This window comes from Pseudomonas sp. Seg1, from assembly GCF_018326005.1.
Taxonomy (GTDB): domain Bacteria; phylum Pseudomonadota; class Gammaproteobacteria; order Pseudomonadales; family Pseudomonadaceae; genus Aquipseudomonas.
Genome location: NZ_AP021903.1, coordinates 1,098,915 through 1,156,585, shown reverse-complemented (window position 1 = coordinate 1,156,585; position 57,671 = coordinate 1,098,915). Strand labels below are relative to the sequence as shown.

The window sequence follows — 57,671 nt, the reverse complement described above, 5'->3', positions numbered from 1 at the left end:
CGCACATCACCGCCGTAGGACGCCAGAATGCTCGCCGGCATGACCATCGACATGAAGATCACCAGGCTGCTGTAGGTGATCATCAAGTGAAACGGCAGCACCAGCACACCCACCGCGTTGTGCCCGTCGAGCCAGGAACGCTGGCCCTTGCGCGGGCGGAAGGTGAAGAAGTCCTTGAAGATTTTCTTGTGGGTGATGATCCCGGTGATCAGCGCGACGAACATCACCATCGCGGCGATTGTCGCCAGCCAGCGCCCCCACGGATAAGGCATTTGCAGCTGGAAGTGGAAGCGATAGAAGAACTCGCCGCCGAGGCTTTCGCGGCCCTGCACTTCGGCACCGGTCTGCGCATCGAGGGTTTTCGATTCAAAGCGACCGCGCTCGCCGGGTTTCGCCGGCGCCTGCTGCCAGCGCACGGTCAGGCCGGGGTCGCGGGCATCGGGCAAGTCGATCAGCCAACGCGAAGCACCGGCGGCATGCTGCTGCAGATAATCCTGCGCCAGGGACAGGCTAGCCTCGCTATTGATCGGGCGTGCGGGAATTTCCGGGCGCATCCAGTGGCTGGTTTCGTCATTGAAATAAGCCAGGGTGCCGGTCAGAAAAATCGCGAACAGCAACCAGCCGAAGACCAGCCCGACCCAGGTGTGCAGCCAGGCCATGGCCTGGCGAAAACCCTCTTTCATGCGTACCCCAACCCACGGGCCGCGCCGGAGATGGTCGCCAGGATCACGCTCGGCACCAGTAAACCGACCCATGCCGACCACGCCGTGCGGCAGGCAAAACACCACAGCACGGCGACCAGATAAACCAGGAAGGAAACGGTCATGCCGGTCACCACCGCTTCGGCGCGGTTCAACGGCAGCCACATCGTCAGGGTGACACTGGCCAGCGCGGCAACCAGATAGCCGCCAAATACCGCTGCCAACACCCGCGAGGTGACGGCCAGACGATAGGACATGGGAAGTGTGGCGAGTTTGGCTTTCATGTTTCGACCCTGAAACGAAAATCGTCCGGCCAACAAGCCGAACCAACAGGCGAGCAATATTAATGATAAATATTCTCATACGCAAAAGCATCTGATTGCCGGGCGCCGTGCTTGCGCCCTACAATGCGAACCATTCTTGTTCTCTAACGCATGTTTTCTCCGCATATTGTTGCGCCCGGAGTCATCCCGTTGCCGTCCGCCCATCCCGTCGAATCGCTTTATCAAGCCCACCACAGCTGGCTGACCGGCTGGTTGCGGCGCAAGCTCGGCTGCCCGGACAGCGCGGCGGACCTGGCGCAGGACACCTTCATCAAGGTGCTGACCGCCCGCGAACCAGCGGTGATCATCGAACCTCGCGCCTTTCTCACCACGCTCGCCAAGCGGGTCCTGTTCAATCACTACCGCCGTCAGGATCTGGAACGCGCCTACCTCGACACCCTCGCGCAGATGCCGGAAATGCTCGCGCCATCGGAAGAGGACAAAGCGATCATCCTGCAAACCCTGATGGAGCTCGATCAGTTGCTCGACGGTTTACCGCGCCTGGTCAAGCGCGCCTTCTTGCTGGCGCAGGTCGACGGCCTGAGCTATCCACAGATCGCCGCCGAACTGGGCATTTCGGTGGCAACGGTCAAACGTCATCTGAACAAAGCGGCGATGCGCTGCTATTTCGCCCTATGAACCGCGTCGCGGATTTTTCTGCGCAAGTGGCCGAACAGGCCGTGCACTGGCTGATGGAAATGCAGCAAGGCAAGCTTTCCCCGCGTCAACATCTGGCCTGGCAACAATGGCTGGAGGCACACAGCGAACATCGTCGGGCGTGGGAACACATTCAGCGGGTCAACCAGCGCTTGCGCGGTGTGGCCTCACCGCTGGCGCACGCGGCGTTGAACGGGCCGAAGTCCGGCAGTCGCCGTCAGGCGTTGAAACTGTTGCTGATTCTGGGTGCCGGTTCGGCCGTCACCTGGGGCATGCGCGAACACAATCCGTTGCCGTCGCTGCTCGCCGATTACCGCAGCCCGGTGGGTCAGCGACGCAAGATTGCGTTGGGTGCGGGCGATCAATTGCAGCTCAATACTTCAAGTGCGGCGGATGTCGATGGCGCACAACGACTGATCCGCTTGCTTGAAGGCGAAATCCTCCTGACCGCATCGCAATCGTTCGAAGTGCGGACCGCACAAGGCATTCTGAAAACCCGGGACGCGCGCCTCAACGTGCGCCAGTTTGTTGATCGCACGCAGGTCGCGTTGTTTGAGGGTCGGGTCGAACTGACGGCCAACGGACGCGCACCGATGCTGCTGCCTGTCGCCCGCCAACTGAGTTTCACCTCCGCCGCTGTCAGCGACGCCCGACCGCTGGACGCCAACAGCGGCGCCTGGGCCGATGGCATGCTGGTCGCGGCGCATATGCGTCTGGGCGACTTCCTCGATGAGCTGGGGCGCTATCGTCGCGGCCAACTCAACTGCGACAGGAAGGTGGCCGACTTGCTGATCTCCGGGACTTATCCACTGGACGACAGCGAGCGGATTCTGGATCTGCTGGAAATCAGCTTGCCGGTGAAAGTGAAGCGCTTTACCCGCTACTGGGTCAGCGTAGAAGCCAAGACTTGAAATGAACCTGTGGCGAGAGAGCTTGCTCCCGCTGGACTGCGCAGCAGGCCCGTCCTTTAAAAGCGAGAGCCGCTTCGCGCCCAGCGGGACGGTGCGACAAGCTCCCTGCCACAAAAGCAGTTCTTCAAAAAATATTTGTAATGCGTGAGCCGTTTTTCAGATCTGGCGTGACAGAGAAGGAAAGCCCCCTTTGATTCAACCTTCTCAGGATCCGCCACCATGCACCCCACCCGCCTCACGCCACTGGCCCGCAGCCTGCGCAACCTTATCCTCGGCGCCAGCCTGAGTTTCGGCGCCCTGCCCGCTGCAGTGGCGGCCGACACCCAGGCCTATCACATCGCGCCATCAGCGCTGGAAAACGCCCTCAATCAGTTTGGCCGTGAAGCCGGGGTGCTGATTTCGTTCGGCTCGCAAGTCACCAGCGGCGTACAAAGCCGTGGCCTGGAAGGCAACTACACGATTGAACAAGGTCTCAACGCATTGCTCGAAGGCACCGGCCTGCAAGCCCGCGCCGAGGGCGATAACGCCTTCAGCCTGCAACCGGCGGGTGATACCGCGCTGGAACTGGACACCTCGAAAGTGGTTGGCGACTGGCTCGGCGATGCGCAGCAAATCAACGTGTTCGAACACCCCGGCGCTCGCGACGTGATCCGTCGTGAAGAATTCGAACGCCAGGGCGCCACCCAGGCGCGTGATGTGCTCAACCGCATTCCCGGCGTCAACGCCCCGGAAAACAACGGCACCGGCAGCCACGACATGGCGCTGAACTTCGGCATTCGCGGGCTCAATCCACGCCTCGCCGCGCGTTCGACGGTGTTGATGGACGGCATCCCGGTGCCGTTCGCACCTTACGGCCAGCCGCAACTTTCGTTCGCGCCGATCAGCATGGGCAACATGGACGCCGTGGACGTGGTGCGTGGTGGCGGCGCGGTGCGCTACGGCCCGCAGAACGTCGGCGGCGTGGTCAACTTCGTGACCCGAGCGATTCCCGACGAACCGACCGTCAAGGGTGGTTTCCAGACGGAAACCAGTCCCTCGTCGCGCCATGACGGCTTCAAGACCAGCGCCAATCTGCTCGCCGGTGGCACCAACGAGAACGGACTGGGTGGCGCGCTGTTGTATTCCGGCACCCGTGGCGGCGACTGGCGTGAGCACAGCGACACCGAAATCGACGACCTGATCCTCAAGGGCAAATACCAGCTCGACGAGGCCAACAGTTTCAACGCCATGGCCCAGTATTACGAAGGCAAAGCCGACATGCCCGGCGGTTTGAACGTTGCCGATTACGATGCCGATCCGTATCAGTCCACGCGTCCGAAAGACCAGTTCTGGGGCCGTCGCACGATGTTCAACTTCGGCTATCGCTACCAGGAAGATCGCCGCGAATTCACCGCTAATACCTTCTTCACCAAAACCCTGCGCAGCGGTTATCTGGATCAGGGCACGTTCCTGTCGCTGTCGCCGCGCGAATATTGGGTTCGCGGTCTGGAAACCCGTTTCGCCCAAGGCTTCGACCTTGGCCCGACCAGCCATGAAGTCGGCGTCGGCTACCGCTACATCAACGAGGCCGGCCACGAGTTGCGCTATCGCACGCCGATCGCCAGCAATCAATACCCGACCACCAGTAGCCGCAACGACCGCGATACACGCGGCGGCACCGAAGCCAACGCGTTCTTTGTCGACGACCGCATCGACATCGGCAAATGGACGATCACCCCGGGCGTGCGCTACGAGATGATCGAGTCGCAACAGACCAACAACCTGACCAACGTCAAATACAAGGGTGACTACAACACCGCACTGCCGGCGTTGAACGTGCTTTATCACCTGAACGACAGCTGGAATCTGTACGCCAACACCGAAGGCTCCTTCGGCAGCGTGCAATACAGCCAGATGCCCAACCGCGTGAGCAGTGGCGAAGTCAAACCGGAAAAGGCCCGCACCTGGGAACTCGGCACTCGCTACGACAACGGCGCGTTGCGCGCAGAGATTGGCGCGTTCCTGATCAACTTCGACAATCAGTACGAAAGCAACCAGACCAACGATTCGGTGATCGCCCGTGGCGAAACCCGTCATCAGGGCATCGAGACCAGTGTCAATTACGCCCTCGATGACTTGAGCCCGGCGCTGGCCGGTTTCGATGTCTACGCCTCTTACGCCTACGTCGACGCGACCATCCGTGAAGACGGGCCGAATAAAGGCAACCGCGTGCCGTTCTCTTCGAAGCACAAAGGCACTATTGGCGTTGGCTACACAGAGGGACCCTGGAAGTTGAATCTGGACAGCAGCTTCCAGAGCGACCAGTTCGCCGACAATGCCAATACCTCGAAAGAAAGCGCTGACGGCAGTACCGGCAAGATCCCCGGTTACATGCTGTTCAGCAGCCGCGCCGGGTATGACTTCGGCCCGCAGTTGTCGGATCTGAATGTGGCGGTAGGGGTGAAGAACATCTTCAACACCCAGTATTTCACCCGCTCGTTTGATGACAACAACAAGGGCAAGTATGTAGGTGAGCCGCGAACGGTTTATGTGCAGACATCGGTTGCGTTCTGAGGTTTGAAAAGCCCCTCACCCTAACCCTCTCCCCGAGGGAGAGGGGACTGATTGGGGGATGCTTGAGAAATATACCGACCTGAAAGTACTGTGCGGAATCCAGAATCGACTCGGTCTTTCAGGTCGACGCACCTCTTCAGACACCTCGGTCGACCCCCTCTCCCACCGGGAGAGGGCTGGGGTGAGGGGCTGCTTTCTCATGCCATACCCAAAAACCATCCAGCCACACGAACAAAAACGGGCCTGCTTGCGCAGGCCCGTTCTCATTGGGTGGCTTATGGAATCAGCGGATCAACTGTTGATCGCTGCCTGTTCATTCTCCAGAAATTCTTCCTCCAGCAGCGCGTCGTTCGCCTTGCTGGTAAATGGCACAATGGCGGCACGGGGTTTGCCCCGCAGTTTGCCAAACAAGTGCTCCAGTGCGTGCTCCAGTTTTTCGGCTGCACCGTCGATCGCCTGTTCCAGCGAATCGGCCTTGTGGGTCACGGAAATCGGTTGATGGCCTTTTGGCCGCGCTTCCAGTTGGCAGCGCATGTCATGGGGACCTGGCTTGTCACCGTTCTCGTCGCTCAGATGGACTTCGACACGGGTCAGGTCTTCTTCATAACGTTCGAGCGTGCTCTCAATGGTTGTACGTACCCACTCCTCCAGTCGTTGACTACTTTGAATATGGTTATCGCTGTTGACTTGGATTTGCATAGTTCATCCCTTATTTCAGCTAGCTCGCGAGAGGCCGTAAACATATTTTCCTGACCTCTTGGTTACAACAATCGGCCCGACAGCCAAACATTTCAACCCCTGAAAAAAGATAAATATTCATTCGCAAAAAAAGCCGGACAACCAAGCAAGTCACTGGTAAGGTCGGGAGTTGGGTCGCCTCGCAACCCTGCAAAATTTGCTCACAATTGCCCGTCATTCAACGGGTGCAAGCTGCGAAAAATCCCCGCTTCCTCCACCAGCCAGTCATGCACCGCCCGCACGCCCGGATGGCTCAACGCCCCCGGCGCATAGAGCAGAACGTAACGTTTGTGGTTGGGCACCGACAGCCCGAACGGCACAATCAAGGTGCCCCGCTCCAGCTCATCGTTGAGCAACGTGCGCCGCGCAATCGCCACGCCCATGCCGGCAATCGCCGCTTCGATGGTCAGGTGATTGCGATTGAAAGTATGCCCACGCCGTACGTCGGCGCCTTCGAAGCCGATGGCGTTGAGATAGAACTCCCACTCCGCATATTCGTAACTGCCACGCCAGGCGGTGATGTCGTGCAACAACGGGAAATGCACCAGGTCCGCCGGCCCGTGCAGCGGTGGGCGGCCACGCAGCAAGCTCGGCGCGCACACCGGGAAAATCTGCTCATCGAGCAAGGCTGTGGATAACAGTCCCGGGTAGCTGCCGTCGTTCAGATCGATCGCCAGGTCAAAGTCGCCCTCGTGCAACGGCACGCTGCTGTCCTCGGCCACCAGGCGCAACTGGATGTCCGGGTAGCGCTGTTGCAGGCGTGGCAAGCGCGGCGTCAGCCATTTGCTGAGGAACGACGGAATCGAGCGCACCCGCAAAATCCCGCTGATCATTCCGGCATCGAGCCGACGCAATTCCGCGTCAATGCTGCCGTACGCCTCATTGACCGTAATCGCTAGCCGCTGGCCTTCAGCGCTCAGCTCCACACCGCGTGCGCGCCGATGAAACAGGCGAAAGCCAAGGCGCTCCTCCAATTGGCGGATCTGCTGACTGACCGCCCCCGGGGTGATGTGCAGTTCCTCGGCGCAACGGGTGAACGACAAGTGCCGCGCGGCACAGGAAAACACCTGCAGCCAGACGTAGGTCTGTGCATGCAATTGACGACTCATTGTTTAGTCCTGCTAAAGGCTTACTTAGGAAATTTCGTTAGTCACGTTGAAGCGAGGTAGGCAGTATCGCCGACATTGCGCTTGTCCTACAAAAAATGGCGGCGATTCCCACTCCATTGCTTGTAAGGCTTTAGCATGGCTATCAGTGTTTTCGATTTATTCAAGGTCGGCATCGGTCCGTCCAGTTCCCACACCGTTGGCCCGATGCGCGCCGCCGCGACCTTCGCCCAGGCGCTGATCGACCAGCATTTGCTGCTCGACGTGAAGCGTGTGGAAATCCGCTTGTACGGTTCGCTATCAGCCACCGGCGTCGGCCATGCCACCGACCGCGCCACGGTCATGGGGCTGATGGGCGAATGGCCGGACAGCATCGATCCGTCGACCATCGACCCGCGAATTCAGCAACTGCGCGAAACCGGTCTGCTGTCCCTGGCCGGGCAAAGAGAGATTGCATTCGACTGGCAGCACGATCTCCTGCTGCTGGACGAGAGCCTGCCCTACCACCCCAACGCCATGTCGCTGACAGCCTTCGGCGAAAGCACCGAGCTGTTCACGCAAACGTACTACTCGATCGGCGGCGGTTTCATCATTGAAGCGGCGGAAGCCGAGTCTGGCGTCTCCCCGGCCGGCGACGTCGAGTTGCCTTACGATTTCTCCAGCGCCGCCGAGCTGCTGTCGCTGTGCAAACAGCACAGTCTGCGAGTGTCCGAGCTGATGATGGCCAACGAACGGGCCTGGCGCAGCGACGATGAAATCCGTAAAGGTTTGCTGCACATCTGGTCGGTGATGCGCGAGTGTGTCGAGCAAGGCCTGCGCCACGAAGGCATCCTGCCCGGCGGTCTGAATGTGCCGCGTCGTGCGGCGAAACTGCATCGCAGCCTGTTGGAAATCGGCAAACCGAATGTCATCAGTTCGACGCTGTCGGCGATGGAGTGGGTCAACCTGTTCGCCCTCGCCGTCAACGAAGAGAACGCCGCGGGCGGGCGCATGGTCACTGCGCCGACCAACGGCGCGGCCGGGATTATTCCGGCGGTTCTGCACTACTACATGAAATTCAACCCGGACGCGTCTGACGATGACGTCGTCGCCTTCTTCATGGGTGCGGCGGCGGTCGGCATTCTGTGTAAGAAAAATGCCTCGATCTCCGGCGCTGAAGTCGGCTGCCAAGGTGAGGTCGGTTCAGCGTGCGCCATGGCCGCTGCGGGCTTGGCCGAAGTGCTGGGCGCCACCCCGGAGCAATTGGAAAACGCCGCCGAAATCGGCCTGGAACATAACCTCGGCCTGACCTGCGACCCGGTCGGCGGACTTGTGCAGGTGCCGTGCATCGAGCGCAACGCCATCGCCGCCGTAAAAGCGATCAACGCCACGCAAATGGCGCTGCGCGGCGACGGCAACCACTTTATTTCCCTCGACCGGGTGATCCGCACCATGCGCGATACCGGCGCCGACATGCACGACAAATACAAAGAGACTTCACGGGGCGGCCTGGCTGTGAGCTGGGTGGAGTGCTGAGGAGCACTCCCTGACTGTCCGCAACACGTGAGCCCGAGCAAAAATAATAACGAGGCGATACCGATGACCGATGTACGTACACCTGCTGCCGAAAATCCCGCTGTAGACCTCACAGGCAAAACAGAAACCGCCCACAAGGGCTGGAGCAAATTCGACACCACCTGGATGCTTGGCCTGTATGGCACCGCCATCGGTGCCGGCACCCTGTTCCTGCCGATCAACGCTGGCGTCGGTGGTTTCTGGCCGCTGCTGATTCTCGCCGTGCTGGCGTTCCCGATGACGTTTTTTGCCCACCGTGGCCTGACCCGATTCGTGCTGTCCGGGCGTTCCGGGGACATCACCGAAGTGGTCGAAGAACACTTCGGCATCGGTGCCGGCAAACTGATCACGCTGCTGTATTTCTTCGCGATCTTCCCGATCCTGCTGGTGTACAGCGTGGCGTTGACCAACACCTTGAGCAGCTTCCTCGAACACCAGTTGCAGATTGCCCCGCCACCCCGGGCGATTCTCTCGCTGGCGTTGATTCTGGGTCTGATGGCCATTGTGCGCTGCGGCCAGAGCGTCATCGTCAAAGCCATGAGCGTGCTGGTTTATCCGTTCGTCGCGGCGTTGCTGCTGCTCGCAATCAGCCTGATCCCGAACTGGAACGGCGCATTCTTTGCCAGTGCTCAAGAGGCCGTGCCGATGTCGGTGTTCCTCAAGACATTGTGGCTGGCGATCCCGGTGATGGTGTTCTCGTTCAACCATTCGCCGATCATCTCGGCGTTCGCGGTTGACCAGAAGCAGCGCTACGGCGCGCAGGCCGAACGCAAGAGCAGCGGCATCCTCGCCATGGCCCACGGCATGATGGTGGTGACGGTAATGTTCTTCTGCTTCAGTTGCGTGCTGGCGCTGTCGCCAGCGGACCTCGCGGCGGCCAAGGCACAGAACATTTCGATCCTGTCGTACCTGGCCAACCACTTCCAGACCCCGGTCATCGCTTACGCCGCGCCGTTGATTGCGCTGGTGGCGATCACCAAGTCCTTCCTCGGCCACTACATCGGCGCCAGCGAAGGTTTCCAGGGCATGATCGTGAAGAGCCTGCGCGGTCGCGGTCGAGTGATGTCGGCGAGCTGGCTCAATCGTGCCACCGCGCTGTTCATGATCCTCAGTTGCTGGGCTGTGGCGACATTCAACCCAAGCATCCTCGGCATGATCGAAAACCTCGGCGGCCCGGTGATTGCCTGCCTGTTGTTCCTGATGCCGATGTACGCCATCCGCCGTGTGCCAGCCTTGCGCCAGTATTCGGGTCAGGCCTCCAACGTGTTTGTCGTGCTGATCGGCCTGATTGCACTGTCAGCGATCATCTTCTCGGTCGTGCCCTGAAACGGCCCGTAAATGAACAAGGCGAGCCATGGGCTCGCCTTGTTTTTGTCCGGTTTCGTTGTTCGACAATTTTCCCGGCATGTCCCTTGCTACATCCCCTGTAGGAGTTGCCGCAGGTTCGGCAGCTCCTACATGAAGCAACGATACAGACCACGGAATGGCCGATGATCCGGTTTGGCGAACCAACCCGATCCCGGCCGGTCAACAACTGCACGTTCAATCAGGCGGTGACGCATCATGGACAATCCTTTTCAGATCATTACCGATGCCTTCGCGCCGGACTATCAGATCAATCTGAGCATTCAGGGCCTGGACGGCAGCATCATGCTGACCCTGTCCAACGGCGGCCGGATCGTGGCCAAACGGATGATCAGCGCCGAACAGCGCAACAATCCCAAACGCCTCAAACTGCTGGTGCAGAGCATTCAGTTCGGTATCGCCATCGAGCAGGGCCACAGTGCCATGGCGATTCTCGAAGCGATGACCAGCGGCGACGGAATGACCCCGCCACCGCCGCTGCTCAAAGGCCAGCCACGGCAAGTGGCCGGGCTTTAGAGTTCGCCCTTTTCCACCTCAGGATGCTCACCGGACCCCGTACCGATCTTGCGTTGCGGGTGTTCGATCTTCACCGAAGGAAATTGCGACGAGGCATAACGCACCACCAGAATCGACACCGCCAGCAGCAGAATTCCGCCGCACAGGTAGATGATGCCCATGTCCGGCGGGTTGTGGTGCGAGACGTTGGAAATGAGCAGGCGCGTAAGCGCGGTGATCGCCACGTAAATCAGGAAGCGCACCGGCATGTGGTTGGTCTTGAAATAAATCCCGACCATTGCGCCCAGTTCCAGATAGATGAACAGCAAAAGAATGTCATCGATCTTGATGTGGCCTTCCTCGAGCATCCCGAGAAACTCCATCACCGCCGCCCACGCCGTGACCGCACCGATGGCGAACAGCGCCAGATAGTGGAAGGTCTCGACGAACAGGTTACCCAGGGACTCGGCCAGTTGATGCACGTTTTGCCGCAGTTTCTCGGCCCAGTTTATTTTCACGATGAAGTTCCTTAGCCCGATTCGAGCGGATGATGCGTGTTGGACGTGACGGTTTTTCTGCACGTTTGCAGTTTCATGCAGAAAAGAGGCCACGCCATCATGGCGAGCCGCCGCAAAACCCGCGCCGTGGCGTTTGGTCGCACCGCGTGCGGCCAACGTTCGACGAGGCTGACAAACTTCAAATCCGGTCTACATTGAAAAGCCGCTACCCAAAGCGCAGGGATTCGCTTATCCTTTTCGCTGTATATAGATACAGTAGTCGCAAAGACAACTAAATGTGAAGGCATGTGAGGTGGTGAATGGCCGTCGAAGTGGTATACCGCAGCAGCCGAGATCTGGAGCGCTTGTTCATGGATAAAGCCGAAGCTGACCGTCATGACAAAATGCTCGAACTGGCCGAGATGCTGTCCGAAGTGTTGCAAAAAGCCGTGCCGTCGCTGAACGAGCAGCAGGTTGAAGAAGTCGGGATCTACATGGCGAAGAATCGCGATGTATTTGCCAAGGCGTTCAAGAGCCAGCCTGATGCACTGTCGGAGCTGATCAATGCCCCGGCAGAGCCAGTGGCTGACGTTGCCGATGCGGCAGAACCGGCTGAAGCGCCGGTCAAACCTGCAAAAGCGGCGAAAGCTGCAAAGTAATCACTGACCCATTAAAAGATCGCAGCCTGCGGCAGCTCCTACATTGGAATACGTTTGCCCTGTAGGAGCTGCCGCAGGCTGCGATCTTTTACGTTTCAGCGATACAAAACCTTTTCCGCCAACTCATCCGCCACCCGCGCCGGCGAACGTTTCTCCGCCTGCGCATGGGCGAATACCTCGGTCAGCCGCGAACTGATTTTCGAGAGGTGTGCAGTTATCGTGGGCAATTCCTCGCCGCGATGTTTCAGCGAGACATAAATCAGGCCCCCGGCATTGATCACATAGTCCGGCGCATAAAGAATGCCACGCCGCTCCAGCTGATCGGCGACATCCAGATGCGTCAGCTGATTATTGGCCGACCCGGCCACTGCCGAGCAACGCAGTTGCGTGACCGTGTGACTGTTGAGCACCCCACCCAATCCACACGGCGCGAGAATGTCACACGGCGTGCTGAGCAACGCATCGTTGGCGATCGGGTGCGCATTGAGCTGTTCCATTGCCAGTTGCACCTTGCCGTGGTCGATGTCGCTGACCAGCAATTCAGCCCCGGCTGCATGCAGTTGCTCGGCCAGCGCGTAACCGACATTACCCAGACCCTGGATCGCCACGCGCAAGCCTTCCAGATTGTCGCTGCCCAACCGCGCCATCGCCGTGGCGCGAATTCCGGTGAACACGCCCATGGCCGCATGCGGCGCGGGATCCCCCGCCGAGGTGGTGCTGGTGACGTGCCGGGTTTGCTGGGCAATGCAGTCCATGTCCGCCACCGAGGTGCCGCTGTCGATGGCGGTGATGTAGCGGCCGTCGAGCTGATCGATGCAACGGCCGAAGGCTTCGAACAGCGCGCCGCGATTTTCCACATGCACCGGGCGCACGATCACCGCGACGCCACCGCCCTGCGGCAGGCCCGCCAGCGCGGCTTTGTAGCTCATGCCCTGAGCGAGGCGAATCGCGTCTTCAACCGCCGATTCATCATTGGGATAGGCAAGATAACGACATCCGCCCAGGGCTGGCCCGAGACGACTGTTGTGGATGGCAATGACCGCCTTCAACCCGGAAACCGGGTCGACGCTAAGGTGCAGCGATTCCAGGCGAGTGCTTTGCATGAGCGCAAACATCGTTGGGCTCCCGAATCACTTCTTGTAGAACGCCAGTATAGGCTTGCGCCTGAAAATTGCTGAAGCGCACCGGAATAAGCACAACAGCTGACAACCGCTTTGCGGCATAACCCAGGACGCGCATAACCACGCACTGGACGAATGGCGCGGACGGGGCTAAAACGAGGCATTCCCCGGAGATTGTGATGAGTCCGCGCCAACGTTTTTTCGACTGTCTGCACCGTTCGCCGCCCGCGCTGTTGGAAGCCGCGCTGTGGATGGCTGCCGAGCACGAAAAAGCGCTCGATCCCGAGACGCCGCTGCAAGAGTTCAAGGAGCTGCAACAACGGGTCAGTTACGGCTTGCCGATGCTGCCGGTCAGCGAACTGGCGCAGCCATTGTTGCGACGCATGACGGACCTGGGTTTTGCCCAGGATGACTTTCTGCCGCTACGTCCGCAGGCAGCCCTGCTGCATAAAGTGTTGCAGACTCGGCGCGGTCAGCCGTTGGCGTTGGCGCTGATTGCCCTGGAGCTGGCGCGCGGTCTGGAGATTCCACTGGTCGGCGTCAACTTCCCCGGGCACTTCCTGCTGCGCGTGCCCGGAGCCGATCACTTGCTCGACCCTTGCGGTGGTCGACGCCTATATCCCAATGACTGTCGCGAATTGCTGCAACGCCAGTACGGGCCGAACATGAAGCTCAACGCCGAGCATTTGCTGACGGCGACGCCGGTGCAGATGCTGCAGCGCCTGTCGCGCAACTTGCGTCAGTTGCACCTGACCCACGATGACTTCATCGCCGCGTTGATCGACGCCGAGCGCGTGCTCGAACTGGGCAATGCCGGCGTCGCCGATTACCTCGCCCGCGCCAGTCTGTATCAACGGCTCGACTGCCCGAACGCCGAGCGTTTCGATCTGGAACATGCCTTGTTGCTCAGTGACGATCCGATCCAGCGACTGCGCCTGACCGAGCGCCTCGGCCATCTCCCGCCGAACTCGGTTGTCCACTGAAACGATTTTTATAGGAGTGAGCCTGCTCGCGATAGCGGTGGGTCAGTCGGATCATTAATAACTGACACACCCTCATCGCGAGCAGGCTCACTCCTGCACGGTTCAGCGTAAAACCATAAACCACTGAGGGTGCGAGCCTGCTCGCGAAGCAGGCGACGCGGTCTTTCAGTTACACCGTGTTATCGCTCTTCGCGAGCAGGCTCGCTCCCACATTGGATATGCGTGTGTCATTGGGCGAACGCACCTGAATGATCAGCAATGCAGCAATCACCGCCGGAATCGCGCAGAAGAAAAAAATCTGCTCCACCGGAATATGCATCGCCAGCAGCAGACTGCCAAATAGCGGCCCGAGAATCGAACCGAATCGCCCCACACCCAGCGCCCAGCCAGTGCCCGTGGCACGAACGTGCGCAGGGTAGAAATTACTCGCGAACGCATTCAGCGTCAGTTGCCCGCCGATGATGCAGAACCCTGCGGCGAACACGCAGGCCACCAGATAACGCGGATTGTCGTGATTGAGCCCCAGCAGGATCGTGCACAGCGCCGCGCCCGCCAGGACGCCGGACAACAGTCGAACTTTGCGCTTCAAGCGGTCGGCGAACCAGGCCATGCAGATTGCACCCAAGGTACCGGCGAACAGGAACATCGACGTCACCAGATTGGCCTCGTTGAGTTTCAGGCCACTCTCCAGCAGCAGCGTCGGCAGCCAGCTGATCATGAAGTACAGCAGAATCAGGCTGACAAAGAACGTCGCCCAGATCAGCAGAGTCGGCCGTGCGTAACCGTTGCGGAACAACTCGACCACGGTCAGCTTGCTGCCCTGCTCCCGCTGGTTTTGCTCGATGGACGCCGCCGGCGGTTGCCAGTCCGGCAGCATCCGCGCAGTTACCTTACGCAGACGCGCATACGGCGGTGCATCGCGCAACAAACGCGGCAAGGATTCCGGCAACATCCACCAAAGGAATGGAAACAGCAGCAACGGCGTGACGCCACCGGCGAGGAACACCGCTTGCCAGCCGAACTGGTCGATGAACCCGGCCGCGACAAACCCACCCGCCGCGCCGCCAAACGAGAAACCGCATGCGGCCAACGTCACCATCAATGTACGCAGGCGCGGCGGCGAGTACTCCGACATCAACGCCATGGCGCTGGGCATCGCGCCGCCCATACCAATTCCGCAGATGAAGCGCGCGATCATCAGCGTATTCAACGAGTCGGCGAACACCATGAGGACGGTGAGGGTGGCGTAGATCAGTACGCAGGCAAGCAGAATCCGGCGCACGCCGAAACGGTCTGCCAGTGGCGTGACAGCGAGGGAGCCGAGAGTAAGACCGAGCAGGTTGGCGCTGAACACCGGGCCGAACGCAGATTTCTCCAGTCCCCAATCCTGCGCCAACGCCGGCACCACATAACCGAGCACCTGAGCGTCGTAACCGTCGGTGACCAGCAACAAGGCGAGCAGGATCAAGAGCAACCACTGATAGCGGGACACAGGACGGGCGTCGAGTGCCGCCCGGAAGCTGGCAATCTGGTTGTGCATCGCAAGGTACCTGTTTTGTTTTTATGATTTTTTGGTTGAAGCTGGCATTACCCCCTGTGGGAGCGGGCTTGCCCGCGATGGCGGCAGTGCACCCGACATAGAGGTGACTGATAAATCGCTATCGCGGGCAAGCCCGCTCCCACAGTTTTTTGGTTGGAGCTTAAGGTGTATCGGGTTGGTTGGCCGGGTGGGCCTTGATAAAGGCTGGATGCTCGGCAGCCAGCGCAGCAACCCGGCGAATCCGCGGATAAGCCTCCAGCGAAACATTGAATCGCTCGGCCGCATACAACTGCGGGATCAGGTAGACGTCAGCCACACACGGCCACTCGCCGAAACAGAAACCACTGTCGCCGATCAACTGCTCCACCGTGGCCAGCCCTTGAGCAATCCAGTGACTGATCCACTCCACCACCTGCGGCTCTTCGTGCCCCAACTGACGCAACCGATTGAGCACGCTGACGTTGTGCAGCGGATGCACATCGCAGCCGATCACTGCCGCCACGCCACGCACATGGGCGCGAGCGGCGAGATCATCCGGCAACAGCGGCTGCTGTGGATAACGCTCTTCCAGGTACTCGATGATCGCCGGTGACTGGATCAGCAATTCGCCTTCATCGGTGCGCAAGGCCGGCACGCGGCCTTGTGGATTGATCGCCAGATACGCCGCTTGCCGATGCTCGCCGCCGGACGGCGCGATCAGATTGACCGGCAACGCCTGATAGTCGAGGCCCTTGAGCGCCAGCGCGATCCGCACCCGATACGACGAGGTCGAACGGTAATAGGTATAGAGATCCATGAGCCGCTCCTGTCAGCGTGCCGCCAAGACTTTGCCGCGGCATTCACCGAAGCCGATGGAAGCAAAACCGTCACGGGCGCAACGGGCGCGCAGGATGATTTCGTCACCGTCCTCAAGGAATTTGCGCACTTCGCCGGACGCCAGTTCGATCGGCTTTTTGCCGCCCTCGGTGATTTCCAGCAGGCTGCCGAACTGACCGCTTTCAGGGCCGGACAACGTGCCCGAACCAAACAGGTCACCGGCCTGCAACTGGCAACCGTTGACGCTGTGGTGCGCGACCATTTGCGCAACGGTCCAGTACATGTGGCGGGTGTTGCTCAGGGTCAGGCGATGGGCTGGCAGATTCTGTTCGCGCATGCGTTCGGTGAGCAGGAGCACCTCCAGTTCGATGTCGAACGCACCGCCCTCCTGATCGCGCTTGTCGAACAGATACGGCAGCGGCTGCGGATCACCTTCAGGACGCGCGGGTTGCGCGGTGCGGAACGGCGCCAGCGCCTCAGCGGTGACGACCCACGGCGAAACGCTGGTGATAAAACTCTTCGACAGGAACGGGCCCAGCGGCTGGTATTCCCAGGCCTGGATATCGCGGGCCGACCAGTCGTTGAGCAGACAGAAACCGGCGATGTGCTCGGCGGCATCGCCAATTGCAATCGACTCGCCCATCTCGTTGCCCTGACCGATCCAGATGCCCAGTTCCAGTTCATAGTCCAGACGTGCGCAGGGGCCGAACGTCGGCTCGCTCGCGCCCGCCGGCAAGGTCTGGCCTTTCGGGCGGCGCACGTCGGTGCCGGAAGCGCGCACGGTGGAGGCGCGGCCGTGATAACCGATTGGCACATGTTTGTAGTTCGGCAGCAACGGGTTGTCCGGACGGAACAGTTTGCCGACGTTCTGCGCGTGCTCGATGCCGACGTAGAAGTCGGTGTAATCGCTGATGCGCGCCGGCAGCTGCATCTGGCAATCGGCGGCCAGTGGCAGCAGTTTCGCGCCCTGGGCTTCGATGTTGCCGCGATGGGTGCTGCCTTCGCTGAACAATTCCAGCAGGCGCTCGCGCAAGGCCACCCGCGCTTCGCGACCGAGTTCGAAGAACGCGTTCAACTGGCCGCCGTGCATGGCTTCGACCGCGCTGCGTGCGGCGCCGTCGAACAATCCGGCCTCAAGCGCCACTTGCAGATCGAAGATGTGTTCGCCGATTGCCACACCGGCGCGCGGTGCCGAACCGTTGATGCTGAACACGCCCAGCGGCAGGTTCTGCAACGGGAAGTCGGCGTGGCCATTGGCCGAGACAACCCAACTGCGGGTGATGGAATTCTGAGTCATGGGTTATCTCCGGGTCGGGTCGAACGTGGCGGGCAACGTGGCCCAGCAGGCGTCGTAATTGGGTTGCAGTTGTGGGCATTCGAGGGCGAAGCGGCTGGGGCGCAACACTTGGCTGGTCTCGAACATGAAGGCCATGGTGTTGTCGATCTTCGCCGGTGCAAGCGCGGCGTTGATCGCTTTGGTGCAAGTCTCGCCATCCGGACCGTGGGCGCTCATGCAGCTGTGCAGGGAGGCGCCGCCGGGCACAAAGCCTTCGGCCTTGGCGTCGTACTCGCCCTGGATCAGGCCCATGAATTCGTTCATCAGGTTGCGGTGGAACCACGGTGGACGGAAAGTGTTCTCGGCGACCATCCAGCGTGGCGGGAAGATCACGAAATCCAGGTTGGCCAGCCCGTGCACACTGGTCGGTGAAGTCAGCACCGTGAAGATCGACGGGTCCGGATGATCGAAGCTGACCGTGCCGATGGTGTTGAACCGGCGCAGGTCGTATTTGTACGGAACGTTGTTGCCATGCCAGGCGACCACGTTCAGCGGCGAATGATTGAGCTCGGTTCCCCACAACTGGCCGAGGAATTTCTGCACCAGCGTGGTCGGTTGTTGCAGGTTTTCGTAGGCGGCGACCGGGGTCAGGAAGTCGCGCGGGTTGGCCAGGCCATTGCTGCCGATCGGCCCCAGGTCGGGCAGGCGCAGCGGCGCACCGTGGTTCTCGGCGATGTAGCCACGAGCCTGCGGATCGAGCAATTGGACGCGGAATTTCAGACCGCGTGGCAGCACGACGATTTCCAGCGGCGCGACGTCCAGCACGCCCAGCTCGGTGGCAATACGCAAGCGCCCCAGTTGCGGCACCAGCAGCAGTTCGCCATCGGCGTTGAAGAAAACGCGTTCCATCGAACGGTTGGCGGCGTAGTGATAGATGCTGATCCCGGCGGGCTTATCGGCCCCCGAGTTGGCCGCCATGCTCACCAGACCGTCGATGAAATCGGTCGGCTCGCTCGGCATGTCCAGCGCGTTCCAGCGCAGGCGGTTGGGGGTCACTTCACCCAACGGACCACCGGCCAGTTGCCGCTCCAGTTTGACGAATGCCGGGTGATTGGCCGACGGCTGTATCCGGTACATCCAGGTACGCCGCGCTTCACTGCGGGTCATGGTGAATGCAGTGCCGGAGAACAATTCGGTGTAGAGGCCGTACGGGGCTTTTTGCGGGGAGTTCTGGCCGACGGGCAGCGCGCCGGGCAACGCTTCAGTGCTGAATTCGTTGCCGAAACCGGACTGATAGGCCAGCGACGACGCGGTTGAATCGAGGTTCATGGAGCCTCCTGAACAGGGAGTCGGCAGTGGCCCATCGCTCTGGCTCAGAGGTTTCGGCACGCCGGGGTTGTTATTATCGTAATTCGATTACGCATAACGTAATTTGCTCGCTATCCAGCGTCAAGCTATAAAGACGCCCATTCGTTTTCGGATCCCGGCAGCCTCATGGAAAAAACCAGCGACAGTAACGGCAAACAGAAAGTGCGCTCCGCCGAAGTCGGCACCGACATCCTTAAGGCTTTGGCCGAATTGTCGCCTTCCACTTCGCTGTCACGTCTGGCCGAACATGTACAGATGCCGGCGAGCAAAGTGCATCGCTATTTGCAGGCGTTGATCGCCTCGGGGTTTGCCGAGCAAAACACCGCCACCAACCATTACGGCCTCGGCCGTGAGGCGCTGCGCGTGGGCCTGGCCGCCCTCAACAGTATGGACGTGCTGAAAGTCGCTGCCCTGCCGCTGTCCGAATTGCGCGACGAACTCAACGAAACCTGTTTTCTGGCGGTGTGGGGCAATCAGGGTGCAACCGTTGTGCACATCGAACCGGCGGTGCGCGCGGTGACGGTGGTCACGCAGTTGGGCTCGGTGTTGCCGTTGCTCAGCTCCTCCACCGGGCTGGTGTTCAGTGCCTACCTGCCGCATCGGGAAACCGACGAATTACGTGAGCAGGAAATCGCTGCTGCCAATCACCCGTTGGCCGATGAAAAGGCTTACGCCATCTTGTGTGAACAGATTCGCGAACGCGGTCTGCATCATGTGCATGGTTTGCTGATGCCGGGGGTGGATGCCTTGTCGGCACCCGTGTTCAACGCGGTGGGGCAAGTTGCAGCGGTGCTGACCATCGTCGGCCCGACTTCGTTGTTCCACGCCGACGAAAACGGCCCGGCGGCGCAGCGGTTGTTGGCTGCGACGCGGGCCGTGAGTTGGCGGATGGGATTCGAGACGCCTGCACCCTGAAAGGGTAGGCAGGCGCCTCGATGAGTGAATCAACCGATCAGTCGGGTGGTGCTTTCCACTCGGTGAGGCGGAACGGCGACTGCGGTGACATAGCTGATGCCAACGCGAACACCGGTTACCGACGAGAGAAGGTCCGCGTAATCGTTGATCCGAGACAGCAGCCCGGCCGCGCTGGCAGAGTTGCCGACGCCGGCGATGTAGCCGATATAAAACATGATGGCCGCTCTCCAGGCACTGGCGAAATAAGCATTGGATGCTTCTTTATCACCGTCCAGTGAGGCCGAAATCCCCTCAACGATCGTATACGCGATTCGCAGTACAGTCACTACCGCGCCCACTGGAGGCACGAACAACGAGACAACATCCAAAGCGATATTGAGCAAAATCTTGGCATCGACCCAGACCGCCTCCCAGGTACTGGTGGTTTGATAATCCACGTCATCCCTGAAACGCGTGATCATGGCCTGATACTCGTGTTTGAACTCGTTGCCAACCCCATACGCGTTGTAAAGCACAGGTGGCTGTTCATTTGTGCCCCCGCGTTTGTACTTCTCTGTGAGTTGTTTGACAGCCTTTTGATCTTCAAGTCTGACCATTCGTAAAACATGGCCTGCAAAGGTGAAGTCTCCAAGCCGCGTCGACAACTGTTCGACAGGGAAGTAATCATTCCCGTCATGGGTTCCCGGCACATAGACAATAGACTGCAGGCGCCCGTTAAATTTGCGGCTAAATATATAAGCACCGTAAACTTTCTTGCCTTCCAAGGTAAAATGATAAACGCCCTCGTCCGGCACGGCAGCAGCGCCCACTGTATAAAAATCAGTGCCGCGAATATTGCTATCAAGACCATCGATAAGTGTTTTAATCCAACTGAAATCTTCATTGGATATCGTGCGCCTGATTTTCTGGGCAAGCGCTGCAGTGAGCATTTCGTTCTGCTTCAGCTCTCGATAACAAACCTCCTTCAGAGCACGACGTGGGGTCGAGAGGAATTGATATTTAAGATACTCGTCGTAACGTTCGCCGGGCTTCAGATCAATAAGATCATTGATGACCTGTGCATTCAATGCGGTTACTACACCACGACCGGAGAACCGGGCAGTTCGAAGGTAATCTCTTAACTCATGTATTGCTATGGAGATCCCTGGAACGACAACACTCACAATTTTTTCAAAGATCGTAACGTCACTGCGCCAAATATGCCACTGGATGAACAGATCGGTGAGCGTCATTTCTGGAACATTATGAATCTTGACCATGACATTATTCGGATCAAAGACTGGAACCTTGAGTTTTTTGCTACTCCAGTACTGGGCGAATGTGTTCATCACCAGTTCACGGGCAAACTCCTTGAAAGGCACGATTTTCAGATCGTCTTTTGCAACGTTTTGAATAGCCTTGAATTCTGTATGCAATCGAACGGATAACCCTTGGTCCTCCGCCGAGGCGTTCCGGAACCACTGAGGTGTATAAGCTTCTATTTGCTTGGCTTCCCATCTGAGGATATTTTTTACCGCGTTTTCCAGCGGGTAGTCTTCAGTAGTAAATGGGAATTCAAAACTCGATTGACCAATCCAACGTGGGGCCCAACTATCACCTGTGACTTCAGCCACCATCCTGTTTACATCAGACAGAACGGCCTGAGACTTCAGATACTCCCAGACTTCATCGTCCTGGACCCATTTTAATAACGTGTTCCTTAACGCTCCGAAGTGGGCAAATTCGAACCACTCTTGCGAGCCTGGAAAACCCGGCGCATACACCACGATGGGGGAGTCTTGATCAAGCTTGCGCTTAAAATACCTCAGCTCCTTGAACGCGTGATACTTAGCACCAAGCTTGATCCCCCCGGACATGATAGACAGGTCATCATAGTTATAGCGATTAACCATATCGTTGGCATCATGGCTCACTTGTTTTTGCAGAACCGCGCTAAATAGCGACAGAGCCGTCCTGCGACCTTCAACTTGTCGAAGCGCTTGCGAGACTTCAGGTTTAGAGTAGACGGCTTGCCTTTGGTCGTTATATCGCACGCGCACGTTCAACGCTTTGATCGACTTAGGCAGTTCAGAGGCTGTCCACTTAGGATTGTAAGGCTGATTTTCCACAGCAATTTCAAATTGACCTTGTTGATCATGCACGCCGTACATGAACGCCTGGGTGAGCGTTTTACGCTCCTTGGTCTCAATCTTTTGACCATTCGTTACATTCAACACATGGCGGACATTGACGAAGACGCTATCGGGGTCAATCCGAACGTCCTTACCCGGAGAAATAAAATCCTCCACTTCTTTTTTTGCAAAGTCCTTGAGCGAGGCGAACCCCTTTGTTACTTCATGGTATTGCACTTCGCTTTCCAGCAGGCGCTTTTCCAATGCCTCATAAATCTCCTGATTCGTTGAACCGGCATTCTGCAGCCAGATCGGCCACCTGTTTTTTTGCGCCAGCCGAACAAGCGCCGCCTGGCGAGACTTCGCTTGGCCAAGCATATCCGGCAAGGCCTGTGCAGACGTCACCGACGCGACAACCGCATCATAATTCGAGTCAGGATCAGTGAACTGAGCCAGCAGTTTAACAACTTCACTGCAGGATTTTTCAATGGCGTTATCGCTGATGCGTGCAAACAGATCGGCCTCAACTTTCAAATAACGGAATTCGGGCACGACTGGAAAATTTTCTCGTTCCTTGATTGCGAGCGACTGTAGGAAAACCTCACGACTGTCACCGGACGACAGGCGTTGCTCAAGCGTCCGATGCATTTCAGCAGAGGAGGAGAATCTTTCGACGCCATGAGTCGGGGAGTACAGTACGATTGCCGTATCCGCCCGTGGAATAAGTTCATCCCGGATAGCTTCTGCCAGTGGGATGGCGAACATTGAATGCTGCACATTATAAGCGTCTCCCCGGCTGCCGATAAATACGCCATACCAAGTACCGCGCGAGCCCGGCTGAAGCATATAACGGATACGTTGAAGTTCCTCCCGACTGATACCGCCCTCATCAGAAAGAACTTCAAGCTCATCCAGAAAGAGATAGGCTTGAAGTTCGCTCATGGTCATTTTTCTCGGAACTGCAAAACGCCCCTTACTTTCGTCCTTTCCCGCCCAATACTCTTGCAGTACCGCAACATAGTAGTCTGGCAAATTTAGAAACAGACGTTCCAGTAACTTCTCAACAGACGCCAGAGGGACCGCAGGCAACAAATCTCGAGAATTGGTTGTAATCGGATCACTATAAATCGCGTAATATTGCGCATCATACTTCGGCGCCCTGCCACGCTGCAGACAGTCAGTTAACACTTGAAGCAGGCTTCCTACCGGCTCCATTTGCTTCGGCTTGACATTGCCACGAACATTGATATTGATGATGCGCGCATCGGCCTGCTGAAAAAATTCGCCAACTGCACGCTGCAAACAGGCACGTAAAACAACATCGAATGCAGGCATGTCGTTCAACGGCCCCTTTAATGCGACCAGCGCCTCTCCCACTTTACCGAATCCAGCATTGTCAAGACTACGAACTTCCATTTAAACATACCTTCTCAGTTTGACACTTACAAACATCAGAATGACATCTGCTTCGCTAATTCAAACTAAGCCAGGGACTTCCCGAAAAGATACTCGGAATACTTTTCCAATCTTGTACATTACCCGGACCGAATCACAGAACAAACAAACTGAATCAATTATTTTACATACCGATATCACCATAAATTTAAAACCAATGAGCACCTTAGCCCTGACCATTACATCCAATTTTCTCGAAATACTTCACACGTGAGCGCCCAAATCATTCAGCACTTTATGTTTCAGCCTCGCACGAAGCAGTCGCCTTAGACGATTGGCTGTTACGAAAAAATTCAACAACCTCTTGAAACCGAAGCATTAGCGGCTCAAACAGACACTGATTTCGAACCACTGCTGAAGACTGCATATAACAACAATGCTAGAACACCATACCCAACGACTTGGCACTCGCGACCGCTTGAGTTCGCCGTGCGGCACCTAACTTCCCATGTATGCGTCTGGCGTGGGTTTTTACCGTATGTAGAGAAATAAACAGTTGATCTGCAATTTGTTGATTGGAATATCCCTTGGCGATCAGGCCTAAAACTTCCAGTTCACGGAGGCTGAGCAGACCACTACCATTGAGGGGATTGGCACCGGTCGATTTCAGTGGCTCGTTATCCAGCACTTTCATCAGCCCGGGCTGGCGCAGTTGCAGTTCGCGCGACGCCTGATGCAAACAGTGATGACTGGTCAGTTCCAGCCCCTGCTGTAAGTGACGCCGCGCCATAGGCTGATCGCCTTGCACAAAGGCAACCTCGGCCAACGCCAATTGAAGGTCGGCTTCCAGCGAAAACATTTTGCGTTGATGCGCCGCCTCCAGCAAACGCTGGAGGCGGCCGAGCGGATTGTGCGCTGTGCGCAGACCCACTTGCGCAAGGATCAGCAAATATTCAATCCGTGGAATCAATTCAAGTGTTGCGGGGGGCGCCTGCAAGGCGTTCGATCCTTGATAGTGCCGTAGCAGGCGTGTCGTTGCCTCGCATGCCAGCTCGGGACGTCCTTGCTGTAACCAGAACAGGCTGCTGATTTGTAACAGCACACCCCGATAAACCGTTTCCGGAATCTGCCGCTGCTGCATCAAACGCTCCGCGTCACGCAGCCATGCGAACGCCTTTTGATAATCCGCCCCGTTGGCAGCGAGTTGCGCCATTCCCAGATAGCCATACAAAACCCGCTTGTCTTGATTGCGTTTGCAATCGTCCAGCCCGGACTGAAAAAACTCCGCCGCCGAGACATCCAGCCCCTGACTCAGCGCAAGACGCCCGCGACGCAAGGCAATCCGTCCCAGCAAGGGACTCAGGCGGTTCGGCTGGCTGGCGAGCAAATCATGCACGCCCGCCAGCAGGCTTTCAGCACGAGGCGCCGCGCCGCGCTGCTCGAGTAATTGTCCGTGATCGAGTTCAAGCAGTGCTTCGAAAACCAGCGAGCCTTGAGCCCGCGCCAGACACAACGCCCGGCGATTCAACGCATGAGCCAGATCCAGCTCCCCGCGCAACAGGGCCTGTTGGGTCAACCCTGACAAACACATCACCCGAGCGATCCAATTCTCGAGATCGAGGACCTCCAGCGCTTGCGCAAAGTGTTCATGAGCGGCCTCCATCCGCCCTTCCAGGTGCATTAACCAGCCTTGCAACGTTTGCCAACGCGAAATCAACTGGCGCTCAAGCGCTGGCGAAGGCTGCGGCATGAACCGCCCCAGATGCCCGATGCATTTCGCTGCGTGCTCGAAACGACCCGCAAAGAGCAACGCTGCGGTAATCAGCCCGACCAGTTGAGGGGTGCTCAGGGTCAACTCCCCCGCGTGTTGCTCGTGCAGTCGCACCAACAACACCACCGTTTGCTCTTCAAACAATTGCTCGAAACTGAAGTGCTGCAGCAGGCTGACGGCAGCTTCGTATTCTTCAGCCAGTAACGCCTGCTCAAATGCCGAGCGCCAATCCCGTGCGGAACTGAACCACTGACAGGCACGTCGATGCCATGTACGGCGCGACGGCCAATGCTCCTCGCGCACGACGCGAGACAGCGGCGGGAAAATCTGCAACCAGTCCGCGGAGTCATTCCAGGGCTCAATAAAGCAGCCAAGCATTTGCAATGTGCGCAGGTGTAAAGCCCCCTCCCCGGCGCCGAAAAGGTGCTCGCACAGTTGCACATTGAAGCGCGGCATTTGTGCGAGCACGCGCCAGACTTCGGTCAGGTCCGGCGTGAGGCCAGTGAAGAGTTCATGTTGCAGGTAGTCGAGCAGTGTATCGATGCGTTGCTGCGGTTCTGTTGTCTGTGACCAATCGCATTTGCGCAACAGCGCCATGCGCACCCCGGCGCACCAGCCAGCGGTTCGCTGGGTGATTCGCGCGGCCAGGTCGCCGGCCTGCCCGGCGGGCAGGTGCTTCAACGCATGGGTGATTTCTGTTTGGGTGAACGCCAGCGTCGAGCTTTCGCACTCGTACAATTCATCATCGAGCAGTAGACGAGGCCAGTTGCATGGCGGGCGTCGACGCGTGCCGATCCACCAGATCAAGGCCGGGCTGCTGACCGTCAGCAAGCGATCAAGCAATGCATCCAGCGCGCAATCGGGCAACCGGCAGTAGTCATCGATAAACAGCCAGGTCGGCCTCGACCAGCGACTCAGCGCCGCGACCAGAGCGGACTCCGTTGTATCGGCCAGCTCCAACGCCTGCGCCAGGCGCAGACAAAATTCGCTGACACCCGATGCTGCCCCCGCCAGCGGCAACCAGCAGACTTCGCAGTGTTGCGGCGCCTGCAGCAGGCACTCGGCAAGCAGCGCACTCTTGCCACTGCCCGCAGGTGCGCAGATCAGCCTGACCCGCGCCATCGATTCAAGCAATGGCTCGCTCAACCGTGCGCGGGGTTGGTGATGGGAGGACAGTCTGGGCAAGAATCCGGGGCGATCCAGACACGGCGTCATGGCGGTCATCGGGCGAGCCTTTTTATAGTTGTGGGCTCACCCTAGCCCTCTCCCGGCAGCTTGTTGACGAGTATTCAGCACGCTGATTGGCGGCCATAAAAGAGGCGAGCATGCGGTCGCCTTTTGTACGGCTGATGTATCTGATCCGTTACCGCACACCCTCTGCGCGCAGGGCCGATGGTGTGTAGTCGGCAGCCTTGGCTTCGAAGCCGAACTCGAAACTGTGCTTCTCTTCGTTCTTCATCCCCAAGGCAATGTAGCGGCCGGCGATGATGTCGTAGAGCGCTTCGAGGGTGTAGGCCTGCGCCTGGTGATCGTAGTAGTACTGCGCGTGACCTTCGGCGACGCGCCACAGTTGCCCGCGACCGTCGTAATGGTCCGCCAGTGCGACCTGCCAGCTGTCTTCGTCGATGTACATGTGGCGCTTGGCGTAGATGTGCCGCTCGCTCGGTTTGACCGTGCCGATCACCTCCCAGACCCGGTGCAGTTCATAGCGGGTCAGGTCCTGGTTGATGTGGCCAGCCTTGACGATGTCGTCGTACTTGAGTTTCGGCGAATCGAGTTTGTAGCTGTTGTACGGAATGTACATTTCCTTTTTGCCGACCAATTTCCAGTCGTAGCGATCCGGGGCTCCGGAGAACATGTCGAAGTTGTCCGAGGTGCGCAGGCCATCCGCCGCCGTGCCCGGCCCGTCATACGCCACTTGCGGGGCACGCCGAACCCGACGCTGACCGGCGTTGTAGATCCACGCCAGACGCGGTTCCTTTACTTGATCGAGTGTCTCGTGCACCAGCAGCACGTTACCGGCCAGACGCGCCGGCGCCGTCACCGATTGCTTGAAGAAGGTCAGTACGTTGGCGGCTTTTTCCGGGTCGAGGTCCTTCATCAGTTGCGGCACGGCGATTTCTTCTTCGAAGCGAATCGGCGTGTAGCTGCCATTGGTCTGCGGCGTTACCTGGGTGATGATGCGGCGCAGATTACCGCCGTGGTAACGAGTGATGTGGTTCCACAATACCTCCACGCCGTTCTTCGGAATCGGGAAAGCGTAATAGCGATTGCCGGTGAAATTGGCCAGGCCGTTGCCGTCATTGATACTGGTGACATTGAGCGCGCTGCGCTTGGCCGACTCGTAGATTTCCGCCGGCACGGCGACGGTGCGGTGGGTTGGATAGACCGGGATCTTGTAGGTTTCCGGGTAGCGTTTGAACATCGCCACCTGGCCGTCGGAGAGTTTGCTCTTGTACTGATCGACATTGGCCGCAGTGATGGTGAACAGCGGTTTTTCATTGGCGAACGGGTCAGCCAGGAAGCCTTTGCTGTCTACCGCTCCGGCGTTTTTCGGGATGCCACCGGTCCAGGCCGGAATCGAGCCGTCAGCGTTGCCGGCCTTCTCGGCGCCGAGCGGGGTCAGGCTGGTGCCGAGTTTGTTTGCCTCATCCGGCGACACCGCCGCCATCACGTTGGCCGCCAACAGACTCAGGGCCAGCACACCGCATTGCAGAATCATTTTGCGCATTGCTTTCATCCTTCTCGGGCAGATCAGAAGTTCACGCCGAAGCTCAGAGCGACGAAGTCACGGTCTTCGAGGACGTTGTAATCGCCGCCGAAAAAGTCGGTGTAGCTGAGGCTCGCGGTGTAGGTGTTGCGGTAGTCGGCATCGACGCCGACGCTGATGGCTTTCGCGCCTTCGTTGAACAGGCCGTTGGGACCGTAGCCGGCGACGTCGTGCGACCACGACAGGTTGGGTTTGAGGTTGATCCCGCCGATCACGTTGGCGTAATCAAGGATCGCCCGGGCACGGTAGCCCCACGAGGTCGAGGTGACAAAACCGTCAGTGTCGCCACCGAAACCGTACTGGCCGTACACCGAGTCACGGCCATAACGCAGCTTGCTGCGCGACTCCAGACCACCGACCCGTACCACCGCGGCTTCGCCAACCAACGTCAGTCGTTGGGCGCCCCACACCTGATCGAAGAAGTGCGTGAGGGTGCTCTGGATTTGCGTGACCTCTTTGCGTCGATAACCTTTGTTGTCGGAACCCGGAGTTGTCGCGATCGGCGACGCCGTACCGCCGGCAATCGGGTTGAGCAGCGCCAGCGTCAGGTCGTTGGTGTTGACCTGCACCGGAGCATTGGGGCGGTAGCTGATCTCACCGGTCCATGCAGTGCCGGTGGGCAGGGTGGTGGAGAAGCTCGCGCCGTACAGGCGAATGTCTTCGGGGTATTCCAGGTAATACCCACCGCGCCCAAGCATCACGCTTTGCGCCAGGCCCGAACCGCTACCGGGTGCCAAGCCGTTGGCAATGCCGACCATGCCCGGCAATGCCGCGAGGGTCGAAAGCCCTGCCGTGGTGGTGCCCACGGTCGGCGTGCGGCTGTGGTAATTCATGAAGTACAGGCCGTATTCGGTATCGTCGCCGAGCCAGCGTAACGCCGTGCCCCACTGCCCGGAATCCCGCGCATCGCGGTCGCCGCCACGGGGGATGACCACGCCTTCGCGGGTCACTTGGATGCCTTGGCCAAACGCAGTGGTCAATGGCACCAGCGGCGCAATCGCCGGGTTGCCGACGGTGTAACCGTTATTGCAACCGTCCGCTGCAACGTCGACGCCAAAGAAGGTGCCGCAGTTATCGAGAACGGTCTGGTCCCACTCCAATTGATAGAAGCCTTCAACAGTGAGTTGATCGGTGAGGCCTTGCGAGCCGAACAACATGTTCACCGGAATCAGGCCTTCCTTGATCTCCGCGCCGGGTCGACGAAACGCCGAAACGTCGATCGGGTTGATGCTGTTGATCGAGTTGCCGATGAAGGTACTTTCGCCCCAACTCACCACCTGTTTGCCCGCGCGTACGGTGCCCGGCAAATCGGCGATGGAGTAGTTGTGATAGACGAAGGCATCGAGAATCTGCGCGCCGGAGGACTTCGCACCTTCCTTGCGGCCCTTGTCGCTGATCGGTTTGAACTCGCGGTCTTCGTCCTTGAGTTCGAAGTCGTACCAATACTTGCCACGGACAAACACGCCGGTATCGCCGTACTTCAACTCGAGGTCGTGGATGCCTTTGACGATTTTCGAGAAGGTTTCGCCCTTCTTGAAGTTCAGGCGTCCGTCATCACCGGTCGAGGATTGCCCGGTACCACCGTTGACCGTGCCGACCAGCGACTTGTCGGCATCGCGCATCCCCCAACTCGCGCCGACCGACAGCGACGAATCGAACGTGCCCTCGATTTCGCCAATGTTGAACGCAACCGCTTGCGCCTGAGCGCAGCAACCCAGAGCCACCGCGGCTGCCAGCGCCTGCGGTGTGAAGATGGCGCGCATTGTTTTTGTTGTCATGCGTCTTCCCCGGTGAGTGACAGAAGGCCCCACCCTACTGCCGCACGACGGGGTCGATAAGCGCACCAAGGAGGTATTCGCATTGTCGCCCGAAGGGATGAATGCCCTTGCGGCCCGGGGCTTTGCGCCGGCCATGGATCGGCTGGATGGAGGATCATCAATCAAGCGCATGAGGCCGTTGATGCAGGATGACTGTTGCATGCCCCGTAACAGTGCATGTCTGGAATCGGTATTTTTCCTACAGGCTTGAAACCGTATTCTGAGCGGGCTTTCACGGGACACGCCGTAAAGCATGATGCACAGGCCTTCGAGCAATTCAGGCCATTGCTGAAAGATTTCAGATGAATCGAATATTTCGGTTTATCACCCTGGTGTTCACTGACGTTGATTTGTAGCTCCTTGATCCAACGTCTTACCTTGGCCGCTGCGTTTGCAGCGGCCTTTTTTATGGGCGCCGTTTTACCCGTCTCACTTGTAATCGTCGGGAAGATGCTCCTATCTGTAGGAAATCTCTTTTTGATCTTCCAATCCCAAGCGATCAAATCGCGCTCACGATTATTCATACAACTAAGCAGCTCATTACTCACGAACGATGCAGATATGTCCGTTCGAAAGCTGATGTAGGTTAATCGCTCCGTAAAAACCGAATCACTTGCAGCGAGTAAAACAATGCTGGAACCAAATCTTGTTGAAGGAGCGGCAACAACAATCGAAAGAAAAGGGGCTGCTGCCGACCTCGTCATGATTCAACGCCTTCATGCCATTTTGGAAGGCAAGCTTGAGACGACTGATACCGATCGCCGGTTCTACGCGCATGCACTTCGAATGATGGAGCGATTCAGAGCGTTGGGAATCGCTGACGACTACATTCCCAAGAGTAATCCGTCCCTTTGGAATAACATCCATTCGGCCACACTTGAAGAATTCAAACTGAGCAACGACGAGGCATTGCGCTATACAGCCGACGCAATTGACGCTGCGAAAAAGCAGGAACTGAAAGCATTTGAATGCGTCAGCGGATCGAAGAGCTCGATTGCAAAACTGGAACAAGCTGTCAGGCAAGAAAGTCTCAAAGACTTGCTATCAGTTTTGGCTATCGGTTTGGCATTTCCCTCCATCGATACATTGTTCGGGCGTTATCGATTTGAAGTCATCGCGCGCGGAGAACTGTGTAAAACGTACGAGGAGTTATTTCATGAAGGCGTATTGGCTGAGGGCAACGTGGCTGTCGCCATTCCGGGACCAAACTGGAGATTTCCGGAGTTCATGATCGATAGAAGGTACAAGGAGTAGCAGAAGAAGCCTCGCCGCATTCAGAACGCAGCGAGGCTCAAACGTCACCTAAAGCGAATACTTCTGCAAATTCGCCATCATCTCCTTCAACGCCTCAATGTTGTCCTTCGGGTGCGCTGCCCCTTCAAAGTCGCAAATCTGCTGCCAGTGCGCCGCAACATCTTCCGGCGAGAAACCCACCCGTGGATCAAACCCGGCACCGAGGCTGCGTTCCCAACGCACCTTGCCCATCCAGCCGCCGCCGACTTCAAACAACCCGGAAGTCTCCTGGCATTGTTCGCTTGCCAGATACACCACCAACGGGCTGACCAGTTCCGGCTTCAGTTGCTCGAACACTTGCGGCGGGATCAGACCTTCGGTCATGCGCGTGCCGCCAGTCGGTGCAATGGCGTTGACCAGGATGTTGTTCTTGCGTCCTTCGATGGCCAGGGTGCGGGTCAAACCGTAGAGGCCAAGTTTGGCCATGCCGTAGTTGGACTGGCCGAAGTTGCCGTAGATGCCCGAGGTCGAGGCGGTGAAGATCACCCGGCCGTAGTTTTGTTCGCGCAGGTGCGGCCAGGCGGCGCGGGTGACTTTGTAGGCGCCTTCGACGTGGACGCGGTAAACCAGATCCCAGTCGGCGTCTTCCATTTTGTGGAAGGTCTTGTCGCGCAGGATCCCGGCGTTGTTGACCACGACGTCGACACGGCCGAAGACGTCGAGGGCGTTCTGTACCAGTTTGTCGCCGTCGGTGACCGAGTCGTGGTTGGCTTCGGCGATACCGCCAGCCTCGCGGATCTCTGCCACTACGCGGTCGGCAGCAGAGGCGTTGGCGCCTTCGCCCTGGGTGGAACCACCGAGGTCGTTGACCAGCACTCTGGCGCCCTGTCTGGCGAACAGCAGTGCGTGAGCCCGGCCGAGGCCACCACCGGCGCCGGTGACGATCACGACTTTATCTTCGAAACGCACAGACTCATTCATCGCAGCAACTCCAGCAGGCCAAAGGGACAGTGATCCCGAGTGTCAGGCACGCAGCTTTTGCTCACAACGAACACGGCTGGGGGTGAATGGTGCGCGATAAGGTGGGGGGATAGTGAAGGCCATATGAGTTTTTGTGGCGAGGGAGCTTGCTCCCGCTCGGCTGCGCTGCAGTCGTAAAACGTTACTCGCGGTTTTCCTGTAAGAACCTGATCACAGAATCAAGGGCCGCTTCGCGCCCCAGCGGGAGCAAGCTCCCTCGCCAAAAAAGTTCACCCGGCCAAATGTCGGAGCGGGGGAACATTTGATCGTCAGGAACACGCCACCCGGCGCGGCGGCAGTGCGAAGCGATCACGAAACGCCAGGTAATGCTTGAGCACCTGCCCCGGCGCCTCGGTCTGCGGATAGTGGCCGATGCCCGGCAACAACACGGTGTCCGCGTCGGGAATCAACTCGCGATAACGTTCAACCATGTGCGCCCCGGAGATCGGATCGACTTCGCCATCAATCACCCGCAACGGCACTTCACCGCGCTGCATGGCGGCCACCCAGCGATCACGCTGCACGCGTCGTTCGGGAATGTAGCTGATCAATTTGTGCATGATCCGGGGCCCGCGATTACTGTCGATCAGGCTCCAGAAATCATCCAGTTCACTTTCACTCGGACGGGTCTGTGGGCCGAAGATCTGGCGGAAGCTTTTGACCAGCGCATCGCGTGTAAACGCACGGCCGATCATCCAGCCCAACGGGCTCAGCAACAGTTTTTGCATCAGCACCGGACGATGGGTTTCCGGGAACAGCCCGCCGTTGAGAAACACGCAACTGGCGACTTCGATCTGATCGTCGTAATGCCGTGCCAGCAATTCCTGCGCAACGCTGTCGCCATAGTCGTGGGCAAGAATGTGCACCGGTGGCTCGACCTGCAAATGGGCGAGCAAGGCCTGTTGCAGATCCGCCTGCTCGAGAAGGCTGTAAGTGTGATTCAGCGGTTTGGCCGAATCACCGAAACCGAGCATGTCACAGGCGATCACCCGATAACGCTGGGCCAGTGGTTGCCACAAGTAATGCCAATCCCAACTGGCGGTCGGAAAGCCATGAATCAACAGCAGCGGCTCACCCTGCCCGGCCGTCCAGTAACGGATCGGCTGGCCACGAAAGACAAACGTCTGGCTGCGTTTACGCCAGACACACAGAGGAATCTCGGCAAGAGGCATTAGAGTTTATATCCCGGGTCTTGTTTATCGAGTTTGCGCAGCAACGCCGGCCAGGCCAGCGCGCCCCCATGCCTTGAGCACTTTTGGTGACGCCGGCGATCATCGCCTTGGCGCCTGCCAGAATCTGCGGTTCGATGGCGATGAGTTCAGCGCCGCCGGTCTGCGCCATGACTTGAATGTCACAGGCACGCTGGAAGGTGAACATCATCAAAAAGGTATCGGCGATGGTGCCGCCACAGGTCAGCAAACCGTGGTTGTGCAACATGAGGAAATTGCTCTCGCCGAGGTCGGCTTGCAACCGCGCTTTCTCTTCGTGATTCAGCGCCACACCTTCATAAGCGTGATAAGCCAGGCTCGACAGCACGAACAGCGATTGCTGGCTGATCGGCAACACGCCTTGTTTCTGCGCCGAAACGGCAACACCGGAGGCCGTGTGCGTGTGCAGCACGCACACCACGTCATGTCGTACTTCATGCACGGCGCTGTGGATGGTGTAACCGGCGGGGTTGATCTCGTAAGGGCTGTCCATGAGTTTGTTGCCGGCCTGATCGACTTTGACCAGGCTCGACGCGGTGATCTCATGGAACATCAGGCCGAATGGATTGATCAGGAAATCTTCGGTGCCCGGCACCTTGGCGGAAATGTGCGTGAAGATCAGATCGTCCCAGCCATGCAGCGCGACCAGACGATAACAAGCGGCGAGATCGACGCGGGTCTGCCACTCGGCGGCGCTGACCTGCTCTTTGACATTAAGGGACGACTGGACGGGGGCTACGCTCACTGTATGCACCTCTGCGTTCTTATTGTTTTGCTCGTGTCAGCAGTCTAGTCAGGCCAGGCCGATCACGTAGTTGCATTGCCAGCCAGCTTGATGACTGAGCGGGTCAGCCATGCAAACACCTTGGATCCATGTCAAAGCAACGACGCCAACAAAGGTGCGGCGAACAGATTGAGCAAGCCGGTCAACACCATCACCAGCCCCGCCACGGAGCCTTCCTCGCCGCCCACTTCATGGGCGCGACTGACCCCGGCGCCGTGCGCGCCGACCCCGAACAGGGCTCCACGCGCCAAGGCACTGCGCAACGGCAACCACTTCAAGAGCACGCCGCCGAGCATCGCGCCGAACACCCCGGTGAACATCACAAACACCGCCGTCAATTCCGGTACCCCCCAGATCCTGCGCCAGCGGCATGGCGAACGGTGTGGTGATCGAGCGCGGCACCAGGGACATCGTCACCGAGCTATCGAGTGCCAGTGCCTTGGCCAAGCCGAACGAAGTGGCAATCGATGCCGCACTGCCGGCGACCATGCCCAGCAGCAACGCCGACCAGTGCCGCACCAACAGGCGCCGCTGCTGCCAGATCGGCACGGCGAACGCGACAGTGACCGGGCCCAGCACCAGCATCAGCCAATGGGTGTTGCTGGAGTATTCGGCGTAGGCGGTGTGCAGCGGCACGGCGAGCGCCAGCAGCAGTGCCGGCACCAGAATCAGCGGCGACAGCAGGTAACGCCCGGTGCGGCGATAAATCCAGCGGCTGAACAGGTAGGCCAGCAGTGTGAAGGCGAGCCAGAACATCGGCATCAGTTCAAGCTTCATGGGAACGCCTCATACGCACGGCCAATTCCACGGTGAACGCGGTCACCAGCATCACCATCAGTGTGCTGGCGGCGATCACCAGCAGAATCCGCCAGCCGTCATTGCGCAACAACGCGCCATAGTCGAGCAGGCTCATCAGCGCCGGGATGAAAAACAGCAGCATCTCGGCCATCAGCAATCCTGCGCCCAACTGCAACGCCGCCGGTTTGACCCAGTCAAAGGCAAACGCCAGCAGCAACAGCGCCATGCCGATCACCCCGCCGGGAATCGGCAGGGCCAGCCAGACGGCGAGTTGGCAGCCGAGCAGGTAGAGACCGAGCAACACGGCCAGTTCGGCGAATAGACGGGAAAGGTGTTTGAGGTTCGCGGCTTTCATGATTTTGGCTCCTTACAGGCGCCTATTTTACGAATCGACCTACCATCCCAGAAGCGAATTGTTAGACTCACAGCCATTCCAAAATGGAATCAGGTCATGGAATTCAAACAGCTGCGCAGTTTTGTCGAAGTCATGCATCAGGGCGGCTTTACCCAAGCGGCGAAAACCTTGCACATCAGCCAGTCGGCGGTAAGCAAACAAGTCGCACAACTGGAGCAGAGCCTCGGCACGCCCCTGCTCGAACGGCTTGGCTCACAGCTGCGCCTGACCGCCGCCGGCAGCGTGGTGCTGCAAAGGGCCGAAGGTATGTTGCGATTACGCAACGAGTTGCTCAGTGAGCTGGACGATCTCAGTCATTTGGCCCGTGGCGAATTGCGCCTCGGCCTGCCCCTGTTGGGCAGCGATGCGCTGTTCGCCGGGCTGTTTGCCGAGTATCGACGGCGCTATCCGAACATCAGCATTCAGTTGCTGGAGGGCGGCAGCCGCAACATCGAGCAAGCGGTGCTGAGTGGCGAACTCGAGCTTGGGGGCAGCTTGTTGCCGAAGGATCCGCAGTTCGACTGCCAGCCGTTTTGTGATGAGAAACTCGACGCCCTGCTGCCGGTGGATCATCCATTGGCAGATCGTGGAGAGATTGGGCTGGAGGAGTTGGCCGATACGCCGTTCCTGCTGTATCAGCGCAGTTTCGTGCTCAATGACCGCTTGCTGCAGGCTTGTCAGCAGATGGGTTTTACACCGAAGGAAGGCGGGCGTAGCGGTCAGGCAGACTTTCTGGCGGCACTGGTGGCGGCCGGGCAAGGCGTGGTGTTGTTACCCAGCGTGGTGGCACGCGGTCTGGTGCGGCCAGGCGTGGTACGCCTGACCTTGCGAGCGCCGGATTACCTGCGCTGGGACATTGCGTTTATCTGGCGTCGGGGCGCCTATCTGTCGAAAGCGGCGCAGGCCTGGCTGGCACTGTTGCGCGAGCGCGGCATCAGCCCTTGAGTACGCTGACAAGTTCGGCCAGCCAAGGTTCTGCGTCAGTATCCGGCGTCACGCTTTCGCTGGCGTCGATGCGCAGCATTTCCTGAACCTCACGCAGGCCAAGTTCGGCGAACAGCTCACGCATTTGCTCACCGCCGCCGCAAAAGGTATCGCCGTAGCTCGCGTCGCCCAAGGCAATCACCGCGCCCGGCAAACCACGCCAGGCTGCCGGCAACTGATCACGAATGGCCGAGTACAGCGGTTGCAGGTTGTCCGGCAACTCGCCCATGCCGGTGGTCGAGGTCACTGCCAGAAAGGCTTCCGGGCCGAAAGACTGGATATCGGCCAGATTGGCGCGCGAGTTGTAGAACGTTTCAAAGCCAGCGTCTTTCAGCAGGTTCTGGGCATGGCGGGCGACATCTTCGGCTGCGCCGTAGACCGAACCGGAGAGGATGGCGACTTTCATCAATCTGATCCTGAAACTGAAAAAAAGAGCGGCGATAGTAACAGCCCCGGGCGGTGAAGTTGCGATTGCCTCGCAATCAGCGCTGATGGCCTATAGACAGCCTTTACCGTTCTTTTAGAATGCCTGCCACTGACAACGCTGAAAGGATTCAAGGATGATCAACGCCAGTCTGCTGCAAATGGTGATCAACGCGTCGAATGACGGGATCGTGGTTGCCGAGAAGGAAGGTGAACAGGACAACATCCTGATTTACGTCAACCCGGCTTTCGAACGTCTGACCGGTTACACCAGTGAGGAAATTCTTTATCAGGACTGCCGTTTTCTGCAGTCTGGAGACCGTGATCAGGAAAATCTGACGCTGATTCGCGACACGCTGCGCGATGGCGGCTCATGTCGGGAAATCCTGCGCAACTATCGCAAGGACGGCACCCCGTTCTGGAATGAGCTGTCGCTGTCGACGGTGAAAAACGCCGATGACGGGCAGACGTATTTCGTTGGCGTGCAAAAGGATGTGACGGTTCAGGTCAAGGCTCAGCAGCGGGTTGCGCAACTGGAAGCACAAGTCGCCGCCCTGCAAACCGAGCTCGCGGCGTTGAAAGCGACGAACGGCGAAAACAAAACAGCGAACTAATTGTCATTAACTACAATCACCAATGACTTTGTAACTACTTCTTACGAGCCAACCATGCAACGCGACGCCCTCCTGACCCAGGATGAGCTGGATTTTATCCAGACCATGCAGCACAACCCGCAATTGAACGTGCGGGATGCGACGTCGAGTCTGCTGGTTAATGGTGGTTCGCAGATCCGTGACTTGCTCACGCGCCTGGCCGCTCACGAGCAAGTCACCATTCAGGCCAACTTCGAAAATCAGCAAATGACCTTTCCGCTGCACCTGGTGGAAGACGAGTTTCATGCGCTGCATTTGCGCCTCGGCGTACCGAGCATTTACGAAGATGGCCCGATGGTGCGGCCGTGGCGACTGACACTCGAAGAACCCGTTGCACTGGAAAACGCCAAGGGCCAACCGGGCACAATGTGGGTGCACGAGGTTTCGCATAAAGGCGTGCTGCTGGAAATGCGCAACAAGACCAAGCCGCCCAAACATTTCGCGCTGTGGTTCAGCCCTTCCGGTTATGAGCGAATTTCGCTACGCGGGAATTTCGAGCGGGAAACCGAAAGCGGTTTCTACGCTTACGAACTCAGCCAGACCGATGCGGATGAAACCGAGCGTTTGCGCCAGTTCATCCTGCAACAACATCGCTTGACGCACCCTGCCCTGCACACCTGATTTTCAGGTATCGAGCTTGCCCGCCAGCATCTGTGTCAAACGCTGACGCATCGTCGCCCCTTCGTTGCCAATGCATCCGATTGACGTTCCCGCCAGGCTCTCCTGCGCAAGGTCGGAGGCATCCCCCGCCAGCAACAACTGACAATCGAGACTCAAGGCCAACCGGTTCAAGCGCCGCGGCAATTCCGGAGCCGGTGCGTGATTGGAAAACAGCACCAAAGCGTGCGGTTTGATCTTTTCGCACACCAGGGTCAGTTCGTCGAACGGTTGTCCGGTGGTCAACACCCGCACACCCGAATCACTGCTGCTGAGAAACAGTGCCGCGACCAGCAGCTCCAGTTCCCGACACTGGCCAGCCAGAGCACTGACAATGATCTTGCGCGGTTGCGCGCCGCGCAGTGCAATGATTCTCTGCAATGCGCGCGTGCGCAGATAACCGTCGAGAAACAGCCATTCACTGGTTTGCCCGAAAGCGTCCTGACGCTGCAGCAGTTGCCGCCACAGCGGCATCAGAATGTCCTGAAACACCACGGGCAACGCGTACGAGGAAAAGATCTGACCGTAGACCCGGTCCAGTTCGGCATCGTCGAAAGCGCTCACCGCCCGCTGCACCTGAAGCTGCCATTGCTGGTAATCGGCCTGCACCAGATCATCGGGAATGAAGTGCGCCAATACCTTCAATGGCTCGGTCTTCGCCAGGATCTTGCCGACCTTGCTGACCGCCACGCCTCGATCGATCCACTCGACGATGCTGCGAACGCGCTCGATTTCGGTCATTGAATACAACCGATGCCCACTTTCGGTGCGTGTTGGCTGAATCAAACCATAACGTCGCTCCCACGCACGTAGCGTGACCGGGTTGACGCCAGTCAGCCGCGACACTTCACGTATGGGAAACAAATCTTCGCGCTCGAGCGCAACAGATGCCTGCGAAGCAGGGCTTATGTCCGTCATGACAGGCATTGTGCGATCTACGTCCTTGTGGATTTTGGATCCCATTCTACTCTCGATGCCCTGTTTAGGTTCAAGCGATGATATGCGACGAAAGTCACTGGTTTAATCATTAAAATCGGGAATAATCCTTGCTTGCAAAAAAACGCTGGCCTCTACCCCCGGCCTGCGTCTGGCGAAACTCCTACCCGGAGCGATGCACTCGAAATACGGAGATACACAATGTCTACTTCCCCCGTCACGCTGATGGTTGCGCGTCGCGTCGCCGATGGCCGCTATCAGGATCTGATCGCCTGGCTACGTGAAGGCGAACAACTGGCCACTGACTTTCCCGGTTATCTGGGCTCCGGCGTGCTCGCGCCACCGCCCGGCGATAACGAGTTTCAAATCATTTTCCGTTTTGTCGATGAGCAGACCCTGCATGCGTGGGAGCACTCGGCCTCGCGCACCGCCTGGCTGGATCGCGGTTCCGATCTGTTTGCCCATCCGAAGGAGCACCGCGTCAGTGGCATTGAAGGCTGGTTCGGCGCCAACGTCATCGGTCAGCGTCCGCCGCGCTGGAAACAGGCGGTGGCGATCTGGCTGGCTTTCTTCCCGGTATCGCTGCTGTTCAACTTCGTCCTGGGCCCGCTGCTGAATGAAATGAGTCTGCTGCCGCGCGTGTTGATCAGCACGGCGTGCCTGACGCCGCTGATGGTTTATTTCTTTATTCCGCTGTCGACGCGATTGCTGGCTAACTGGCTGAACAGTGTTCCAACACAGCCTTTGCCTGCCGCGCCCTCAACGCAAAACCAGTGAAACCCCGTGGGAGAGGGCTTGCTCGCGAATGCGTTGTGTCATTCAGCATTGAAGGTGACTGACATACCGCGTTCGCGAGCAAGCCCGCTCCCACATGAAGCCCGTTCTGCACCAGAACTCGCGCCGCTGTTATAGTTTTTGCTCTAACTGCGATGCGAGCCGTTCATGACCCCCACTTCCGCCCCGATTCTGATCACCGGCGCCGGCCAGCGTGTCGGTCTGCACTGCGCGCAGCGATTGCTTGAAGACGGCCATCGCGTCATTTTCACTTACCGCAGCGAACGGCCCGGCGTGCAAACGCTGCGCGATCTTGGCGCCATTGGCGTGTTCGCGGATTTCTCCAGCGAAGCCGGCATTCTGGCCTTCATCAGCGAACTGAAAACCTATACCGACAGCCTGCGCGCAATCGTGCACAACGCCTCCGAATGGCTGGCAGAAACCCCGGACAACGAAGCCGAAGCATTCAGCCGGATGTTCAACATCCACATGCTCGCGCCCTATCTGATCAACCTGCATTGCGCCGACCTGCTCAGGCAATCGACGCCCGCGGACATCGTCCATATCAGCGACGATGTCACCCGCAAAGGCAGCAGCAAGCACATCGGCTATTGCGCCAGCAAAGCGGGGCTCGACAGCCTGACCCTGTCTTTTGCTGCTCGCTATGCACCGGCAATCAAGGTCAACGGCATCGCGCCCGCCCTGTTATTGTTCAATCCCGACGACGACGCGGCGTACCGTGCCAGGGCGCTGGCCAAATCCGCGCTGGGCATCGAGCCCGGCAGCGAAGTGATCTACCAGAGCCTGCGCTATCTGCTCGACAACCCGTATGTCACCGGTACGACCCTGACCGTCAACGGCGGAAGGCATATCAAGTAGTCGCCTCGCGAGGATGTTCAATGACCCGCTCCCTGTCCGAGAATTACCGCGAAATCCTCATCGGCCTCGGTGAAAACCCCGACCGCGAAGGGTTGCTCGACACGCCGACGCGCGCGGCCAAGGCCATGCAGTATCTGTGTCACGGTTACGAACAGAGCGTCCACGACATCGTCAATGGCGCGTTGTTTGCCTCGGACAGTGACGAGATGATCATCGTCGCCGACATCGAGTTGTACTCGTTGTGCGAACATCACCTGCTGCCCTTCATCGGCAAGGCCCATGTGGCTTATATTCCGACGGGCAAGGTGCTGGGGCTGTCGAAGATCGCGCGACTGGTGGACATGTTCGCCCGGCGCCTGCAGATTCAGGAAAACCTCACCCGGCAGATTGCCGATGCGGTGCAACAGGTCACCGATGCCGCCGGCGTCGCGGTGGTCATCGAGGCCCGGCACATGTGCATGATGATGCGCGGTGTCGAGAAACAGAATTCGACCATGAACACCTCGGTCATGCTTGGCGCCTTTCGCGAGTCGAGCAACACCCGCCAGGAGTTCCTGCAATTGATTGGACGGAGCAAGTAAATGCCACAACTTCAACCGGGAATGGCGCGCATCCGGGTCAAGGATCTGCGCTTGCGCACCTTTATCGGGATCAACGAGGACGAGATCCTCAACAAGCAGGATGTGTTGATCAACCTGACCATTCTGTATGCCGCGCAGGAAGCAGTGCGTGACAACGATATCGACCATGCGCTGAATTACCGCACCATCACCAAAGCGATTATTGCGCACGTCGAGGGCAACCGTTTCGCACTGCTCGAACGGCTGACGCAGGAACTGCTCGATCTGGTGATGAGCAACGGTTCGGTGCTGTACGCCGAAGTCGAAGTCGACAAGCCGCATGCGCTGCGGTTTGCCGAATCGGTGTCGATCACCCTCGCCGCCAGCCGCTGAGCGTGTCTGGCGCATTGGCCGCCAGACTTTTATCATCCGCGCCACGAATTGACTGCACAGAGCCCATCATGACCGAGCAACAACGCCTCGAACTCGAAGCCGCCGCCTTCCGCCGGCTGGTCGCCCACCTGGACAGCCGCAAGGACGTGCAGAACATCGACCTGATGAACCTCGCCGGGTTCTGCCGCAACTGCCTGTCGAAGTGGTACAAGGCCGAAGCCGACGAGCGCCAGATCGAGGTCAGCCTCGACTACGCCCGCGAAGTGGTTTACGGCATGCCGTACGCCGAGTGGAAAGCCCAATATCAGCAAGAAGCCAGCGCCGATCAGCAAGCGGCGTTTGCCAAAGGAAAAACCCATGAGTGACCTGAACACCCTGCGCGCCAGCCTGAAGAGCGGCGAGCATGCCTTCGCCGACACCCTCGCGTTCATCGCCGCCGGTTACGATTATCAGCCACAGGCATTCAATAACGGTGGCGTGGAAAACGCGGCCGGGCAGAACGAAGGTTCGTGCAAGACCCTGGGTCTGGCGTTGCTGGAAGGCCTGAGCGATGAAGAAGCGCTGCTGGCATTTGGCGAACATTACCGTTCGGTAGTGGCGACGCCTGAGGGCAGCGATCACGGCAACATTCGTGCGTTGATCCAGCACGGTCTGGCCGGTGTGAAATTCACCGCCCACCCCCTGACCCGCCGCTAACTTCAGCTGCAACCCAATTCCTGTGGGAGCGAGCCTGCTCGCGAATACGGACTGACATTCGACATTGATGTCGACTGAAACACCGCATTCGCGAGCAGGCTCGCTCCCACATTGGAACTGTGTTGAACCTGAAACTCGGGCATAAAAAAACCGGCCAATTGGCCGGTTTTTTTGCGTCTGCGATTTAGAACGAAGCGTTCTGCAGACCGTCCAGGTAACGCTCGGTATCCAGTGCCGCCATGCAGCCGGCGCCGGCCGAGGTGATGGCCTGACGGTAAACGTGGTCAGCCACGTCGCCGGCGGCGAAGATACCTTCGACGCTGGTTGCAGTCGCATTGCCGTCACGGCCGCCCTGCACCACCAGATAACCGTCTTTCAGGGTCAGCTGGCCTTCGAACAGCGAAGTGTTCGGGGTGTGGCCGATGGCGATGAACACGCCGTCGACGGTGATTTCGTCGAAGCTGCCGTCGTTGTTCTTCAGGCGCGCACCGGTCACGCCCATGTTGTCGCCCAGGACTTCGTCGAGGTTGGCGTTCAACTTGAGGATGATCTTGCCTTCGGCGACGCGAGCGTTGAGCTTGTCGATCAGGATCTTCTCGGCGCGGAAGGTTTCGCGACGGTGGATCAGGGTCACGGTGCTGGCGATGTTGGCCAGGTACAGCGCCTCTTCAACAGCGGTGTTGCCGCCGCCGACCACTGCCACAGGCTTGTTGCGGTAGAAGAAACCGTCGCAGGTCGCGCAAGCGGAAACGCCTTTGCCCATGAACGCTTCTTCCGACGGCAGCCCCAGGTAACGCGCGCTGGCGCCGGTGGCGATGATCAGGGCGTCGCAGGTGTAGGTCGCGCTGTCGCCGGTCAGGGTGTACGGCTTGGCGGCGAAGTCCACGGCATTGATGTGATCGAAAACGATCTCGGTTTCAAAGCGCTCGGCGTGCTCGCGCATCCGCTCCATCAGCACAGGACCGGTCAGGCCGTGCACGTCACCCGGCCAGTTGTCGACTTCGGTGGTGGTGGTCAGTTGACCACCAGCCTGCATGCCGGTGATCAGCAGCGGCTTGAGGTTGGCACGCGCGGCATACACCGCAGCGCTGTAACCGGCAGGGCCGGAACCCAGAATAATCACTCGCGAATGACGGACTTCAGACATGACCTGCTCCTGTTGACCGGGCCGAATAAACTGGCGCGGAACGCCGGACTGCCGGCGGGAATAAAAAAGGACTGTGGATAACCTTGGGGAAGGCGTGAGCTCGACAGTCCTGTAAAAAGTTGGGTGCAGCGTATCGAGGGGGGCAAGATTAAGGAAATACGGTTTAACAATCCAGCTCATAGGTCGTCTCTATGCCGACGTACTGACGAGCTGGACGTCCGACGATCTGGATCACTCATCCACACCGGCGCCTGTTTTCTGCCGACTGCTACGTTTAGCGTTGGCAGCTCTCGGCAAAAATCGGTTGCTGGAGATAACTCGAACACCACAAAAAACCACTTCTCTTAAAGGGAAAAACTTGCAGATTTTAGTACCTGAATTTCCCTGTAATTTTAATAGCCACTATATAGCCATGATGCGCAAGAAGTTGCGCAACTGCTCATAATAAAACACCCCCTGAAACCGCTACAGACCTTACAGCCAAAGGGCTGTAGCCAAGTGCGCAAGAAGTTGCGCAGTACTGCGCAACTTCTTGCGCACTTTTCGCGGGTTCTGCCTGTCCAACTAACCTGCACGGATGAGGTAATTCACTTAAATCCTTGATCCGAAATGACTATCGAATCACTGGCACGAAAGTTGATATCTCAGAACTTACACGGACAGGCAATAGTGCTTGTTTAACGTGTCACTTCGAGCAAGGAGAGCATTCCCATGGCAACACCAGCGTACATGTCGGTCACTGGCGAAAAACAAGGTCTGATCACTGCCGGCGCTTTTACCGCCGACTCGGTTGGCAACACTTTTCAAGAGGGCCACGAAGACCAGGTCATGGTTCAGGCTTTCAGCCACGACGTGATCATCCCGCGTGACCCGCAATCCGGTCAGCCAACCGGTCAGCGCGTACACAAGCCAGTTGTGATCACCAAGGTCTACGACAAGGCTTCGCCTCTGCTGCAAGCTGCTCTGACTTCGGGCGAGCGCATGAGCGAAATCGTTATCCAGTGGTTCCGTACTTCGGCTCAAGGTACCCAAGAGCACTACTACACCACCAAACTGGAAGACGCGATCATCGTCGCCATCAACAACAAAATGCACAACTGCCAGGATCCAGGCAACTCGCACTTCACCCACCTGGAAGAAGTGCAGTTCACCTACCGCAAAATCACCTGGACCCACGAAGTATCCGGTACTTCGGGTTCCGATGACTGGCGTGCTCCAGTCGTTTAATTACGGCTGATCGCTTCACACATCGGCCAGCTCTGCTGGTCGATGTGATGGATGTCTTGCAGAGTTGATGTGCGGACTCTCTTTCTCACCTGACCAAGGAACAGTTCAATGCGTCAAAGGGATTTGAAGTTCACGTTTTCCGTGTTGTCAGGGCAGATGGAGTTCGAGGTCGTAGAGTTCACGCTGGAGGAAGCCGTTTGTGAACCTTTTCGACTCAGCATCGAGTTGGCCAGCCACAACCCGAACATCGATTTCGGCAAGGTTCTCGATCAGCCCTCACTACTCACGATCTGGCAGGGCGGCACGGTCGTGCGCCATGTCCACGGGCTGGTGTCCAGCTTCACACAAGGCAAAACCGGCTTTCGCCGCACGCGTTATCGCGCCGTTGTCGAACCACAACTCGCTCGCCTCGCCCTGAGTTCCAACTGGCGTATTTTTCAGCAGAAAAACGTGCCGGACATCATCAAGTCCGTGTTGAGCGAGCACGGCATCCTCGACTATCAGCAACACATCAACAGCGAACATTTGCCGCGCGAATACTGTACGCAGGTCGGCGACACCGACTTGTACCTGTTCGATCGGCTGTCCAGTGAAGAAGGCTTGTTCTATTTCTTCAAATGCAATGAAAGCACTCACACGCTGATCCAGGGCGACAAACTCTATGTGCAGGAGCGTATTCAAGGCGCTCCGGTGCTCTACACCACTGAACCTGCAGCGGATGCCACGCAACCCGTCCTCTATGCGTTCAGTTACACCGAGAACGTCCGCACGGCCGAGCAGACCCAACGCGACTACACCTTCAAGCGCCCGACCTTCGACCAGCAGCAGAACTTCGCCGGCGATGATTTGCAACATCAAACGCCTAACTACGAACGCTATGACTATCCGGGCCGCTACAAGGCCACCGCTGCCGGTAAACCCTTCACCCAGAATCGCTTGCTGGGGCACCGTGGCGACGCGCGGATCGCCGTTGTCGAAGGCGACGATCCGCGCCTGATCCCGGGTTTCTCTTTCCAGCTCACCGGCCACCCCCGAGAAGATTTCAATCGCTGGTGGCGCTCGCTGAGGATCACTCACAAGGGCATCCAGCACGCCAGTCAGGAAGAAGAGTCCGCCGGTGCCGATGTCGGCGTGAGTTATGACTTTGTCGCAGAGATCGTTTGCGAAGAAACCGAATGGCGCACCCCGCCGATGCCCAAACCGATTGTCGACGGGCCGCAAATTGCGACGGTGACCGGGCCGGACGGGGAAGAGATCTACACGGATGAATTTGGTCGGGTAAAGGTCCAGTTCCCATGGGACCGGGAAGGCAAGAACAACGAATTCAGCTCCTGCTGGGTGCGCGTGGCGCAGAACTGGGCGGGCGCGGACTGGGGCCATATGGCGATCCCGCGCATCGGCCAGGAGGTCATCGTCGATTACCTGGACGGCGACTGCGATCAGCCGATCATTACCGGTCGCACGTACCGGGCAACGAACATGCCGCCTTACCAACTGCCCGATCACAAGATTCTCAGTACCATCAAAAGCAAGGAATACAAGGGCACTCGGGCCAACGAACTGCGCATTGACGACACTACCAAGCAGATCAGTGCTGCCTTGATGAGTGATCACGGCAGCACCGCATTGCATCTGGGTTACCTGACGCATCCGCGGCCGAGCGGTGGTGAGCCGCGCGGCGAAGGTTTCGAGTTGCGCACCGACGAACACGGCGCGCTGCGGGCGGCCAAAGGTCTGCTGCTCAGTACCGAGGAGCAAATGAACGCCAGCGGCGGCCACCTCAATCGCGGCTCGGTCATACAGGTACTGGAAGCAGCGTTGAAACTGGCCAAGGACTTGGGGGACTACGCCCAGGACAACCAGGGTGTCGGCCATGACAAGGCACCGCAGAAAACCCTCAGCGATGCGGTTCGCGACCTGGGCAACGGCGCGAACGACGAGTCGGGCAAGACCAACGGTGGCAATCCGGCGATTGCCATGAGCGGTGAAGCCGGCATTGCGGCGGCATCCCCCAAGAGCATCACGGTGGCAGCGGGTGAGCATATCGACACCATTGCCCAACAGAATCAGCAACAGACCTCGGGGCAGAAGTTTGTGCTCAATGCCGGGAGCGACCTGGGGATGTTTGCCCACAGCGGCGAAATGCGCCAGATCACCCACCAGGGCCCAATGCTGTTGCAGGCGCAGAAAAACAACATCCGCCTGGAGGCGGATCAGAGTGTGGAAGTCAGCGCGAGCAACCAGCATGTGCTGGTGTCGGCGAAAGAGCACATCACCCTGATGTGTGGCGGGGCCTACATCACCCTCAAGGGCGGCAATATCGAACTGGGCATGCCCGGCAACCTGATCGTCAAAGCGGCCAAGCACAGCCTGCTCGGTGCGACCAGCCTGGAAGCCGAACTGCCGAAATTCAAAGTCGGCGATACCCAGCGACGCTTCATGCTCAAGCAGATCGACGGGACGTCGGCGATGCCCAACATGCCGTACAAAATAACCCTGTCCGATGGCGAAGTGGTCGAAGGCGTGACGGATGCTCAGGGCGCCACACAGTTGCTGCAGAAAGATGTGATGAGCATTGCCAACGTCGCCATGCTCAAGCCGCCCGCCCCCGCAGCGGCAGGCGCGGCGGGAGGAGGCGCAGGGGCAGCCGCCAGTGCGGCCGATGCTGGTGCTGCTGACGAGGCGGAGGAAATTGTGCAGTTTTTTGAATTCAAGGATGACCAGGGTGGTCCCGCGCCACACCACTTCAAGGTGATGTCCGCCGGGGAAGTCGTGGCCGAGGGATCCGGTGATCGCACGCCTGACTTCCCCGCTGACATGGAGCTGGAGCTGGAGTCGTGGCCGGTAAAGGAGACACAAAATGCCTGATCTCATCACGCCACAGGTGCGCAAACTCGCGGCCATCGGATATGGCGAAGCCTCGACGGACAACAATCCGCAGGAAGTCCGCGGCATTTGCTTTACGGTGACCAACCGTATGCGCGCGTGGGGGCTGGCCGACGTCGCCAGCCTGCTCAAGGAGACCGGGGACAGTTATATCGTTGCAGCGCGGGGCAAGAATGAGCGTTACAACCAACTCATGGCGGCTTCGGAAGCGGACATCAATGCAGATCCGAACATGCGCTCGGCAGTGGAGAGTGCGCGGGATGCTCTCGCCCAGCGCGGCAATGATCCCTCCAATGGTGCTTACTGGTGGGATGGCATCGATATCAAGGATTCGACCAACCCCCGACACTCGGACGGGTTCCACTACGGCTCCCCCTCGCACAACATTTTCGGTGTTGCGCAAGTCTCGAAGCCGGAAAAAATCACCTACTGGAAGCAGCTCAACAAAAAGACCAACACCATGGTCAATGTCCGCGAGCGGGGGCGTTATAACCACGTATACCGGTCCACTGCCGCCATCGGCAAAACGATCTTCTGGACCACCAATCCGGAGTACATCAAGGCAACCGGCGCCAAGGAATATCGATGAGCAAACTCACCCGTTGTCTGAGCCTGTTTCTCGTTGCGGGCCTACCCTTTCTGGCGCAGGCCGCCCCGGTACAGTTCACCGATTACCGTGCGTTCTATCGGTCGCTGGGCGACAACCTGTTCGCCGGAGACGGCAGCGAGCTGGCCAGGCCTTGCTCTGAATCGCCAAGGCATTGCCTGTGGGTCAACGCCATGCGCCCGGCATTTGAACGTTTTGAGGATGCGCAGTGGAGCGCGCCCGACGAACTGAAGCTCGACCCGCCCAAAGGCACACCCGTCATTGTCTTTGACGGAGAGGCCCTGACGGTCGGCAAACAACGTTGGCCGCTGCGCGAGGCGGTCAACCTCGCCTCGCCGCAATGGCCCGTCGGTGACCCCATCGATCCGGAAAACGTGGCGACCGCCACGGCTTGGCGCCAAGGCGCCTCAACGTGCCTGGAGTTGCATTACGTCAGCAGTGGCTACGGTAGTCGCTATCCCTTGGTGTTGCTGGTACACGAGCAGCATCTCTACGCGTTACCGCGACTTTTCTCATCTTGCTCGGCCATTCGCAAGGCGCCCGGCAATCAGTTCAGCTATCCGGAAAACGCATACCTTGGGGCAGAGCTGGAAAACAATCCGACCGGGCTGCAAGTGGATTACCGGGTACCCCAAGCAAAAAAACCGGTGGTGCAGTACCTGTTGCACTTCCCGAATCAGGGCGATCCCTTCGTTTTTGAGGCGCAGCGCCAATAGGCGCCAGCGGACAAATCCGTCATGACCTTGCCCCCACGCGCAGACCAATGGAATTTTCAAGGAGGAAATGGGCGATGACTGATCCTACCCAGCCGAAAAAGATCGCTTCCAGCCAATCGATCACCATGCCCAGCGGTGGCGATATCCACCTGATTCCACCACCACCGAAGCCCTGTGTGACGATCCTCGTGCACGGCGTCAACGACCTGGCGGGTTGCTACGCACGTATTGAGCAGGGTCTGTGCGCGGGGCTGAACGAACGTCTCGATATGCCACGTACCTTCCCCAACGGCGCGAACAACCCGGGATACCTGTTGCCGGCCAGCTACAGTGTGCCCGACGATGATGACGGCAAGGCCATTAACCCTGACGCCGTGTACTTTCGTCGCAAGTCAGGAACCACTAGCGAGGGATGCCAGCCGCGCAGTGTGGTAGTGCCATTCTATTGGGGGTTTCGCGAGGAAGAGGCGTTCATTCAGAAAGACGAGAAGCACGGTCAGTGGCTGGATCGAGATGGCAACCGCCTGGACAAGGCCGGTACCAAGGAAGGCGGCCAGTTCGCCAACGCCACCACCAACCTGCCGGATATGTGGGGCAAGGGTTTCAACGGCATGCTGCTCGGATTCATTTCCCTGAACAGGATCGGTGGCACACTGACCCACCCGTTGTTTTCAGCCGCCGGTCGGCGCTACATGGTGCTGGCTGCCATGCGCCTGGCCATGTTGATCAAGATCATTCACAAACGCCATCCGAACGATACGATCAACGTGGTTGGCCACAGTCAGGGCACGCTTCTTACGCTGTTGGCCCATGCTTTCCTCAAAGAAGACGGTGCCAAACCCGCCGATGGCGTGGTCATGCTCAACTCACCCTACAGCCTGTTTCAGCCCAATATGGATAAAGTCCAGAAATTGGGCGGTCAGCAAACGACCGGCGCGCGCATCGCTACGCTCAACGGCATCTTGCAATTCATCGCGGGCAGCCCTAATCCGGTGCCAGCCCTATCGGGCGTAGCCCTGAAAAACAAACAGGGCTACGGCGCGATTGGCGGACCTGGCTGGACGGGTACATCAGCATGTCAAACCACGATCCGTGGAGAAAAAATCACCTTCAATGAACGTGACAACCGCGGCTGCACTTTTCTCTATTTCACCCCTCAGGATCAGGTTGTGGGCCTGAAGAACGTCCAGGGTATCGGTTGGCAGGGTATCGGCGAGGAGGTCGATGGCCAGCCCGCGCGCAAGATCCTTCCGCAACGTTTCCATCAACGGGTATTTACCCTGCGCAAACGTAAAGGCGAAAAAGAACCCGTCGGTAAACATGTGCCTCCTTACGTCTACCTATTGCGCCAGGACAGTGAGCAACCATGGGAAGACACCGGACTGGGCTTCATGGACCGGATACCCAATGGTAGCCTGGACAAGGGCGCCAGCGTGGTATTGACCGCACCTCAATTACCGGTACCGGGTGACGTGAACTTTGCTAACGACGGCGTCGTCACCGCCCCTGGAGAGCAATCAAAAAGCGGGGTGTACCAGGTCAAGGACAAACTGGATCCTGTCGATGCTTCGATCGGCGTGGCCAATGGAGGCTGGGAGCCAGAAAACCCACGCCGCAGCCGTCAGGAGACCATGGAAGAGGCCTTGGCTTTCCAATATGGACAAGACATCAAGAGCGTTGAAGAGGCCCGCAACAAGGGCAAGGACGCCTCGCAGTGGGCTCATGTGTTTGCCGCTCGGTCTCAAGGCAATGGCATGGTTCTGATCACTCGCGGGGAAACGCCTTATGAGGCGCGGCTACGTCTCCAAGGCGAGGAGTACTCGGAAGCTCAGTCCTTTCACTCATCCATTCCCAACAACCCTGAACATAGCCGACAAGTGCTGGCCTATGACGTGGCAATTGGTGCAGGTGAGAGCGTTGATGATGCGACCTTTTATGCGTATCTGTGTCGTGTTGCGGATTGGCGACTGGATTGTGGGAGCACCCGCGCCAGAGGGAGGGCCCAGGCTGACGCGGAATTACAGAGTGACGGACCGGATGACGATGTGGAGGCGCTTTATCTTCAGGATGAAAATAAACCGCTGATCGACGCCACGGTGATCTATCGAAAGAGTGGCAAGCTGCCTGACGCTGTGAATGATCAAATGCCCGCATTGGTGGCCACGCAGACCCGGACTGAACTGAAGAATGGCGAGCCCATTCGTTTTGGTGGTGTCCCTTGATGCGCGAGCTACTTACGTACCTGTCTTTCACCAGCCTTCTGCTGACCAGTCATCTGGCTCAATCGGCTGAACATTTATTGACGGCTAGCCGTTGCTTTGTCAGCCCGGCTTCGCCCGTGGCTTCCTATACTTCGGCCAAGGAGGCCGCCGCCATGCCTGCTGATACTCGTTACCGCGCCCCTGCCACTTCGCCTCGCCTGGAAACACTCGATGTGCTCAGCATCGGAATGAGCCTTGACGTCTACCGCCAAGGCCAGGCCTGGCAAACCCTGCAAGAACAAAATGCCAGACAATCCGAAGCCCTGCACGTCGGCAGCATCCTGCCCATGGACCCGAAGAAGTACCCGGTAACCGCCGATGACAAGGATGCCGCCTCTGAGAAGAGGGAGGCAGATGCCTTGGAGCTGGGCTTGCGCGATTTCCTGGAGAAATGGCCCATTCCGACCGTGACCGTGGTTCGTGGCTGGAAACCCGATACACCGAATCTGCGCTTTACGCCTGAAAGAACCCGGAAAAGCCTGTCGGTGATGGTCAATGACCTGCGCGGCCCCGCCGGGTTGCACTGGCATCGCATTCGTAATATGCAGGACGGAATTGTCTGCAGTGATACCCCCGAAGATTTACTGGAGACGTTGTTCCAGACCTTCGAGCACAATCCAGATTTGCCGGCACTGCTGGTCTACGCCAATGAAGGCTTCAACATGGCCTTGGCGTTGAGCACGAAAGGTAATAAACCCATCGGCCTCGGCACCGGGCCGCGACAACCCGGCGAACTCACCGACTCAATGGTCGCCTTGGTCGTCGGCCGTCCCGAGCGCGTGGAATGGCTGCGTTATTACGCCCAGTTCGCGAAGGTGAACGAGAACAAGATCGACCCGGAATTCTCCGGTTGGGGCGCACGTAAACCAACTGTGGAGTTCCAACCGTCGGAGTTCATTCCTCAACCATGGACTCAACGCGCTTTCGAGCAATGGGACGCACTGCCCGTGCTGGCCAAACTGCATCGACCAGTCACCGTGTCGCTGCTACGGCCTGACAACGGAGAACGCCTCAAGCGCGAAGCCTTGACCGTCAAACTGGCCGCAGGCTGGAAAAGCGCTACTGACGGGCTCCCTCAAAAACCGGCTCGAGTTTTCTTTGATGGTGGCTTGAACACCACACCTCTGGCTGAACTGCTGCCAGCGCTCACCGCCGCGCACAGTCCGCTAGACCTGCTCGATTCGCGCGAGAGCTACGATTTGACCCAGCGCTTGGGCGACACTGGCTCGGCCTCGCCGTTTGTCGGCCTCACCCTGGCAACGATGGCCAGTTATCTGAACGCGGACACCAGCGTGGTCATTCCGATGCGCCGCCCTGACCAGGCAACGATCATTGCCGTGACCTCGCCAACGCCCGGCAAAAAGCCTTCAGGCAATGATCATTTCGGCGTCAACCTGATGCCACAGACCGCGAGCACCGAGGAGCCGCCAGCCGCACCGAATGCCCATTCGGCGCCAAAAATGCATGTCATTGAACAGGATCACACGCTGGAAGAATTCCTCGCCGACCAGAAACCGAAAACCAACTGGATGGACGATCTCTAGGAGGCCTGCTGCCATGGACATCATTCGGCTCGGCGACTCCACCAGTCATGGTGGCACCGTTCTTGAAGCTTTCAACCAGACGGACCTGAACGGCAAACCCATGTCCGGTGTTGGTCATAAGGTGGTTTGCCCACTGTGCAAAGGGGTTTTCCCGATCACGCAGGGCAGCGCCCTGCTGGATGTCGGCGGCATCGCAGTGGCGCTTCACGGGATGAAAACCGCGTGCGGCGCCAGCCTGATTGCCAGCAACCCCAAGGGCGAAGCTGCAAGTTGAAAACGTGGGGCGTTCTTTACGTCTGCGCTGCTGCCCGGGAAACAAGCTGGATCAACGGTTCTTGTTCACCCCCGACCAGAGCAGCGAGGGCAGCGTCCGTGAGTCCAGCAACGTTTCATCAGCCGTAACCAGACGCGGGAGAACATGCCAGGGATGGTTGGCACTGCGGTGATGATGCAGGTGCAGATTGATGTGATAAGGCCAAATGAAAAACCGCCCGACGCACCCGACTTTCCAGGCATATGTCCATTCCCGCCAACCGGGGGTGACGTCTGGTCCGCCACTGTGCTCGGCAATGCTGCGGATTTTCTGCAGCAGGGTGCCCAGCGTGGCCAGTGGCACCAACCAGAAAAAAACCATCAGCAAGAGCGTCTGGGCGGACGTTTGCCAAGCGATGAAAGATAAAAGGAACAGCCAGATCACGCCGGCAGCCAATGCCGGCCGGGTCATCTTCGGTGATGCTCCGCCCGCCGCCTTATAGGCGCGCAGATTGCGCAGCGTGTTGATCAACAACAGATCCCCGAGCAATTGTCGCAGCAACAATTTGCCGCTCAGTGGACGGAAATCCCAAGGCTGGCGGTGATACAAAAAGCGGCGCTCCGGGTCGTTGGCGGTTCCGGTCTGTTGATGATGTTCGAGGTGCAGGGGCCGATAGAATTCCACCGGGACCATTCCCGGCACACCGATTGCCAGGTTGATCAGAAAGTCGTTGAGCGTGCGATGACGGGTCAGGTGATAGTGCGTCGCGTCGTGGTACAGGATGAACAGCGCATGTTGGCGCGCGGCAATCACCACGAAGGCCACGCCATACAGTCGCCAGTCCCCCACGTACAGGGCGATGCGCAACGTGACGATGATGCACAGCCATTCCAGCAGGATCGCCGCCATGCTGCGCAGATCCACTTTCAGGCGCTTGAGCATGACGGTGAACAGGCCTGCCAAGCCGCCGATCGCAGCGCCATACACCACGTCGAGCAGCACGTGCTGGCCCGTCGTCAACACGGTAATCCCCAGCACCACGCTCCACAGACTGAAGAGCCAGGCCGTACGGACGCGCAGGCAAGCGAGGACAACGCTGATCGCCACCGGCAAAGCCAAGTGCCCACTGGGCGAGGCGGCCAGCGGTGAGTCGAGTTGGTAGAACCACGTGAGCCACTGCGACGAGTTCTCCGGACGCTCGATCATGGTTGGCCAGAACAAGTGGCTCAGCAGGCAGGTTCCGGACGCCACGGCCGCCGCAAAAAAAGCGGGCAACAGCCATTCGCGGCGCCGCCCCAGTAGCACCAGTGCCGGCATGATCAATACATAGCTCAGGTACAGCGGCAAGGTGTAAGGCAGTCGAGCAATGTGCGCGTCAAAACCTGTCGGTTGAATCACCCGCACCGCGCCCATCGGATAGTGCGTGACGAGAAAATACAGCGCGCCAGTGACGACGGTGTAGATCACCAGCCAGAGGAAGGGTCGCGTCACGATCGAAGTATCAAAGTGATGACTGACAAACGTGGATGACATGAATAAGGCGCCTGATAGGTTAGAACAAACTCAATTTTTCATACCGCCATGAACGGCGATTTCTGCTCGGTTATTCAAGGTTTGCACCTTCAGAAAATGACAGCGACGAAAGGAAGTCTACGTTGCATTGACCCTTTCAACTCGCCAAACTCCAGACATCTTGCTTGCGATGCCGAGGATCTCCATGCGTTTGAGCGCAACGTCAGTTGAATGCTCCGATCTGCATCCACATGAAATCAATCGGATGTTCGAGATTTATTCCGCCTCCTACTGCGACATCTCTCGCCCGCAATTTGATCAGGATTTGCAGGACAAGACCCATTGCATCGTGTTGCGTTGCGCGGATCAGACTATCGTCGGTTTCACCACACTCAAACGCTATGAGCGCACGTGGTGCGGGCAATCGATCAGGGTGATTTTTTCCGGCGACACTATCATTGACCGCGAACACTGGGGCAGCCAGCAACTGGCTTTCGCGTGGATGCGCCTGGCCGGTGAGATCTGGCAGGAGCAGCCTGACGTTCCGCTGTACTGGTTTCTGATCTGCAAGGGTCACCGCACCTACCGTTATCTGGCCGCCATGGCGTTGAACTACGCCCCCCGCGCTGGCGTGGTGACGGACCCTGCGGTTAAGGCACTGGCGGATTATCTGGCAGTGGATCGTTTCGGCGAGGCCTATGATCCCGCAACGGGCGTGCTGTCTTTCACAGTGCCACAAGGTCGCTTGACGACCGAGCTGGCACACGTCCCCGCCCCTCACCTGCGCCTGGAAAACGTCGCGTATTTTCTACAGCAGAATCCTCGTTATGCGTCGGGCGATGAGCTGGTCTGTCTATGTGAATTGCACCCCGAAAACCTTCGGCCATTGGCGCTGCGTCTGTTTGCCGCCGTGCAACCATGCTGATCCGCCAGGCCAGCGCGGCGGACAATCGGCAGTTGCTCGATTTTCAGGCGCAGCGGGCCATGCAGGGTGGTTTGCCAATGCGCTTCGATCGCGGGCCGGACTACTTTGCGCTGCACCGTTGTCATGCCAGCGACCATCGCACCTGGCTGGCCGAGAACGAAACCGGTGATCTGAAGGGCATCGCCAGCCTGGTGGTGCGTGAGGGCTATCTTCAGGGCGACATTCAGCCCGTGGCCTATCTGGGTGACCTGCGGCTGGTGCCTGACCGACGCCTGTCGCTGTCGTGGATGGCCGAGGTCAAAGTCCGTCTTGCAGCACTGGCCGGTGAAACGGGGGTGCAGCACGCCTATTGCTGTGTCATCCGCGACAACCGTCTCGCCACCCAGTCACTGCTCGGCGGACGGCGCGCCAATCCACTCGGGCTGGCGCACTGGCGGGGCTACAGCAACGTCGCCGTGTATGCCCAGCGTGGCTGGGGAAGCACCCCGCGAACGCCTGAGCACGTGCGCATCGTGCAAGCGCAGCCGTGTCACGCCGACGCACTTCGCGCGTTTCTAGACCGGGAATCGGCAGATCAGCCCTTCGGCAACGTCTTCAGTGAGGCGCTGTTTGCCAGGCGCCTGGAGACTTGGCCGGACTTCGGCCTCTCGTCATTTCTGCTGGCACTGGACACCCGAGACAACCTGCTGGGCTGCGTCGCGCCCTGGGATGCCGGGCGGATCAAACGCGTGGTGGTTGAGACTTTGCCGCTGACCCACCAGGCCCTGCGCCTCGCGTTCAACACCTGTGCGCCGCTGTTGGGGCGCCCCGCCATTGCCGCGCCCGGCGAGGCGCTGCGCGACGTTTACCTGACCCATTTGCACGTCCGACAACGCGACCCGCAGATTTTTGCGGCACTGCTGGACGCGACGTGGATGCGCGTTCGCGGTCAGTACGCGTTGATGCAACTATGCCTGTATGACCATGACCCATTCTGGCTGGCCATGAAGCGCTATCGCGCCGTGTCCATAGCCATGGACTTGTACACGGCGCCTTGTGTGGGCAATGCCACGGCGTTGACGCCGCAGGATGCCGAGCGCATCCCAGGGTTTGAAATCTATCTCGTCTGAGCGCAACCGTGCAGGACATCCAATAGCGTCAACCAGAAACGCGTGGCGTCAAAGCCACCGCCGCCCAGCACCGGTTGACCATGGTCGAGCCGGGGCAGGCAGATCTGCGGCATGCCCGCGATGCGTTGATGTTCGAGGTAAAACTGGCCGTCATGGGCCCAACCCGGTCGTCGCGCATTGAGGCGAGCATGATGGGTATCGAAGCGCGAACTGGGGACGGCGCTCCAACTGATCACGTGCAGGCATTGCACGTCGGCGGGCAAATGTTTGAGCAGGTCGCTGATGTGCGGGTCGCGCAGACTGCTGATATCCCGCGCGCCAGCGGCCACCCAACGGGTTTTTGCCAACACCCGGCGAAGGCGATCAAACGGGTAGTCGAGGTTCGACTGCCCTGCGCTGCAAGCCAACACGTCATCGATGACTGTGGACGGACCTGTCGGTGGTTGCACCAGCACCACACCGTCACACGCCTGACTCAACAGTTTGTCCTCTGCCAATGCCGCGAGCGCGTCAAGCCCACCCTTGCTGTGCGCCAACACGACAAATCGCTGCCCCTGCCTGAGTCGGGCCGTCAGCACCTGACTGATATGTCGACCTTGCGCCATGACGCCCCGAGAGGAACGCACAGGCATGCGCAAAACCGGATAGCCCCGGCGCCGCAACGTCCGCGCGCAATCCTGAAAACAGCCGGGCAACCATTCGGAAAACAGCCCGGCCACCAGTACCACCAACGTGTCCTGGGAAAGGTTGAGCGTGGGCTTGGGCCAGGACGCGATAAATTGCTCCGTGCAGTCCAGCAATGCGTCGGGCGCGACGAATTCGGTTGCCGGAAAATGCCGTGACCACTCGGCAAATCCCTCAGGTGTCCAGGCGGGTGTCATCGCCGAAGGCCCTTTCATGGTGTGCGCCCAGCGTATTCGTCGAGGGTTTGCCGCGCCGTTGCCAACGCTTCACGGGTGTCGAGATGGTTGGGGTGAAACCCCGGAATGAACCAGGCAAGCCATTTCGGAAACACACGGATCAGTGGGCCGGGTCGGACGAATAACCATGCGAGCAAACGCAGCCATTCGCGCCCGTTGCGACGCTGCCCATCATTGCTTGCCAGTCGGTAAATGAAATACAGGACATCGATGGCAAAGTAGCCCGTCATGATCAGCATGACCCCGCAACGCATCAGGTATCGCCGCAGCAGATTGCTCACTACCACGCCCAGCACATCGTAGGCGACGGCCTTGTGTTCGGTTTCTTCGATCGCATGCCAGCGCCACAGCATGGCCATCTTCGTATCGGCGCCTTCAAGGATCGCGGGATGACGCAAGAGTTGATCGGAGAGGATCGCGGTGAAATGTTCCAGGCTGGCCGTCATGGCCAGGCGCATCACCGGGGAAAATTTGTTGCCCACCTCCTGGCGGCGCATCAGCAGTTGTTCCAGCGCATCAATCGGGGCGCCTTGTGCCGCGAGTAGCTGGTTATACGAACGATGTTCGCGGATATGCGACGCTTCCTGATAAACGAACGCGTCAACGGCCTGGGCCAGCGCCGGATCTTCGTCGATCGCCTTTCGAAAGTGCACGACACTGTCGATGAAGAGTTTTTCGCCAAGTGGAAACATGATCGACAGGCCATCGAAAAAGCGTGTTACATGAGGCC

The 57,671-nt window shown here is 58.7% G+C and carries 51 protein-coding genes and 3 pseudogenes (2 of these 54 cut by a window edge); 28 read left to right on the top strand and 26 right to left on the bottom strand.

Going from position 1 to position 57,671, the window contains the following annotated elements; all coding sequences use genetic code 11:
• Positions 1-683 carry the 5' end (the start) of a PepSY-associated TM helix domain-containing protein gene (locus tag KI231_RS04970; RefSeq protein WP_213027607.1) on the bottom strand. 904 nt of this gene lie to the left of the window's left edge, so 683 of the gene's 1,587 nt are visible here — the first part of the coding sequence; it begins with the start codon at positions 681-683; its stop codon lies off the left edge, out of view.
• A complete protein-coding gene (locus KI231_RS04965) occupies positions 680-985 on the bottom strand; it encodes a DUF3649 domain-containing protein (RefSeq protein ID WP_201235172.1) in 306 nt (101 codons plus the stop codon). Before KI231_RS04965 ends, KI231_RS04970 begins: the two co-directional genes overlap by 4 nt.
• Positions 986-1,174: 189 nt before the next feature.
• Here KI231_RS04965 and KI231_RS04960 point away from each other — a divergent pair, with 189 nt between their 5' ends.
• The 3 genes from KI231_RS04960 (at position 1,175) to fecA (ending at position 5,145) form a co-directional block, all read left to right on the top strand.
• On the top strand, positions 1,175-1,663 hold the full coding sequence (locus KI231_RS04960; protein WP_213027606.1) for a sigma-70 family RNA polymerase sigma factor: 489 nt from the start codon (positions 1,175-1,177) through the stop codon (positions 1,661-1,663).
• Positions 1,660-2,592 (top strand): DUF4880 domain-containing protein, encoded by a 933-nt coding sequence (locus tag KI231_RS04955; RefSeq protein WP_213027605.1) that lies wholly within the window; start codon positions 1,660-1,662, stop codon positions 2,590-2,592. The genes KI231_RS04960 and KI231_RS04955 overlap by 4 nt, the downstream gene beginning before the upstream one ends.
• 219 nt (positions 2,593-2,811) lie before the next feature.
• Positions 2,812-5,145: a TonB-dependent Fe(3+) dicitrate receptor FecA gene (fecA, locus tag KI231_RS04950; RefSeq protein WP_213027604.1), complete on the top strand. Its 2,334-nt coding sequence runs from the start codon at positions 2,812-2,814 to the stop codon at positions 5,143-5,145.
• A gap of 291 nt (positions 5,146-5,436) precedes the next feature.
• Here fecA and KI231_RS04945 read toward each other — a convergent pair whose 3' ends face one another.
• Complete coding sequence (locus KI231_RS04945; RefSeq protein ID WP_103305165.1) at positions 5,437-5,844, bottom strand: HPF/RaiA family ribosome-associated protein; 408 nt, start codon at positions 5,842-5,844, stop codon at positions 5,437-5,439.
• A 200-nt stretch (positions 5,845-6,044) separates the two neighbouring features.
• Positions 6,045-6,992 carry a LysR substrate-binding domain-containing protein gene (locus tag KI231_RS04940; RefSeq protein ID WP_007914183.1) on the bottom strand — a complete coding sequence of 316 codons (948 nt, stop codon included), beginning with the start codon at positions 6,990-6,992 and terminating at the stop codon, positions 6,045-6,047.
• Between the two features lie 135 nt (positions 6,993-7,127).
• On the opposite strand from KI231_RS04940, the gene KI231_RS04935 reads away from it, so the two are divergent.
• From KI231_RS04935 to KI231_RS04925, 3 genes are all read left to right on the top strand, one after another.
• The gene (locus KI231_RS04935; protein WP_213027603.1) at positions 7,128-8,504 is read left to right on the top strand and encodes an L-serine ammonia-lyase; all 1,377 of its coding nucleotides are present in this window, start codon (positions 7,128-7,130) and stop codon (positions 8,502-8,504) included.
• 63 nt (positions 8,505-8,567) lie between these two features.
• Positions 8,568-9,869 carry a serine/threonine transporter gene (locus KI231_RS04930; protein ID WP_213027602.1) on the top strand — a complete coding sequence of 434 codons (1,302 nt, stop codon included), beginning with the start codon at positions 8,568-8,570 and terminating at the stop codon, positions 9,867-9,869.
• Between the two features lie 237 nt (positions 9,870-10,106).
• Positions 10,107-10,424 (top strand): DUF3509 domain-containing protein, encoded by a 318-nt coding sequence (locus KI231_RS04925; protein ID WP_213027601.1) that lies wholly within the window; start codon positions 10,107-10,109, stop codon positions 10,422-10,424.
• Here KI231_RS04925 and KI231_RS04920 read toward each other — a convergent pair.
• Complete coding sequence (locus KI231_RS04920; RefSeq protein WP_103305161.1) at positions 10,421-10,921, bottom strand: phosphate-starvation-inducible protein PsiE; 501 nt, start codon at positions 10,919-10,921, stop codon at positions 10,421-10,423. The genes KI231_RS04925 and KI231_RS04920 overlap by 4 nt on opposite strands.
• Positions 10,922-11,220: 299 nt before the next feature.
• Between KI231_RS04920 and KI231_RS04915 the strand changes: the two are divergent.
• Positions 11,221-11,475: pseudogene (locus KI231_RS04915) on the top strand (YebG family protein); the annotation flags it as partial.
• Positions 11,476-11,654: 179 nt separating this feature from the next.
• Here the strand turns inward: KI231_RS04915 and KI231_RS04910 are convergent.
• Complete coding sequence (locus tag KI231_RS04910) at positions 11,655-12,674, bottom strand: Leu/Phe/Val dehydrogenase (protein ID WP_213027599.1); 1,020 nt, start codon at positions 12,672-12,674, stop codon at positions 11,655-11,657.
• Positions 12,675-12,859: 185 nt separating this feature from the next.
• Between KI231_RS04910 and KI231_RS04905 the strand changes: the two genes are divergently transcribed.
• A complete protein-coding gene (locus KI231_RS04905; protein WP_213027598.1) occupies positions 12,860-13,663 on the top strand; it encodes a SirB1 family protein in 804 nt (267 codons plus the stop codon).
• Positions 13,664-13,832: 169 nt separating this feature from the next.
• On the opposite strand, the gene KI231_RS04900 is transcribed toward KI231_RS04905, so the two are convergent.
• From KI231_RS04900 to hmgA, 4 genes are all read right to left on the bottom strand, one after another.
• Complete coding sequence (locus KI231_RS04900) at positions 13,833-15,203, bottom strand: MFS transporter (protein ID WP_213027597.1); 1,371 nt, start codon at positions 15,201-15,203, stop codon at positions 13,833-13,835.
• A gap of 160 nt (positions 15,204-15,363) precedes the next feature.
• The gene (gene maiA / locus KI231_RS04895) at positions 15,364-15,999 is read right to left on the bottom strand and encodes a maleylacetoacetate isomerase (RefSeq protein WP_213027596.1); all 636 of its coding nucleotides are present in this window, start codon (positions 15,997-15,999) and stop codon (positions 15,364-15,366) included.
• A gap of 12 nt (positions 16,000-16,011) precedes the next feature.
• Positions 16,012-17,316, bottom strand: a complete 1,305-nt coding sequence (gene fahA, locus KI231_RS04890) for a fumarylacetoacetase (protein WP_213027595.1) — start codon at positions 17,314-17,316, stop codon at positions 16,012-16,014.
• Between the two features lie 3 nt (positions 17,317-17,319).
• On the bottom strand, positions 17,320-18,624 hold the full coding sequence (gene hmgA / locus KI231_RS04885; protein WP_213027594.1) for a homogentisate 1,2-dioxygenase: 1,305 nt from the start codon (positions 18,622-18,624) through the stop codon (positions 17,320-17,322).
• Positions 18,625-18,789: 165 nt separating this feature from the next.
• Here hmgA and KI231_RS04880 point away from each other — a divergent pair, with 165 nt between their 5' ends.
• Positions 18,790-19,578 (top strand): IclR family transcriptional regulator, encoded by a 789-nt coding sequence (locus KI231_RS04880; RefSeq protein WP_213027593.1) that lies wholly within the window; start codon positions 18,790-18,792, stop codon positions 19,576-19,578.
• A gap of 29 nt (positions 19,579-19,607) precedes the next feature.
• Here the strand turns inward: KI231_RS04880 and KI231_RS04875 are convergent, their stop codons facing one another.
• The 5 genes from KI231_RS04875 to KI231_RS04855 form a co-directional block, all read right to left on the bottom strand.
• A complete protein-coding gene (locus KI231_RS04875) occupies positions 19,608-23,105 on the bottom strand; it encodes a dermonecrotic toxin domain-containing protein (protein WP_213027592.1) in 3,498 nt (1,165 codons plus the stop codon).
• Positions 23,106-23,523: 418 nt separating this feature from the next.
• Positions 23,524-26,079, bottom strand: a complete 2,556-nt coding sequence (locus tag KI231_RS04870) for a helix-turn-helix transcriptional regulator (RefSeq protein ID WP_213027591.1) — start codon at positions 26,077-26,079, stop codon at positions 23,524-23,526.
• 139 nt (positions 26,080-26,218) lie between these two features.
• A complete protein-coding gene (locus KI231_RS04865; RefSeq protein ID WP_213027590.1) occupies positions 26,219-27,586 on the bottom strand; it encodes a DUF1329 domain-containing protein in 1,368 nt (455 codons plus the stop codon).
• Positions 27,587-27,609: 23 nt separating this feature from the next.
• Positions 27,610-29,403, bottom strand: coding sequence for a DUF1302 domain-containing protein (locus tag KI231_RS04860; protein WP_103305149.1), 1,794 nt, complete (start codon positions 29,401-29,403; stop codon positions 27,610-27,612).
• Between the two features lie 161 nt (positions 29,404-29,564).
• Positions 29,565-29,966 (bottom strand): hypothetical protein, encoded by a 402-nt coding sequence (locus tag KI231_RS04855; RefSeq protein ID WP_213027589.1) that lies wholly within the window; start codon positions 29,964-29,966, stop codon positions 29,565-29,567.
• Positions 29,967-30,072: 106 nt separating this feature from the next.
• Between KI231_RS04855 and KI231_RS29905 the strand changes: the two genes are divergently transcribed.
• Positions 30,073-30,696 (top strand): hypothetical protein, encoded by a 624-nt coding sequence (locus KI231_RS29905; RefSeq protein ID WP_249412096.1) that lies wholly within the window; start codon positions 30,073-30,075, stop codon positions 30,694-30,696.
• Positions 30,697-30,744: 48 nt separating this feature from the next.
• On the opposite strand, the gene KI231_RS04845 is transcribed toward KI231_RS29905, so the two are convergent.
• The 5 genes and pseudogenes from KI231_RS04845 to KI231_RS04825 all read right to left on the bottom strand — a co-directional run bounded on the left by KI231_RS04845 (position 30,745) and on the right by KI231_RS04825 (position 34,840).
• On the bottom strand, positions 30,745-31,656 hold the full coding sequence (locus tag KI231_RS04845; protein ID WP_213027588.1) for an SDR family oxidoreductase: 912 nt from the start codon (positions 31,654-31,656) through the stop codon (positions 30,745-30,747).
• Positions 31,657-31,964: 308 nt separating this feature from the next.
• Positions 31,965-32,867, bottom strand: a complete 903-nt coding sequence (locus tag KI231_RS04840) for an alpha/beta fold hydrolase (protein WP_213027587.1) — start codon at positions 32,865-32,867, stop codon at positions 31,965-31,967.
• Positions 32,867-33,648 (bottom strand): annotated as a pseudogene (locus KI231_RS04835) (class II aldolase/adducin family protein). Before KI231_RS04835 ends, KI231_RS04840 begins: the two are co-directional and overlap by 1 nt.
• Positions 33,649-33,779: 131 nt before the next feature.
• Positions 33,780-34,464, bottom strand: a pseudogene (locus KI231_RS04830) (LrgB family protein).
• Positions 34,454-34,840, bottom strand: coding sequence for a CidA/LrgA family protein (locus KI231_RS04825; protein ID WP_103305143.1), 387 nt, complete (start codon positions 34,838-34,840; stop codon positions 34,454-34,456). Before KI231_RS04825 ends, KI231_RS04830 begins: the two are co-directional and overlap by 11 nt.
• Before the next feature lie 96 nt (positions 34,841-34,936).
• Between KI231_RS04825 and KI231_RS04820 the strand changes: the two genes are divergently transcribed.
• Entirely contained in the window at positions 34,937-35,824 is an 888-nt protein-coding gene (locus KI231_RS04820) for a LysR family transcriptional regulator (RefSeq protein ID WP_213027586.1), read from the top strand.
• Here KI231_RS04820 and KI231_RS04815 read toward each other — a convergent pair.
• Positions 35,814-36,269 carry a flavodoxin gene (locus KI231_RS04815; RefSeq protein ID WP_103305141.1) on the bottom strand — a complete coding sequence of 152 codons (456 nt, stop codon included), beginning with the start codon at positions 36,267-36,269 and terminating at the stop codon, positions 35,814-35,816. The two genes, KI231_RS04820 and KI231_RS04815, sit on opposite strands and share 11 nt — an antisense overlap.
• 154 nt (positions 36,270-36,423) lie before the next feature.
• Here KI231_RS04815 and KI231_RS04810 point away from each other — a divergent pair, with 154 nt between their 5' ends.
• Positions 36,424-36,900, top strand: a complete 477-nt coding sequence (locus tag KI231_RS04810) for a PAS domain-containing protein (RefSeq protein WP_213027585.1) — start codon at positions 36,424-36,426, stop codon at positions 36,898-36,900.
• A gap of 54 nt (positions 36,901-36,954) precedes the next feature.
• Positions 36,955-37,560 carry a hypothetical protein gene (locus KI231_RS04805; RefSeq protein ID WP_103305139.1) on the top strand — a complete coding sequence of 202 codons (606 nt, stop codon included), beginning with the start codon at positions 36,955-36,957 and terminating at the stop codon, positions 37,558-37,560.
• A gap of 3 nt (positions 37,561-37,563) precedes the next feature.
• On the opposite strand, the gene KI231_RS04800 is transcribed toward KI231_RS04805, so the two are convergent.
• Positions 37,564-38,523: a MerR family transcriptional regulator gene (locus tag KI231_RS04800; protein WP_213027584.1), complete on the bottom strand. Its 960-nt coding sequence runs from the start codon at positions 38,521-38,523 to the stop codon at positions 37,564-37,566.
• A 210-nt stretch (positions 38,524-38,733) separates the two neighbouring features.
• Between KI231_RS04800 and KI231_RS04795 the strand changes: the two genes are divergently transcribed.
• From KI231_RS04795 to KI231_RS04770, 6 genes are all read left to right on the top strand, one after another.
• A complete protein-coding gene (locus KI231_RS04795) occupies positions 38,734-39,309 on the top strand; it encodes an antibiotic biosynthesis monooxygenase (protein WP_213027583.1) in 576 nt (191 codons plus the stop codon).
• 165 nt (positions 39,310-39,474) lie between these two features.
• Entirely contained in the window at positions 39,475-40,185 is a 711-nt protein-coding gene (gene folM / locus KI231_RS04790) for a dihydromonapterin reductase (RefSeq protein WP_213027582.1), read from the top strand.
• A 20-nt stretch (positions 40,186-40,205) separates the two neighbouring features.
• Entirely contained in the window at positions 40,206-40,766 is a 561-nt protein-coding gene (folE, locus tag KI231_RS04785) for a GTP cyclohydrolase I FolE (protein ID WP_213027581.1), read from the top strand.
• A complete protein-coding gene (folX, locus tag KI231_RS04780; RefSeq protein ID WP_007914273.1) occupies positions 40,767-41,138 on the top strand; it encodes a dihydroneopterin triphosphate 2'-epimerase in 372 nt (123 codons plus the stop codon).
• Positions 41,139-41,206: 68 nt separating this feature from the next.
• On the top strand, positions 41,207-41,503 hold the full coding sequence (locus KI231_RS04775) for a DUF1244 domain-containing protein (RefSeq protein WP_213027580.1): 297 nt from the start codon (positions 41,207-41,209) through the stop codon (positions 41,501-41,503).
• The gene (locus KI231_RS04770) at positions 41,496-41,834 is read left to right on the top strand and encodes a HopJ type III effector protein (RefSeq protein ID WP_213027579.1); all 339 of its coding nucleotides are present in this window, start codon (positions 41,496-41,498) and stop codon (positions 41,832-41,834) included. The genes KI231_RS04775 and KI231_RS04770 overlap by 8 nt, the downstream gene beginning before the upstream one ends.
• A gap of 184 nt (positions 41,835-42,018) precedes the next feature.
• Here the strand turns inward: KI231_RS04770 and trxB are convergent, their stop codons facing one another.
• A complete protein-coding gene (trxB, locus tag KI231_RS04765; protein ID WP_064119385.1) occupies positions 42,019-42,981 on the bottom strand; it encodes a thioredoxin-disulfide reductase in 963 nt (320 codons plus the stop codon).
• A 711-nt stretch (positions 42,982-43,692) separates the two neighbouring features.
• On the opposite strand from trxB, the gene KI231_RS04760 reads away from it, so the two are divergent.
• From KI231_RS04760 to KI231_RS04730, 7 genes are all read left to right on the top strand, one after another.
• Positions 43,693-44,208 carry an Hcp family type VI secretion system effector gene (locus KI231_RS04760; protein WP_213027578.1) on the top strand — a complete coding sequence of 172 codons (516 nt, stop codon included), beginning with the start codon at positions 43,693-43,695 and terminating at the stop codon, positions 44,206-44,208.
• A gap of 108 nt (positions 44,209-44,316) precedes the next feature.
• Complete coding sequence (locus KI231_RS04755) at positions 44,317-47,076, top strand: type VI secretion system Vgr family protein (protein ID WP_213027577.1); 2,760 nt, start codon at positions 44,317-44,319, stop codon at positions 47,074-47,076.
• Positions 47,069-47,683: a hypothetical protein gene (locus KI231_RS04750; RefSeq protein ID WP_103303085.1), complete on the top strand. Its 615-nt coding sequence runs from the start codon at positions 47,069-47,071 to the stop codon at positions 47,681-47,683. Before KI231_RS04755 ends, KI231_RS04750 begins: the two co-directional genes overlap by 8 nt.
• On the top strand, positions 47,680-48,417 hold the full coding sequence (locus tag KI231_RS04745) for a hypothetical protein (protein ID WP_213027576.1): 738 nt from the start codon (positions 47,680-47,682) through the stop codon (positions 48,415-48,417). Before KI231_RS04750 ends, KI231_RS04745 begins: the two co-directional genes overlap by 4 nt.
• Before the next feature lie 74 nt (positions 48,418-48,491).
• A complete protein-coding gene (locus KI231_RS04740; protein ID WP_213027575.1) occupies positions 48,492-50,639 on the top strand; it encodes a T6SS effector phospholipase Tle3 domain-containing protein in 2,148 nt (715 codons plus the stop codon).
• Entirely contained in the window at positions 50,639-52,222 is a 1,584-nt protein-coding gene (locus KI231_RS04735; protein ID WP_283246357.1) for a type VI lipase adapter Tla3 domain-containing protein, read from the top strand. The genes KI231_RS04740 and KI231_RS04735 overlap by 1 nt, the downstream gene beginning before the upstream one ends.
• 13 nt (positions 52,223-52,235) lie before the next feature.
• Entirely contained in the window at positions 52,236-52,496 is a 261-nt protein-coding gene (locus KI231_RS04730) for a PAAR domain-containing protein (protein WP_054048120.1), read from the top strand.
• 51 nt (positions 52,497-52,547) lie between these two features.
• On the opposite strand, the gene KI231_RS04725 is transcribed toward KI231_RS04730, so the two are convergent.
• Complete coding sequence (locus tag KI231_RS04725) at positions 52,548-54,008, bottom strand: fatty acid desaturase (RefSeq protein WP_213027573.1); 1,461 nt, start codon at positions 54,006-54,008, stop codon at positions 52,548-52,550.
• A gap of 244 nt (positions 54,009-54,252) precedes the next feature.
• Here KI231_RS04725 and KI231_RS04720 point away from each other — a divergent pair, with 244 nt between their 5' ends.
• Positions 54,253-54,912: a hypothetical protein gene (locus tag KI231_RS04720; protein ID WP_213028743.1), complete on the top strand. Its 660-nt coding sequence runs from the start codon at positions 54,253-54,255 to the stop codon at positions 54,910-54,912.
• On the top strand, positions 54,906-56,021 hold the full coding sequence (locus tag KI231_RS04715; protein WP_213027572.1) for a hypothetical protein: 1,116 nt from the start codon (positions 54,906-54,908) through the stop codon (positions 56,019-56,021). Before KI231_RS04720 ends, KI231_RS04715 begins: the two co-directional genes overlap by 7 nt.
• On the opposite strand, the gene KI231_RS04710 is transcribed toward KI231_RS04715, so the two are convergent.
• On the bottom strand, positions 56,009-56,902 hold the full coding sequence (locus KI231_RS04710) for a hypothetical protein (protein WP_213028742.1): 894 nt from the start codon (positions 56,900-56,902) through the stop codon (positions 56,009-56,011). The two genes, KI231_RS04715 and KI231_RS04710, sit on opposite strands and share 13 nt — an antisense overlap.
• A 14-nt stretch (positions 56,903-56,916) precedes the next feature.
• Positions 56,917-57,671: the 3' portion of a metal-dependent hydrolase gene (locus KI231_RS04705; RefSeq protein ID WP_213027571.1), read on the bottom strand. It continues 124 nt past the right edge of the window; the window shows 755 of its 879 coding nt (coding positions 125-879); its start codon lies beyond the right edge, outside the window; the stop codon is at positions 56,917-56,919.

Coding starts and splice junctions, on each gene's coding strand:
- KI231_RS04750 (WP_103303085.1), top strand. CDS start 47,069: ATGCCTGATCTCATCACGCCACAGGTGCGCAAACTCGCGGCCATCGGA.
- KI231_RS04710 (WP_213028742.1), bottom strand. CDS start 56,902: ATGACACCCGCCTGGACACCTGAGGGATTTGCCGAGTGGTCACGGCAT.
- KI231_RS04860 (WP_103305149.1), bottom strand. CDS start 29,403: ATGACAACAAAAACAATGCGCGCCATCTTCACACCGCAGGCGCTGGCA.
- KI231_RS04720 (WP_213028743.1), top strand. CDS start 54,253: ATGTTCGAGATTTATTCCGCCTCCTACTGCGACATCTCTCGCCCGCAA.
- trxB (WP_064119385.1), bottom strand. CDS start 42,981: ATGTCTGAAGTCCGTCATTCGCGAGTGATTATTCTGGGTTCCGGCCCT.
- KI231_RS04800 (WP_213027584.1), bottom strand. CDS start 38,523: ATGCCTGTCATGACGGACATAAGCCCTGCTTCGCAGGCATCTGTTGCG.
- KI231_RS04845 (WP_213027588.1), bottom strand. CDS start 31,656: ATGAATGAGTCTGTGCGTTTCGAAGATAAAGTCGTGATCGTCACCGGC.
- KI231_RS04730 (WP_054048120.1), top strand. CDS start 52,236: ATGGACATCATTCGGCTCGGCGACTCCACCAGTCATGGTGGCACCGTT.
- folE (WP_213027581.1), top strand. CDS start 40,206: ATGACCCGCTCCCTGTCCGAGAATTACCGCGAAATCCTCATCGGCCTC.
- KI231_RS04725 (WP_213027573.1), bottom strand. CDS start 54,008: ATGTCATCCACGTTTGTCAGTCATCACTTTGATACTTCGATCGTGACG.
- KI231_RS04910 (WP_213027599.1), bottom strand. CDS start 12,674: ATGTTTGCGCTCATGCAAAGCACTCGCCTGGAATCGCTGCACCTTAGC.
- KI231_RS04820 (WP_213027586.1), top strand. CDS start 34,937: ATGGAATTCAAACAGCTGCGCAGTTTTGTCGAAGTCATGCATCAGGGC.
- KI231_RS04935 (WP_213027603.1), top strand. CDS start 7,128: ATGGCTATCAGTGTTTTCGATTTATTCAAGGTCGGCATCGGTCCGTCC.
- KI231_RS04905 (WP_213027598.1), top strand. CDS start 12,860: ATGAGTCCGCGCCAACGTTTTTTCGACTGTCTGCACCGTTCGCCGCCC.
- KI231_RS04740 (WP_213027575.1), top strand. CDS start 48,492: ATGACTGATCCTACCCAGCCGAAAAAGATCGCTTCCAGCCAATCGATC.
- hmgA (WP_213027594.1), bottom strand. CDS start 18,624: ATGAACCTCGATTCAACCGCGTCGTCGCTGGCCTATCAGTCCGGTTTC.
- fahA (WP_213027595.1), bottom strand. CDS start 17,316: ATGACTCAGAATTCCATCACCCGCAGTTGGGTTGTCTCGGCCAATGGC.
- KI231_RS04875 (WP_213027592.1), bottom strand. CDS start 23,105: ATGGAAGTTCGTAGTCTTGACAATGCTGGATTCGGTAAAGTGGGAGAG.
- KI231_RS04775 (WP_213027580.1), top strand. CDS start 41,207: ATGACCGAGCAACAACGCCTCGAACTCGAAGCCGCCGCCTTCCGCCGG.
- KI231_RS04815 (WP_103305141.1), bottom strand. CDS start 36,269: ATGAAAGTCGCCATCCTCTCCGGTTCGGTCTACGGCGCAGCCGAAGAT.
- KI231_RS04940 (WP_007914183.1), bottom strand. CDS start 6,992: ATGAGTCGTCAATTGCATGCACAGACCTACGTCTGGCTGCAGGTGTTT.
- fecA (WP_213027604.1), top strand. CDS start 2,812: ATGCACCCCACCCGCCTCACGCCACTGGCCCGCAGCCTGCGCAACCTT.
- KI231_RS04795 (WP_213027583.1), top strand. CDS start 38,734: ATGTCTACTTCCCCCGTCACGCTGATGGTTGCGCGTCGCGTCGCCGAT.
- maiA (WP_213027596.1), bottom strand. CDS start 15,999: ATGGATCTCTATACCTATTACCGTTCGACCTCGTCGTATCGGGTGCGG.
- KI231_RS04755 (WP_213027577.1), top strand. CDS start 44,317: ATGCGTCAAAGGGATTTGAAGTTCACGTTTTCCGTGTTGTCAGGGCAG.
- KI231_RS04810 (WP_213027585.1), top strand. CDS start 36,424: ATGATCAACGCCAGTCTGCTGCAAATGGTGATCAACGCGTCGAATGAC.
- folM (WP_213027582.1), top strand. CDS start 39,475: ATGACCCCCACTTCCGCCCCGATTCTGATCACCGGCGCCGGCCAGCGT.
- KI231_RS29905 (WP_249412096.1), top strand. CDS start 30,073: ATGCTGGAACCAAATCTTGTTGAAGGAGCGGCAACAACAATCGAAAGA.
- KI231_RS04925 (WP_213027601.1), top strand. CDS start 10,107: ATGGACAATCCTTTTCAGATCATTACCGATGCCTTCGCGCCGGACTAT.
- KI231_RS04715 (WP_213027572.1), top strand. CDS start 54,906: ATGCTGATCCGCCAGGCCAGCGCGGCGGACAATCGGCAGTTGCTCGAT.
- KI231_RS04930 (WP_213027602.1), top strand. CDS start 8,568: ATGACCGATGTACGTACACCTGCTGCCGAAAATCCCGCTGTAGACCTC.
- KI231_RS04760 (WP_213027578.1), top strand. CDS start 43,693: ATGGCAACACCAGCGTACATGTCGGTCACTGGCGAAAAACAAGGTCTG.
- KI231_RS04745 (WP_213027576.1), top strand. CDS start 47,680: ATGAGCAAACTCACCCGTTGTCTGAGCCTGTTTCTCGTTGCGGGCCTA.
- KI231_RS04955 (WP_213027605.1), top strand. CDS start 1,660: ATGAACCGCGTCGCGGATTTTTCTGCGCAAGTGGCCGAACAGGCCGTG.
- KI231_RS04855 (WP_213027589.1), bottom strand. CDS start 29,966: ATGAATAATCGTGAGCGCGATTTGATCGCTTGGGATTGGAAGATCAAA.
- KI231_RS04880 (WP_213027593.1), top strand. CDS start 18,790: ATGGAAAAAACCAGCGACAGTAACGGCAAACAGAAAGTGCGCTCCGCC.
- KI231_RS04870 (WP_213027591.1), bottom strand. CDS start 26,079: ATGACCGCCATGACGCCGTGTCTGGATCGCCCCGGATTCTTGCCCAGA.
- KI231_RS04825 (WP_103305143.1), bottom strand. CDS start 34,840: ATGAAAGCCGCGAACCTCAAACACCTTTCCCGTCTATTCGCCGAACTG.
- KI231_RS04735 (WP_283246357.1), top strand. CDS start 50,639: ATGCGCGAGCTACTTACGTACCTGTCTTTCACCAGCCTTCTGCTGACC.
- KI231_RS04805 (WP_103305139.1), top strand. CDS start 36,955: ATGCAACGCGACGCCCTCCTGACCCAGGATGAGCTGGATTTTATCCAG.
- folX (WP_007914273.1), top strand. CDS start 40,767: ATGCCACAACTTCAACCGGGAATGGCGCGCATCCGGGTCAAGGATCTG.
- KI231_RS04900 (WP_213027597.1), bottom strand. CDS start 15,203: ATGCACAACCAGATTGCCAGCTTCCGGGCGGCACTCGACGCCCGTCCT.
- KI231_RS04865 (WP_213027590.1), bottom strand. CDS start 27,586: ATGCGCAAAATGATTCTGCAATGCGGTGTGCTGGCCCTGAGTCTGTTG.
- KI231_RS04840 (WP_213027587.1), bottom strand. CDS start 32,867: ATGCCTCTTGCCGAGATTCCTCTGTGTGTCTGGCGTAAACGCAGCCAG.
- KI231_RS04945 (WP_103305165.1), bottom strand. CDS start 5,844: ATGCAAATCCAAGTCAACAGCGATAACCATATTCAAAGTAGTCAACGA.
- KI231_RS04770 (WP_213027579.1), top strand. CDS start 41,496: ATGAGTGACCTGAACACCCTGCGCGCCAGCCTGAAGAGCGGCGAGCAT.
- KI231_RS04965 (WP_201235172.1), bottom strand. CDS start 985: ATGAAAGCCAAACTCGCCACACTTCCCATGTCCTATCGTCTGGCCGTC.